Genomic DNA, 56029 nt, shown 5'->3' on the forward strand with positions numbered 1-56029 from the left:
TGAAGTCCCCTTGAAAACCTGAACCACCCGGAAGTAGAGAATTCCCCAAGACGGAGTCTCTACATGAAGAAATCCAGATTCAGCGAAGCGCAGATAGTCGGCATCCTCAAGGAGGTCGAGATGGGTGCCAAGGTCGGCGAGACGTGCAGGAAGCACGGCGTGAGCGAGCCGACCTACTACAAGTGGAAGAGTCAGTTCTCTGGCATGACGGTCTCGCACCTGGCGCAGCTTCGGCAACTGCAGGACGAGAACGCCAAGCTCAAACGCATGTATGCCGACCTGGCGCTCATGCACCACGCGCTCAAGGACGTTGTCGACCGAAAGCTCTGACCCCGGAGCGTCGCGAGATGGTCGTTCAAGCCCTCATGGCCGAGCACGGCATGAGCGAGCGCCGAGCCTGCCAGGCCAGCGGCATTGCCCGCTCCACACTGCGCTACCGACCCATTGCGCGCGACGACTCCGGGGTCATCACCTTCATCCAGATGCACATGGCGCTCAACCCGCGCCACGGCTTTGGCCTGCTTTACGACAGTGCCCGCCACCAAGGCAAGCCCTGGGGCAAGACGGTGCTTTGGCGCGTGTACTGCGAGCTGCGGCTGAACCTGCCACGGCGCGGCAAGAAGCGTTTGCCGGCGCGCATCAAGCAACCGCTGGAGGCTGCTGGCCAACCCAATCAGGGTTGGAGCTGCGACTTCATGGCCGATGCACTGTGGTCCGGCAGGCGATTCAGGACCTTCAACGTCATCGATGAGTTCAACCGCGAGGGCCTGCGTATCGAGGTCGACACCAGCCTGCCGGCAGCCCGTGTCATACGTGCCTTGAATGAGCTGGTGGAAGTGCGCGGAGCGCCGCTGTCGATTCGCCTGGACAACGGCCCGGAGTTCATCGCTCACGCTCTGTCCGAATGGGCGAAATCCAAGGGCATCGCGCTCAATCACATCCAGCCAGGAAAGCCCACGCAAAACGCCTATGTCGAACGATTCAACAAGACCTACCGAACCGAGGTGCTGGACTGCTATGTCTTCGAGTCATTGCAGGAGGTGCGTGATATGACGGCCGACTGGCTGCACCGCTACAACCACCAGCGCCCCCATGAATCTCTCGGCCGAATCCCACCGGTCGAGTACCGTGTCAAACTGTTCCCCAACCTCTACTTCTGACTGGCTCAGGAATTCGAGGGGACTTCAGCGCGGCTTAAGCGCGGGTTATGTGCGACTTAAATTTCACTTAAATGCAGTGGATTGCGCCACACATCGGCGCTGAACCGAGCCTGCATTGAAATTCGAAATTGAGCTAGGTCAAGCTTCGTGCGATCCGGTATTGAGCCATTCACACTTGCCGGGCTATCCTCGCAAACAAGGTGAGCATTTCGCCGTGCTGCGCGCGTCCTAAACACAATACCCCTCCGGGGTTGATGTTGTTTGGCGAAATCATGTGCAGCGGGTCAGGCACCATAATCACCTTTCGAAACACCTGAATATTTGCAAAGGCGGAATGGCTGTGAAAGTACTGGTTACCGGGATCGATGGCTATATTGGGAGTTTGCTGGGTTCGGTCCTGCTGGAGCGGGGGCATGAGGTGGTCGGCATCGACACTGGTTTCTACCGGGACGGCTGGCTGTTCAATGCCGTCAAAAGATCGCCGCAATGGATCAGCAAGGACATTCGCAACATCACCGAAAAAGACCTTGAGGGATTCGAGGCGGTGGTGCATCTGGCCGAATTGTCCAATGACCCGTTGGGCAAGCTCAACCACGACATCACCTATGAAATCAATCATGTGGGCTCGGTGGAATTGGCCAAGAAGTGCAAGAACGTCGGTGTGAGCCGTTTTGTTTACACGTCTTCCTGCAGCGTGTATGGCATTGGTGGGGACGATTTCAAGACCGAAGAATCCGATACCGATCCACAAACCGCCTATGCCAAGTGCAAGGTGAAAGTCGAGCGCGACGTGTCGCCGCTGGCCTCCGAGCATTTCAGTCCGACCTTCCTGCGCAATGCCACGGCCTATGGGCCGTCTCCGCGCATGCGCTTTGACATCGTGCTGAACAACCTGTCCGGATTGGCATGGACCACCCAGGAAATCAAGATGACCAGCGACGGACAACCTTGGCGCCCGCTGGTGCACGTGCTGGACATTTGTGATGCCATCGGCTGCGTGCTGGAAGCGCCGCGCGAGAAGGTGCACAACCAGATCTTCAATGTGGGCGCCACCTCCGACAATTACCGGGTCAAGGAAATCGCCGAAATCGTTGCCGAGACCTTCACCGGATGCGCGCTCAGTTTTGGCCAGCACGATGCGGACAACCGCAGCTACCGGGTGTCGTTTGACAAGATCAGCAACCAGCTGGGCTTCAAATGCAAACGAAATGCCAGGATTGGTGCCGAACAACTCTACGAAGTGTTCAAACGCATCGACATGACGCCCGACATCTTCAACTTCCGGGCCTTCACCCGCCTCAAGCAGATTGAATACCTCATCCGCACGCGCCAGATTGACGACAAGTTCTTCTGGAGCGTTTGATGATCTTCACCGAAACCAAACTGGCGGGCGCCTACATCATTGATCTGGAAAAACGCGGTGATTCCCGCGGCTTCTTCGCCCGCTCTTTCTGCCAGGAAGAATTCGAGCGGCATGGGCTCATCAGCAAGGTGGTGCAGACCAATGTGTCCCTGAGCAAACACCAGGGCACATTGCGCGGCATGCACTACCAGGAATCGCCCTATGCCGAAACCAAGCTGGTGAGATGCACGCAGGGCGCCATCTACGATGTCATCGTGGACATCCGCCCGGAATCTCCGACCTACCGGCAGTGGATCGGTGTGGAGTTGACCAGCAGCAATCACCGCATGCTGTTCGTTCCCCAGCATTTCGCGCATGGATTCATCACCCTGGTGGACGATTGCGAAGTCACCTACCAGGTTTCGCAGGTGTACCACCCGGGTTCGGAGCGTGGCCTCCGATACAACGACCCGGCGCTGGGAATCATCTGGCCGCAGGAGGTCAAAGTGATTTCCGACAAAGACGCCAGCTGGCCCGACATGAACATCTGAGCGCAATAGCCGCCATATCGGCTCGCCCAGCCCGGGTGCCGCCTCACGAATTGAATATTCAAGATCATGATCATCATTGACAGCGCATTGAAGAAGCGCCAGGCCGAGAACAACCCGGTGCGGGTGGCCATGGTGGGCGCGGGATTCATGGGGCGCGGGGTGGCGCTGCAAATCATCCAGTCCACCCCGGGCATGAAGCTGGTGGCGGTGTCCAACCGGACCCTCGATCAAGCCCGGCGCGCCTACAAGGAGGCCAATGTCCAGGACGTGGCGGTGGTTGAAACCGTGGCGCAGCTCGAAGATGCGATCGCGCAAGACCGTTACGCGATCACCGACGACGCGTTTCTGCTTTGCGAGGCGCAGGGCATCGACGCCATCATCGAGGTGACCGGCGCGGTGGAATTCAGCGCCCAGGTGGTTTTCAGGGCCATCCAGCACGGCAAGCACGTGGTCATGATGAATGCCGAGCTGGACGGCACGGTGGGCCCGATTCTCAAGGTCTATGCCGACAAGGCCGGCGTGGTGCTCACCAATGTGGATGGCGACCAGCCCGGCGTGATCATGAATCTGTACCGATTTGTCAAGGGGATAGGGGTGAGGCCCGTCCTCTGCGGCAACATCAAAGGTTTGCACGATCCCTATCGCAATCCGACCACACAGGAAGGATTTGCCAAAAAATGGGGGCAGAACCCCGCCATGGTGACCTCATTCGCCGATGGCACCAAGATTTCCTACGAGCAGGCCATTGTGGCCAACGCCACCGGCATGCGGGTGGCCCAACGCGGCATGTTCGGGCCCACGGTGGAAGCCGGGACGCCCATTACCGAGGCGGTGAATTGGTATCGGCTGGAAGAACTGCTGCAAGGCCCGGGCATTGTGGATTACGTGGTGGGGGCCGCTCCCAACCCGGGCGTTTTTGTGCTGGGCACCCATGACCATCCCCAGCAAAAGCACTACCTCAATCTGTACAAGCTGGGCGAAGGGCCGCTGTATTGCTTCTATACGCCTTACCACCTGTGCCACTTTGAGGTACCCAATACGGTGGCGCGCGCGGTGTTGTTCTCCGATGCGGCCATTGCGCCCATCGCCGGCCCGTGCGTGGATGTGGTGGCCACCGCAAAAATCGACCTGAAAGCTGGTCAATTGATTGATGGCATTGGCGGCTACATGACCTACGGATTGGCCGAAAACTCGCAGGTGGTGAATCAGGGCCGTCTGCTGCCGATGGGTTTGGCCGAGGGATGCCGCCTCAAGCGCGACGTTCCCAAGGACCAGGTGCTGTGCATGGACGATGTCACGGTGCCGGAAGGCCGCTTGAGCGACCAACTCCGTGCCGAGCAAAACGCCTATTTCAGCAATTGAAACCGGTGTGGATCTGAATATCTGCGTCTGGGCAAAAAATGAACAATGCTCCGTTGGTCAGTATTGGTGTCCCGGTGTACAACGGTGAAAAATCCTTGGCGCGCACGCTGGATTGCCTCCTGGGGCAAACCTATCGAAATATCGAACTGATCTTGTCCGACAACGCATCCACCGACGCCACAGCGCAGATTTGCCAGAAATACTGCGCTCAGGACCCTCGGATCAGATACGTGCGGCAGGAGAAGAACCTCGGGCTGCCCGGCAACTGGACGTTTGTTGCCGAGCAGGCCACAGGCGAGTTTTTCATGTGGGCGGCGGCCGATGACCACTGGGAGCCGGAGTTTGTAGAGGTTCTGCTCAACAAACTTCTCGCGGAACCCGACGCGATATTGGCATTCTGCCCCTACCGCCTCTTCAACAGAGAGGCGCAGGAATACGAAGGCGAACCGGTCATTGAAGACTACGGGCACCGGTATGCGCTGGTGAGAATCTACAAGCTGACCAAACAGTTGCTGGACCGCAGCAACCACGCGCTCATCCGGCGCCAGCGCGCCGAGGACATTGCATACAAGCTGTGGCTGTTTCCGAAAATCACCACGGTTTACAACGTTGCTTTCCCATCCCTGTATTTCCTGGCGGCCAAGGGCAATTTCGTTCTGGCATCACTGGACAAGCCCTTGTGGCGCAAGACCATGACCAGCAAACCGGCGCATGACGTGCCGCAGCACGCACGCCACCCGGCTCTGACCTATCTGGGCCATGTGATTCGCAAAATCCACCTGTTCTTCCGGTCGCTGGCCTATATCCGGCGTGGAGCGGATTCGTATTTGCTCATGCTGGCGTGCGTGCCGATCCTGTTGGCCAGGATGATTCACGACATTGTGGTGCCGGTGTGGGTGGTGCTGAAAGTGATTGTTTCCGGCAGGAAGATGAAGGATTTGTCCCCTCATGATTTCTGGAAAATGGGCGTTCGCTGAAAGCGGCTGAGCCAGCCCCTCAATATTTCTCATTCGGACAGATTGAACAACCCAGGCAAGGGCGCAAGGAAATGAAAGCAGTCATTTTGGCGGGAGGCTACGGAACCCGGATCAGCGAGGAAAGTGCCACCAAGCCCAAACCCATGATCGAAATTGGTGGCAAGCCCATGCTCTGGCACATCATGAAGATCTATTCCAAGGCGGGAATCAACGACTTCATCATCTGCTGCGGCTACAAGGGCTATGTGATCAAAGAGTATTTCGCCAACTATTTCCTTCACACGGCTGATTTCACGTTCGACATCAAGAACAACAAGATGGACGTGCACCACACCCAGGCCGAGCCGTGGCGTGTGACCCTGGTCGATACGGGCGAAACGACCATGACCGGCGGGCGCATCAAGCGAATCAAGGACTATGTGGAAGGTGAGACGTTCTGCCTGACGTATGGGGACGGCGTCTGCGACATGGACATGAACAAGCTGCTGGCTTTTCACCATGAGCAGAAAGCGGTGGCGACCTTGACCGCCGTGCAGCCGCCTGGGCGCTTCGGGGCTTTTGCCCTCAAAGAGGACGATAGCAAGATCCACAACTTCAGCGAAAAGACCAAAGGGGACGGGGCGTGGATCAATGGTGGCTTCTTCGTCATGGAGCCCGGGGTGTTCGACTATTTCCCGGGCGACGAATGTGTTCTGGAACAGGAGCCTCTCACGCAACTGGCGCACGAAGGCAAGCTGGCGGCACATCGCCACGAAGGCTTCTGGCAGAACATGGATACGCTGCGCGACAAGAACTATCTTGAAAGCCTCTGGGCCAGCACCAAGGCACCCTGGAAGATCTGGTGATGGGTGCATTGCGAGCACGATTGACCCCATCTGTTGGGGCGTAGCCGGGCGACGCGTCTGTGGAGCGCGCTGACAGACCGTTGGGTCCTGTCCTTGTCAGAGATCTCCGAAGTTGGATCCTGTCATTCTTCGTGGCAGACGGACGTAGAAGGTCGAACCCTCACCAGGCACAGACTCTGCCCAGATACGTCCTCCGTGTGCCTGCACGATGCGCTGGCACAAGACCAAGCCAATCCCGTCGCCTGCGATGGCAGCATCGGGATTCGCGCGCCCGAACATCTGGAAGATGTGCGAGTGTGTCGGCGCCGACTGAATCTTGACCCACCCTGCCGATTGAACTTTGACCCAGGGCTGGTGGCCGGAACCGCGTGATCCCGGCTGTGTACAACTGTAGCTCCTTGCTCCTTTCAGGTGGTTTGGTGGATGTGGGTGGCGCGGCGCTCGCTGTCAGCCGGGATCGACCGGCTTGTCTCTTCGCTCCTGTTCTCGTGCCTTTATGCGCCGCTTCGTGCTGGCCGTGGCCTGGGTGACGCGGTAGCTCTCGTTGCCGGTCTCGACGATGTGGCAATGGTGGGTGAGCCGGTCCAGCAGTGCGGTGGTCATCTTGGCGTCGACGAACACGTTGGACCACTCGGCGAAGTCCAGGTTGGTGGTAATCACCACGCTGGTGTGCTCGTAGAGCTTGCTCAGCAGGTGGAACAGCAGCGCGCCGCCGGCCTGGCTGAACGGCAGGTAACCCAGTTCATCGAGGATGACCAGGTCCATGCGCAGCAAGCTGGCGGCGATGCGCCCCGCCTTGCCCTGGGCCTACTCCTGCTCCAGCGCGTTGACCAGGTCGACCGTGGAATAGAACCGCACCCGCTTGCCGTACTCGGTGATGCCGGCCACGCCGATGGCCGTGGCCAGGTGGCTCTTGCCTGTGCCTGGTCCACCCACCAGCACAGCGTTATGCGCGCCGGCCGTGAACTCGCAAGTGGCGAGCTGTGTCACCAGCTTGCGGTCTACCTGCGAGACCTCAAAGTCGAAGCCCGCCAGATCACGGTGCACCGGGAACTTGGCGGTGCTCATCTGGTGGCTGACCGAGCGCTTGGCACGGTCGTTGGTTTCAGCCTTGAGCATCTGCTCGACCAGCCAGCGTGACCGGTCGACTTCGCCGTTGTTCTGCTCCCCCAGTTCAGCCCAGGTGGCCGCCATGCCATGCAGCCGCAGGGCCTTGAGCTCGGTGATGACGTCACGCATCGGGCACCTCCTCCTGTCCCACCTCCACCGCGATGCGGCGCAGCTGGTCATAGCGTGCCGTATCGGCCTTGGGCGGCGTCAGGGTGACCAGGGCCGTGGCCACGTTGGGCGGGCGCGGCGGCGCCGTCAGCCTGGCCAGTACGTTGGCCACGTGCTCGGGGCTGACCCGGCCGCTGAGCCCGGTGTGCTCTAGCGCCAGCTCGGCCGCCACCAGCACCGCATCCAGGCCGGCCACGCTGACCATCGCCAGCACCTGCGCCATCAGCCGGTCACCACCGGCGTGCCGCAGCAGCGCCTGGCGCAGCTTGGCCAGCGGCGCGGGCAGGTCCATGAACGGTGCGCCGTTGCGCAGCGCCCCGGGCTTGCGCTGCACCAGCGGCACGTAGTGCTGCCAGTCGTAGACCGTCTTGCCTTTGCCGCTCTGGCGCGCATGCTCGGCAATGACCCGGTCCTCGCTCACGATCACCACCCGCGTGGGGTAGAGCCGGGCGCTCACGATGTGCCGCGCCAGTTCGCACGGCACCGAGTAGCGGTTGCGTGCCACCGTTACCAGGCAGGTGCTGCTGACGCGGCTGAACTCCTGCACGTAGCCGTCGAAGGCCACGGGCATGGGCATGAGGTGCTCGCGCTCGAGATCGAGCATCTCGGCCACGCTGAAGGCCTTGTGTTCGGGGTGACGCAGCTCGGACCACAGGGCCTTGCAGCGTTCGCCCAGCCAGGCGTTGAGTTCGTCCAGGGTGGCAAAGCGCTGCTCACGTGCGTCCAGCCAGATCCGCCGTCGGCTGTCCTGCACGTTCTTCTCGACGACACCCTTCTCCCAGCCGCTGGCCACATTGCAGAAGTCGGGGTCGAACAGGTAGTGCGCGCACATGGTCGTGAAGCGCACGTTGACGTCACGGGCCTTGTCTTTGCCGACCCGGTCCACGGCCGTCTTCATGTTGTCGTAGATGCCCCGGTGTGCCACACCGCCCAGCGCCGCGAAGGATCGCGTGTGGGCATCGAACAGCATCTCGTGGCCCTGGCCCGGGTAGGCCACCAACCAGAAGGCCCGGCTCGCGCACAGCTTCATGTGCGAGACCTGCAGACGCTGGTACTGCCCGCCGATGACCAGCGGCTCTTCGCTCCAGTCGAACTGGAAGGCTTCGCCCATCTCAAAGCTCAGCGGCACATAGGCATTCCCCAGTGCCGCACCTCCCTGGCTGGCGCGCCAGTGCCGGATGTAGTCGGTCAGTCGGCTGTAGCCGCCTGCGTAGCCCGCCGGCACAAGTTGCGCGTACAGCGCCTTGGCGGTGCGGCGCTCCTTCTTCGGCCGCCTCGCGTCGGCCAGCAGTGCTTGCTTGACCTGCTCAACGTATGGGGTCAGCTTGGTCGCCACCGCCGGTCGGCGGTACTTGGGGGCCTCGGCCACCCCTTTGCGCAGGTACTTGCGCACCGTGTTGCGCGACAGGCTCGTCGCCTTGACGATCTCTCGCACCGACTTCTTCTCGCGGTGGTGCATCCGCAAGACCTTGCCAATCATGGCCATGGTAATCACTCCTAACACCCCGCTCCTCTGTGGATAACTCGGGCAGGGTAGGTTGAACACCTGGGTCAAATTTGGATCGGTACGATTCCCGTAAGTGGGTCAGTTTTCAGTCGGCGTCAACAAGTTGCGCGTCAACGTGCCGGTCACCTTCGGCGTGCTGCACCTGGCGCCGCTGTGGCCGGCCTTCATGGCGCAGCACCCGAAAGTGACGCTGGACGTGACGCTGTCCGACCGCCTGGTCGATCTGGTCGACGAGGGCTTCGATGTGGCGGTCCGCATTGCGCGCCTCCAGGTGTCCTCGCTCATCAGCCGGCAGCTGACCACGACGCGGCTGATCCTGTGCGCCTCGCCGGAGTACCTTCGCCGGCACGGCGCGCCCCGGCATCCGGCCGAGCTGGCCGGGCACTCGGTGATCGCCTATTCGTTGCTGGCCGCGGGGGACCAGTGGGAATTCTTTTCGTCGCAGGGGTCCAGGGAACCGATCCAGGTGAAGGTGTCGCCCCGCATGCGCACCAACAGCGGCGACACCTGCACCGCCGCCGCCCTGCAGCACATGGGCCTGGTGCTGCAACCCTCGTTTCTCGTCGGGCCGCACCTGGACTCGGGCGCGCTGGTGGAGGTCATGCCCGGCTTCCGCTCCACCGAACTCGGTGTGTACGCGGTCTACCCGAGCCGCCGGCAACTGACCCCCAAGGTCCGTGCGCTCATCGACTTCCTGGTGGACGCGTTCCGCATGCGGGCCTGGCCGGCCTGAGGCATCGGCAGGGGAGCGTGCAGCGCGCGACAGGGTGGCGGCTGCACCGGCAATGACCCTGGCAGACAAGCGGTCAACGCCGCTTTTTGTGGTCATCGGCATTAAAGATGCATATCATATGAATCTTTAAAAGAGGCTGCAGATCAACACCAAAACCACTTCGGTGGCGCATCGAATCTGCACCCATCGCCGCAGGAGCCCCACCATGACCACCGTTGAACAGGCACCGCCGCTGACCCAGGCGTTGCATCAGCCCTACCAGCACGGCTTCGTCACCGACGTGGAGACCGACTCGCTGCCACCGGGGCTGGACGCCGACACCGTGCGCGCCATCTCGCGCCGCAAGCGCGAGCCCGAGTTCCTGCTGCAATGGCGCCTGGCGGCACTGGAGCGCTGGCAGACCATGGAGCATCCGCACTGGGGCCAGCTGCGCATCGAGCCCGTGGACTTTCAAGCGCTGAGCTACTACTCGGCGCCAAAGTCCCAGAAGGACGGCCCCAAGAGCCTGGCCGAGGTCGACCCCAAGCTGCTGGAGACCTACGAAAAACTTGGTGTGCCGCTGCACGAACGGGCCCGGCTGGCTGGTGTGGCGGTGGACGCGGTGTTCGACTCGGTGTCCGTGGGCACCACCTTCCGCGAACAGCTGGCCGAAGTCGGCGTGATCTTCTGTTCGTTCTCGCACGCGGTGCAACACCACCCCGAACTGATCGAACGCTACCTCGGCACCGTGGTGCCACCGGGCGACAACTTCTATGCCGCACTGAATTCGGCGGTGTTTTCCGACGGCTCCTTCGTCTACATCCCCAAGGGCGTGCGCTGCCCGATGGAGCTGTCGTCGTACTTCCGCATCAACGCCGCCAACACCGGCCAGTTCGAGCGCACGCTGATCATTGCCGAAGAGGGCAGCCATGTGAGCTACCTCGAAGGCTGCACGGCGCCGCAGCGCGACCAGCACCAGCTGCACGCGGCGGTGGTCGAGCTGGTGGCGCACGACGACGCCCACATCAAGTATTCGACGGTGCAGAACTGGTACCCGGGCGACGAGCAGGGGCGCGGCGGCATCTACAACTTCGTCACCAAGCGCGGCCTGTGTGCGGGCCAGCGCTCGCACATCGCCTGGACACAGATCGAGACCGGTTCGGCCATCACCTGGAAGTACCCGAGCGTGGTGCTGCGCGGCGACGATTCGCGCGGCGAGTTCCATTCGATCGCCGTGAGCAACCATTTCCAGCAGGCCGACACCGGCACCAAGATGATCCATCTGGGCCGCAACACCAAGAGCCGCATCGTCTCCAAAGGCATCAGCGCGGGGCACGCCCAGAACAGCTACCGCGGCCTGGTGCGCGTGGCGCCCACCGCGAGCGGTGCCCACAACCACACGCAGTGCGACTCGCTGCTCATCGGCCCGGACTGCGGAGCCCACACCTTCCCGTACATCGAGGCCGCGCGCGACGACGCCATGGTGGAACACGAAGCGACCACCACCCGCATTTCCGAAGAGCGCCTGTTCTATTGCCAGCAGCGCGGCATCCACCCGCAGGACGCCACCGCCCTCATCGTGGGCGGCTTCTGCCAGGCGGTGCTGGACGAGCTGCCGATGGAGTTCGCGCTCGAAGCCAAGGCGCTGCTGGCCGTCTCGCTCGAAGGCGCCGTCGGCTGAGCCCCACCCCCCGATTTCCCAGGAGAGAACCACCATGACCCATGCCGAACCCTTGTTGCAGGTGCGCGATCTGCGCGTTGACGTTGGCGGCCGCCACGTGTTGAAGTCGATCTCGCTCGATGTCCCCGCCGGTGCGCTGGTGGTGCTCATGGGCGCCAACGGCAGCGGCAAGAGCACGCTGGGCCTGACGCTGGCCGGCCATCCGCGCTACAGCGTGGTCGGCGGCGAAGCCCGCTTTGCGGGCCAGGACCTGCTGGCCATGAGCCCCGAGGCGCGCGCCCGCGCCGGGCTGTTTGTGTCGTTCCAGGCGCCCCCCGAGATCCCGGGCGTGAAGAACAACCTGTTCATCCGCACGGCCCTGAACGCCGTGCGCGAGGCGCGCGGCGAAGCACCGCTGGATGCCTTCGATTTCCTGGGCGATGCGCGGGCCACGGCCACCCGTCTGGGCCTGCCCGAGGCGATGCTGGCGCGCCCCGTCAACGACGGTTTTTCGGGCGGCGAGCGCAAGCGCAACGAACTGCTGCAGCTGGCCCTGCTGCGCCCGCGCCTGGCACTGCTCGACGAGATCGACTCCGGCATGGACGTGGATGGCACCCGCGCGGTGGTGGAGCTGGTGCAGTCGCTGCGGGCGCAGGGCACGGCCTTCGTGGTGGTGTCGCACTACCTGCACCTGATCGAATCGCTGCAGCCCGACGCGGTGCTGCGGCTGGACCAGGGCTGCATCGCCGAGACCGGCGACCTGGAACTGGCCCGCCAGATCGAGCGGACCGGGTTCGCACGCACGGCCGACGCGCTGGAGGTCTGAGCATGGACACCGCACGCGCCGACATCCTGGCCGCCCGCCACCGACTGGAAGACGCCGGCTGGGTTCCCCGCAACGCCGATGCGTTTCGCCATCTGCCGCCACCCCCGGCCGCCGTCTGGCTGGGCGAGGCGCCCGAAGCCACATCGACCCCCTGCGACGCCCACCCGCTGAGCGGCGCTGGGTGGACATTGCACCCGCTGGGCGACACGCCGCAAGGCCGTGTGGATGCCCGCTGGCTCGACGCCGCCGACCCGGCGCAGCGCCAGGAGCTGTTCGCCGGTCTGCCGCTGCCGACCCACCCCGATGGCGCGGTGGCCCCCGACACCATCGCCCAGCACGATGCCGCGCCGTTCACCTGGGTGCACCGCGCGCTTTGCCGTCGCGGCTTGCGGCTGCGCATCGGCGGTGAACACGCCAACAGCCGCGGTGCGGCCGAGACGGTGTGGATACAGCTGAGGCACCAGCCACGCAGCGCGGTCGAAGCGCCGATGCTGGTGATCGATGTGCAGGAGGGCGTGCACTGCGTGCTGGTGGAAACCCATCACCGTGAACCGGTGGCCTGCGAACAGCCGGTGGTGCAGAACCTGCACGCCCACATCCGCCTGGGCGCGGGCGCCACGCTGCAGCACCTGCGCAGCGTGCGCCCCGGGGCTGCGGACCAGGTCGCCCACCACCTGCAGCTGCAGCTGGGGCGGGGCGCGCGCTACGAACAAGGCCTGATCGCCACCGGCGGCCGTTACCACCTGCAACGCCAGGAGGTTGAGCTGGCGGGCGGCCGTGCCCAGGCCCACAGCGCGGGCCTGCTGCTGGCGGCGGCCGCCGCCGTCGAACAACAGGTGCGCATGCTGCACACCGGCGAGCGCACCCACAGCACCATCGAGACGCTGGCGCTGGCCAGCGGCGCGGCGCGCGCGGTGGTCAACGCCCACACCCGCATCGCCCCCCATGCCGCCGACGCCGAGGTGCGGCAGCGGCTGACGGGCGTGCCCACCGGCGGCCAGCCCCGGCTGGTGTTGCGGCCGCACCTGGAGATCCACCACGACCAGGTGCAGGCGGCCCACGGCGCCACCTGGGGCGCCTTGCCGGAGGACGCGCTGTTCTATGCGCGCCAGCGCGGCCTGGACGAACGCGCCGCGCGCGGTCTGATCATCGAAGGCATGGCCAGCGCCCTGCTGGCGCGGGCGTTTGGCGATGCCCAGTTCATCGATTCGCTGGGCCTCGCGGGCCTGCTGCGCGAGGTGGTGGCCCAGCACCTGGGTGGCGACCCCGCCGCCCCCACTACCCAGCCGGAGGCCGCCCATGGGTGACGCGTTTTTGATCGATCCCCTGGCGCCCGACGCCGTGCGCGCGCAGTTCCCGGCGCTCGCGCAGCGCGTCCATGGTGCCGAGCTCACCTACCTCGACAACGCGGCCACCACCCAGATGGCCCTGCCGGTGCAGGACGCGATGCGCGCCTTCGAGCAGCACGACCGGGCCAACATCCACCGCGGCGTGCATGCGCTGAGCCAGCGCGCCACCGATGCGTTCGAGCACGCGCGCAGCACGCTCAAAAGCTTCGTCGGCGCGGGCGCAGACCACGAGCTGGTGTTCACCTCGGGCACCACCGATGCGCTGAACATGGTGGCCCATGGGCTCTCCACCCGCGGCCTGCGGCCGGCCTGGCTGCAGGCGGGCGACGAGATCGTGGTCAGCGGCCTGGAACACCACGCCAACCTCGTGCCCTGGCAGCAGGCGGCGCGGCGCACCGGGGCCGCGCTGCGCGTGCTGCGGCCCGATGCCCAGGGACGGCTGCACGCCGCCGACCTGCGCCGCCTGCTCAACCCCCGCACCCGCGTGCTGGCGCTCACCGCCTGCGCCAACGCCACCGGTGAGCGGCCGCCCTACGAGGACTTGCTCCAGCTCGCCGCCGGCGCGGGCGCGCTGACCGTGCTCGACGCGGCCCAGGCCGTGGCCCACGGCGGGCCCGACCTGTCGTCGCTGGCCTGCGACTTCATGGCCTTCTCGGGCCACAAGATGTACGGGCCCATGGGCACCGGCGCATTGGTGGGCCGGCGAGCCGCGCTGGAACGCCTGGAGCCCCTGCGCTACGGCGGAGACATGGTGGCCTGGGTCAGTGCCACCGAAGCCAGCTTTGCCGAACTGCCGGCGCGGCTGGAAGGCGGCACGCCCAACGTGGCGGGAGCGATCGGCATGGCCGCTGCGGCGGGCTTCATCGACGGGGTCGGGCGTGATCGCATCGACGCCCACCTGAACGCGCTGCGCGAACACGCGGTGGCGGGTCTGGCCGAGCTGCCCGGCATCACGGTGCTGTCGGCCCACAGCCGCGCATCGGCCATCGTCTCGTTCGTCGCCGACGGCGTGCACCCTCACGACATCGGCACCTTGCTGGACCAGCGCGGCATCGCCGTGCGCACCGGCCACCACTGTGCCCAGCCGCTGCTCGAACACCTGGGCCTGGGGCCCACCACGCGCGCCTCGTTCGCGCTCTACAACACGCACGCCGAGGTGGAGCGTCTGCTCGCCGGCGTCGCGCACGCCATGAAGGTGTTGCAATGACTTCAGAAACCGCCGCCGAACTCGACCTCTACCAGGAGGTGGTGATGGACCACAAGCGCGCGCCGCGCCACTTTGGCCCGCTGGCCGCGCCGACCCACCAGGCGCGCGGCCAGAACCCGCAATGTGGTGACGACCTGCAGGTGGCCCTGGTGGTCGACAACGGGCGGGTGGGCGACATCCGCTTCCAGGGCCAGGGCTGCGCGATCTGCATCGCGTCCGCTTCCATGATGACCGAGGCGGTTCTGGGGCAGGAGGTGGCCCAGGCCCAGGCCCTGCAGGCGCGCTTTCGGTCCGTGCTGACAGGCCAGATGGCGCCCGAAGAGGCGCACCTGGGCAAGCTGGTCAGCCTGGCGGGTGTGCGCCACTACCCCGGCCGCATCAAGTGCGCCCTGCTGGGCTGGCACGCACTGATGCACGCGCTGGCCGCCGATGCCGGCAGCGCCGGCAACGCGCCGGAGGCGACGTCATGAGCGCGCCCCGCGAACGGGCGGTGGTCACGCGCACGGTGGCGGTGACCTGCGTGCCCGACGGAACCCCCGCCGAACTTCCGGCCGGCACGCTGGTGCAGATCACCCAGGCGCTGGGCGCGGCGTTCACGCTGCTGGTCGACGGCCAGCTGATGCGCCTGGCCGGTGCCGATGCCGACGCCATCGGCAAGCCGGTGCCTGTGGCGCCGGTGCTGGCGGACGTGGAAGGGCCCGAGGGCGTGCGGGCACAGGTCTGGCAGACGCTCAAGACCTGCTACGACCCGGAGATTCCGGTCGACATCGTCGAGCTCGGTCTGGTCTATGGGTGCGACGTGCTGCCAACGGACGGCGACGGGTTCAAGGTGTCGATCAGGATGACCTTGACGGCGCCCGGCTGCGGCATGGGCGACATGCTGGTGGACGAGATCCACGAAAAGCTGCTGGCCTTGCCCCGGGTGGCCGAGGTCGACCTGGAATTCGTGTTCGACCCGCCCTGGGACCGCTCCCGGATGTCCGAAGCCGCGATGCTGTCACTGGGGTTGTGACACGGCCCGGCCCGGATCGCAGGCACAGAGCCCGCCCATCCGGGCCGGGCGGATTCAGCGTTCGAGCTGGTCGCGTTTGTCCTGGACCGTGCTCCAGGTGTCGGCGTCGGGCAGCGCCGGCTTGGTCCGTGTGATCGGCTTCCACACGCGCGCCAGCTCGGCGTTGAGCGGTGTGAAGTCCCGCTGGTCGTTGGGAACGTCTTCTTCGGCGTAGATCGCCGAGACAGGGCACTCCGGGACACAGACCGCGCAGTCGATGCAGTCGTCGGGATCGATCACCAGGAAGTTCGGTCCTTCCCGGAATGCGTCCACCGGACAGACATCGACGCAGTCGGTGTATTTGCACCGGATGCACGATTCGGTCACCACAAAGGTCATGGCGTGGGCTCCCGGTCAGCCACCGCAGGAACCGCAGCAGGAATCCACACCGTGCACGGGCTGGCTGTCGGCCGGTTTGGCGATCTGCACGCGCCACTGTTCGGGGCCACTTTCCAGCATGGTCCAGCTGAAGGCGCCATAGAGGCCGCTCTCGAACTGCCCGCGCAGCGGCTGCGGGTTGTGGTCGTTGATGAGCTCCATGGCCGCGCCGGGTGGCAGGGCCTTGAAGGTGGAGAACACCAGCGAGTGGCGTTCGCGCGGCGCAATGCTGCGCAGGTCGACGGTGGGGGTGGGAGCGGTGATGGTGTTCATGGACAGATCCTTGAGTGGGTGAAGAGGGAAGGGTTGAGAAAGCGCGTCAGCCGTCCTTGCCGTCGAAGCGCGTCTTGAGCAGCCAGGGCGTGTAGATGAAGAGGTAGATCGCAAACGCCACCGACCAGCCGGCGGCAGACAGCACCAGGGCCATGGGCAGCCACGTCGGCAGGGCCAGCGGCAGCAGCACGCGGACGGCGGCCGCCAGCATGACGAGCACATAGGCCGTGGTCTCCGCGCGCGACACCTGCAGCGCGCGCCCGGTGTGGCCGCGGGCGGTGCGGGTGATCATGCCGATGATGAGACCGGCGGTGGCTCCGATGGCCAGCGCATGCACGCCGGCCGACACGCCGATCCAGCCGAACCGGGCCGCTGCCAGCAGGGCCAGCCCGAAGGGAATCCAGGCGTGCGACAGGTGCAGGATCCAGAGGATCGGGCGGTGCCTTGTGATCGCAGGCCGCCACTGCAGCAGCCGCACCACCTGGGCCAGCGCGGCGAGCAGAAGGGCCAGGCCACCGACCAGGTTCCAGCCTGCGGCGGCGGGTGCGAACACCCACAGCAGCAAGCCCAGCGCTGTGAGCGCCATCGCGGCGCGCTCCACCGGTGCGCGCACCTGGAGTTTCAGACCCGGCGTCGCGCTCATGGTGAAGGCCGGAATCACCCGGCCCGCGATCACGCACTCGATCGTCACGATCAGCGCCAGGGCGGCGTGCAGAGGGACCAGCGGAGAAATCTCCAGGACACCGGTCACGCCCAGGTGAAAGACGCCGTTGGCCAGCGCGAGCAGCATCAGCATGCCCGCCAGCGGCAGGTTGCGCCGGTTGCGCGCGCGCAGCAGCAGGCGGGTGAGCACCGCGGCCACCAGGGGCAGCAGCGCCAGGTCCAGCACGGCATACAGCGTGTAGGGCCCGGTCACGGCGGCCACCCGGGCCGCCAGCCACAACAGGGCCAGGGCACCCAGGAAGGCGCCGCGCGGCGTGGCCAGCCCGGTCCAGGCTTTGACCGCGGTCAGCAGGAAGCCCAGGATGACCGCGATCGCAAAGCCGAACAACATGTCGTGCGCGTGCCACAGCAGCGGGGGCAGCGCCATCGTGAGGTTCCACTGGCCCAGGAACAGCGCCACCCACAGCGGGATCGCGAGCAGCGCGAACACCGCAGCGCCCAGGTAGAAGGGCCGGAATCCGAGCCTCAGCAGCGGCCAGCCCCGGGGCTGTGGCGCGGCAGAAGGTTCGGACGGGGAGGCGTGCAAGGGCAGGGTGGTCATGGTGGGGGGACGTTGCAGAAGCTGTCGGGCCGCTGCAAAGACCTCATAAGAAGCATGTGAAATGAATATTAAACCCAAATAGCCTTTAAAGAAATATACTTGGTACCTCTTTAGGGGCTTCCATGCGACTTGCCGAGTACACCGACTACACCTTGCGCGTGCTGATGTATTGCGCGGCCCGCCCGCACCAGATGGTGACCATCAGCGAGCTGGCCGAACACCACAGGGTGTCCAGAAACCACCTGATGAAGATCGTCACCGACCTCGGTCGACAGGGCGTGCTGGAAACCACGCGCGGTCGCGGTGGCGGACTGCGCCTGCTGAAAGATCCGGCCACGGTGCGCATCGGGGATGTGGTGCGCGCCTCGGAGACCGACTTCCGCCTGGTCGAGTGTTTCGACCCGGGTTCCAACCAGTGCACGCTGTCTCCGACCTGCCGCCTGAAGGGCTTGTTCAACGCCGCGCTGGGGGCCTACCTCAGGGAACTTGATGGCACGACCCTGGCCGACCTTGTGGCGCCCGCATCGCCGCGGGGCACCGCGACGGCTGTGCCGGTGGCGGCGCCCCGAAGCCTTCGAAAGCCCACGGGCAAAGCAACACCTGTTCTTCCAAGGAGCCTTCCATGAACATCGACAAACTCAAACACCAGCACCAGGACATCATCGGCGCCATATCGGCCCTTCGGACGCTCGCGCAGGCGGGGGTGGCGCAGAACGCCGCCGACATCGCAAGGCTCGTCGTCAGCATGAGCTCCACCATCAAGCTGCACCTGGCCGTCGAAGACCAGGCGCTGTACCCGGCCCTGCGGCGGGGTGGCAACCCCGAGCTGGCGCGCATGGGCCAGCAGTACCAGGAGGACATGGGCCCGATTGCCCAGGCCTACGACGCCTTCGCCCGTCGCTGGAACCGGCCCGAGAGCGTTCGCAGCCACGAGCAGGGCTTCCGCGACGACGCCAACCGCGTGCTGCGCATGGTGCATGAGCGCATGCAGCGCGAGAACCGTGACTTCTACCCGCGCATCGAGGCTGCGTGATCGGCGGAAGAGCCCGCAGCTCCCATCACACGCCGGCCTGGATCAACCCGGGCCTGGCCCGACCGTGAGATGCCCGGGCCGCGTGGTGTCTATCGGCTCCGCAGGCGCAGCGCATTGCCGATCACGGACACCGAACTCAGGCTCATGGCCAGCGCGGCGATCATCGGCGAGAGCAGCCAGCCGGTGAACGGATACAGCAGCCCGGCGGCCAACGGAATGCCCAGCGCGTTGTAGACGAAGGCAAAGCCCAGGTTCTGCTTCATGTTGGCCACGGTGGCCACCGAGAGTTCGCGCGCGGTGGCGATGCCGCGCAGGTCCCCCTTCACCAGCGTGAGCTGGGCGCTGTTCATCGCCACGTCGGTGCCGGTGCCCATGGCGATACCCACATCGGCGCGGGCCAGCGCCGGGGCGTCGTTGATGCCATCGCCCGCCATGGCCACCACGCGGCCTTCGGCCTGCAGCCGTTCCACGAGCCGGAGCTTGTCGGCCGGCTGCACCTCGCCGTGCACCTCGTCGATGCCCAGGCGCTGGCCCACTGCGTGCGCCGTGGTCAGGCCATCGCCGGTGGCCATCACCACGCGGATGTGCGCGCGGCGCAGCGACGCCAGGGCCTCGGCGGTGGTCGGCTTGACCGGGTCCGACACCGCCAGCAGGCCCGCCAGCCGCCGGTCCACGGCCAGGTACATCACGCTCGCCCCCTGGCTGCGCAGCGATTCGGCCTCTTTAGCCAGCGCTGCGGTGTCCACACCCTGCTGGTCCATCAGGACCGTGTTGCCCAGTGCCAGCACCCGCCCGCCCAGCACCCCGTGCACGCCAATGCCCGACGCCGAGTCGAACTGCGCAGGCTTTTCCAGCACCAGCCCCTGCTGCCGGGCCGCTGCCACGATGGCCGCTGCCAGGGGGTGTTCGCTGCCCTGGTCCAGGCTGGCCGCCAGCCGCAACACCTCGGTGTCGGAGTGGCCCGCCACGCCCAAGGCGCGCTCGAACCTGGGCTTGCCTTCCGTCAGGGTGCCGGTCTTGTCCACGATCAGGGTGTCGACCTTGCGCAGGTTCTCGATGGCGGCGGCGTCGCGGAACAGCACGCCGTGGCCGGCGCCGCGGCCGGTGGCCACCATGATCGACATCGGTGTGGCCAGACCCAGCGCACAGGGGCAGGCGATGATGAGCACCGCCACCGCATTGATCAGCGCGTAGACCCAGCTCGGCTCCGGGCCCAGCCAGCCCCAGCCCAGGAAGGTGAGCACCGCGATGCCCACCACCGCCACCACGAAGGTGCCCGCCACCTGGTCGGCCATGCGCTGCATGGGCGCCCGGGAGCGCTGGGCCATGGCCACCATCTGCACGATCTGGGACAGCACGGTGGCCGATCCCACGCGCTCCGACCGCATCACCAGCGCCCCGCTGGTGTTGAGCGTGGCGCCGATCAGCGGGTCGCCCACCTGTTTGCCGACCGGCAGCGGTTCGCCGGTGAGCATGGATTCGTCGAGGGCGCTGCGACCTTCCACCACCACGCCGTCCACCGGCACCTTTTCGCCCGGGCGCACCCGCAGCAGGTCGCCGACGTGCACATGCGCCAGCGGCACGTCCTCTTCGCTCCCGTCAACGCCGATGCGGCGCGCGGTCTTGGGTGCCAGCCCCAGCAGGGAACGGATGGCGGCCGAGGTCTGGGAGCGGGCCTTGAGCTCCAGCACCTGCCCCAGCAGCGTGAGCGAGATGATCACCGCCGCCGCTTCGAAGTACACCGCCACCCGCCCCATGGACTGGAACGAGGCAGGGAAGGCCTGCGGTGCGACTGTGGCTGCGACGCTGTAGACGAACGCGGCCCCGGTGCCCAGGCCGATCAGGGTCCACATGTTGGGGCTTCGGTGCACCACCGACTGCCAGGCCCGCACGAAGAAGGGCCAGCCCGCCCACAGGACGATGGGCACCGACAACACCAGTTCGATCCAGCTCTGCACCGCCATGTCGAACCAGCCCAGGCGGTGCCCCGCCATCGCCAGCACCGCAACCACCACCGTGAGAGGCAAGGTGGCCCAGAACCGGCGCTGGAAGTCCGCGAGTTCCGGGTTGTCCTGTTCCTCGGCCTCCGGCATCACCGGCTCCAGCGTCATGCCGCACTTGGGACAGTTGCCCGGGTTCGGCTGGCGGATCTCGGGGTGCATCGGGCAGGTGTAGACCGTGCCCGCCGGCAGGGGCGCCGCAGGCGCCGCCGCCTGCGAATGGGCGGCTGGGTGATGGTGGTGGTGCGGCGCATGCATCGGGCTGCTCCTATGGGGTTACGCTGATGCCGTTGGGGCCGGCCCCTACCGGCACGGTGGCGACCGGCTTGTGCGCGACCAGGTCGATCACGGTGACCGTGTTGTCGTACAGGTTGCTCACATAGGCCTGCCGACCGTCCGCATCGACCACGACCCCGTGCGCACCCCGTCCGGTGCGGATGCTGGCCGTGACCTTGAAGGAGGTCAAGTCGATCACGCTCACCGTGCGTCCGGGGTTCTTGCGGTTGCCCTGGTTCGCCACCAGCAGGCGCTGGCTGTCCGGGGTCGCAAACAGCTGGATGGGGCCGTTGCCGACAGGAACCTTGCGCAGCACTTTGCGCGTCCGCGGGTCGATGACGGCCACCTGGTTCTCCTGCGACAGCGACACGAAGGCCAGGCGACCGTCGCCGGTGAACCCCACCTGGGCCGGCCCCTTGCCCACGGGAATGCTCTCGACTTCCTTGCGGCTGGCCGTGTCGATCACGGACACGGTGCCGCCCTTGAGGTTGGCCACATAGGCCAGCTGCCCGTCCGGGCTCAGCCGGATGCCGTGCGGGAACGCGCCGGTGGCGATGGTGGCCACCACCTTCATCGCCCCGGCGTCCACCACGCTGACGGTGTTGTCGCCGCCGTTGGTCACATAGACCCAGTGGCCGTCCGGGGACACCACCACGTGGGCGGGATGGTTGCCGACCGGCACCTTGCCCACCACCGTGTCGGTGGCGGTGTCGATGGCCCAGACCTCGCCGGAGGCGGCCATGGCGGCGTGCGCGGCGCCCGACATGCCCTGGTGGGCCGCATGGCCGGCGTCGGCGGGCGGCGTTCCGTTGTTGGTCACCCAGACCCGCTGCCCGTCGGCGGTGGCCTGGACGTTGTGCGCGCCTGCGCCGACGGTGACGGTGCGCACGGTCTGGCGGGTGTCGGTCGCGATCACGCTGACCGTGCCGTCGGTTTCATTCGCGACGTACACCTTGGGCGCGGCCAGGGCGGCGGAGATCCCGCCCAGGGCGAGGCAGGCGGACAACAGGGTGAATCGCATGGGATGGTTTCGGATGTTCATGTGGGTTCCTCAAGCCTTGACCTGGTAGCGAAGCATCATTCCCGCTTCGGCGTGTTCCAGCGTGTGGCAGTGAAAGACATAGTCCTGATCGCCGGCGTGGGGGTGCGAGAAGTCGATGGCGACCTTCACCGACTCGCCCGGCCAGACCTGCAGGGTGTCCACCACCCCCAGGTCCTGCGGCAGCAGGCCGCGCGCGCCGGCCAGGGGGCGGATCTGGGCCGGGCTGCCCAGGCGTTCGAGCACCCGGAACGAAAAGCCGTGCAGGTGCATCGGGTGCGGCATGCTGCGCTCGGCGTTTTCGATCAGCCAGGTCTCGCGTGCACCGCGCTGAACGGTCAGCGAGACCGCCGCGTGGTCGAACACGCCGCCGTTGATCGTCCAGTGGCCTTGCCCATCGTGGTCCAGCCGCATGCGGCGCGGGGTGCCCGCCGGTTCGTCCACCGCGGCCAGGCTGGACAGGCGCGTGGGCAGGCGCCGGTCGTAGGGCGCGCCGGACGGCGTCAGGTCGATGCGCATCAGCGCCCGTGCATCGCCTTCCATGGCCATGGCTACGGACGCCGAGGCGCCGTGCCCGGCACCGTGCTGGCTGTGGTCCATCGCGGCCATGTCGTGACCGCCTTCCTGATGCATCGGGTCGAAGGGCAGCGAGGCCAGGGTCACCGGCCGCCCGGCCTGGGCTTCCCGGAAATCCACCAGCACGTCCAGCCGCTGCCCTGGCGAGAGGAAGGTCTGCTCGATGCGCTGCGGCCGGGCCAGCAGGCCGCCGTCGGTGCCGGCCAGATAGAAACCCAGGGCCTGACCCTGCTGCAGGAACGCCAGCCGGTAACTGCGCGCGTTGCTGCCGTTGAGCAGGCGAAAGCGCACGATGCGGCGCCCCGCCTTGAGCACCGGGCGCTCGGTCAGGTTGACCAGCAACCGGCTGCCCACCCAGCCGCCGAAAGACTGCGCGGCGCTGGGCGCGTACTGGAGTCGCCCCTGTGCGTCGAACGCCTTGTCCTGCAGCACCAGCGGAATCTCGGATTCACCCAGCGCCAGCGCGAGCTCCTTGCGCAGGGCGACTTCGTCCTCATCCTCAACAAACAGCAGGCTGGCCAGCCCGTGGTAGGCCTGCTGGGGAATGAAGCCGTGCGCATGGGGGTGGTACCAGTACATCGACGAGCGGTCCTGCACAGTGAACGCATAGCCCATGCTTTGGCCCGGCGCCACCACCTGGAGCCCGTTGCCGTCGTTGCGCGAATCCACACCCAGACCATGCCAGTGAATCACCGTGGGCTGGTCGATGCGGTTGATCAGTTTCACGCGCATCTGATCGCCCTTGCGGGCCAGCAGCGCCGGGTTGAGGAACTTCCGTCCGCCCGATTCCACGGCATAGGCCAGGACGGGCGTGCGCCGCCCCGGCAACACCTCGATCTCGCTGCGGACCACATGGACTTCCCTGAAGTCGGTGGCCGGCAACACACCAAACAGGCCGCTGCTGCCCGGCAAACGCAAAGGGTTGGAAAAGGCCGCAGCCTCCTTCTCTATCTTGAGCAGACCTTCGGCCGGGTCACCGGCACTGCCCAAGGGGTTGGCAAGAACACCGGAGAACAACCCCGATGCACCCAACGCACCGATGCTGCCCAGCCAGTGTCTGCGAGTGAACGCATGCATACATGAACTTCCGAAACAGATGGGAGATGCCTTCGGGCCACGGCAAGCCGCAGCCTGCGGGCTCACTTGGTGGATGGTGTGGCGGGCATGCGCTGCATCATCATGTCCATCATGTTTTGCATCATGTCCATGCGCATCTCCATCGCCTGCATTCGCTGAGAAGGGTCCATGGTCGCGGTGCCTGCAGGTGCCTGTCCACCGCCCATGCCGCCCATGTTTTTCATCATGTCCATGCCTTCCTGCATGGCCTTCATGTGATCGCCCATCAGCGCCTCGCGCTCGGCTGGGGTCTTGGCTGCGGCGAGCTTGTTGCGCAGCGCCTGCATGGTGGCCATGTGCTCCTGCATGCGCTGTCGCATCTGCGGCATGGCGGGCATTGCCGGCGCTGCAGCCGTTGCCGGACCAGGCGCCGAAGCGTTGGCCGGCGCGGGGTGGTGCTGGGTGTGATCAGCTGCCGTTTGCGCGCCGGCGCTGAACGCGAGGCCGAGGGCCGCCACACCGAAGAGGGTCGAAATCCGCTTGGACATGTCGATTTCCTTTCATGACATCCATCCGGCAAAGTGCCGGTCTCGGGCATGACGGTCATCGGACCCGGTACGGGCTGGGCACCGTCTAGCCATGGGGTCACTGTAGGAACCCGACAGGGTCTTGAAGATGACGTTGGGATGACAAAAATGTCAGGATCCGCGTTGTGCTTCGCGGGCTTGACGATTGATCTCGTCGTGGTCCTTCCGCACGTGCACGGGCCACTGCGACTTGATCCAGGACAGGACGGCAACGATCTCGGCATCGCTGAGGGTGCCACCGTATGCGGGCATGCTGGACACGTAGTCGGGTATGCCAACTGCCTTGGCGACACCGTCCCGTGTGATGCGGAACAGCACCTCGTCGGGGTGGTGCCAGGTGTGCCCGCTTTCGTCGTGAGGCGGTGCCGGCAGCCGGCCATCGGCTCCGCGCTCACGCCAGTTGGCCTGCCCTTGGCGGTTCACGCCGTGGCAGCTGGCGCATTGCGTCGTGTAGAGGGTCCGGCCGCGCTCCAGCAACTGCGGGTCGTCCGTGCGCAACAGTGGGGCCTGCGCGGGAAAGCGACTCGACCATGTCGCCACCAGCCCAGCCAGCGCAAGGGCGGCGACAACCAGCCAGAACGCCAGGGCCCTGCGGATCATTTCGCGGGCTGGATGTCGGTCACCGTCATCTGGCCGTTCTCGCTCGTGGCCATGAAACGGATCTTGGCGCCCACACTGGCCTTGTCCAGCAAGGCCTTGTCCTTGACCACAAAGACCATGGTCATGCCGGGCATGTCCATGTGCTTGATGTCACCGTGCTTGATGGTGATCTTGCCCGCGTCCATGTCGATCTTGCGGACCTCGCCATCGGTCAGGTCGGGTGTGGCCGACATGCCCATCTTGCCGTGGTCCATGGTCATCTGGGCCCAGGTCGGTCCGGCCGCCAACAGGGACAGGGCCAGTGCGGCAGCATGCAGGGTGGTGTGCGTCTTGTTCATGGGATACCTCCGGTTCAACGGGCCGCGACCTTGACCAGGCCTTTCATGCCTGCGTCGAAATGCCCCACGTGCAGGCACGCAAAATCAACAGCGCCGGCCTTGGTGAATTTCCAGATCACTTCACCTTGTTTGCCTGGCGCCAGCGAGATCTTGTTGGGCTCGTCATGCTCCATGTCGGGGAATTTTTTCATCACCTCATAGTGCTCCAGCAGTTCCTGTTTCGTACCCAGGCTGAATTCGTGCTTGACGCTGTCGGTGTTCTTGAGCACGAAGCGGATCGTTTCGCCTTGCTTGACCTGGATGTCCGAGGGTATGAAGCGCATGCCATTGATCATGTCAACCTGGATCGTTCGGCTGACTTTCGATGCCACGCCTGGCTCTCCGATCGGAGAGTCGTGATGGCCGCCAGCGTGGTTGCCACCCGCCATGGCCAGCCCGGATGCCAGCATGGAGGCAATGGCGATGATCTGACGGGACTTGGAACGCGAAAACTGCATGGTTATCTCCTGTAGGAAGTGAAAGAAACGAGGGTCGGGGACATCAGTGGCTGCCGTGCCCAGTCGGCTTGCGGGCATTGAACGCTTTGGATGGTTCAGCCTGCGCTGGCGCTGCGGCAGGCGAGGACAGTTCGGACCGGAAGCGGGCGGGATCGGGCAGCTCGCCCGTGTATTCATGGGCCACCGTGCCCGCCGGGAACTGGTAGGGACCAGGGTCCTTGTAGTCGCCGGGCTTCTGGTCCTTGCGCACCTTGAACACGGTGAACATGCCGCCCATTTCCAGCGGGCCGAACTGGCCGGTGCCGGTCATCATGGGTGCGGTGTTGTCCGGGATGGGCATCTGCATCTCGCCCATGTCGGCCATGCCGCGTTCGCCCATGAGCATGTAGTCGGGCGCGACCTTCTGGATCTTGCCGACCAGGCCGCGGTGGTCGGTGCCGATCATGGTCGGCACATCGTGGCCCATGGCGTTCATGGTGTGGTGGCTCTTGTGGCAGTGCAGGGCCCAGTCGCCCTCTTCGTCGGCCACCAGTTCGATCTGGCGCATCTGTCCCACGGCCACGTCGGTTGTGACCTCGTACCAGCGGGTGCTCGGTGGCGTCGGTCCGCCATCGGTGCCCGTCACCAGGAACTCGTGCCCGTGCAGGTGGATGGGGTGGTTGGTCATGGTGAGGTTTCCCACGCGGATGCGCACGCGGTCGTTCAGGCGCACGTTCAGCGTGTCGATGGCCGGAAACACGCGGCTGTTCCAGCACCAGATGTTGAAGTCGGTCATGGTGTTGACCTTGGGCGTCTTGCTACCGGGCTCCACATCGAACGCATTGAGCAGGAAGCAGAAGTCGCGGTCCACCTCGCTGATGTGCGGGTGTTTGGCCTTGGGGTGGGTCACCCACATCCCCATCATGCCCATGGCCATCTGCACCATCTCGTCGGCGTGCGGGTGGTACATGAAGGTGCCAGGGCGCCGCGCCTCAAACTCGTAGACAAAGGTCTTGCCGACCGGAATGGCTGGTTGCGTGAGCCCGCCGACGCCGTCCATGCCGCAGGGCAGGCGCTGGCCGTGCCAGTGGATGGTGGTGTGTTCGGGCAGCTTGTTGGTCACGAAGATGCGCACGCGGTCGCCCTCGACCACTTCGATGGTCGGGCCCGGGCTCTGGCCGTTGTAGCCCCACATGTTGACCTTGAAGCCGGGCGACACCTCGCGCACCACCGGCTCGGCCACCAGGTGGAATTCCTTGACGCCGTTGTTCATGCGCCAGGGCAGGGTCCAGCCGTTGAGCGTGACCACGGGGTTGTAGGGCCGGCCGGTCGAGGGGACCAGCGGCGGCGCGGTGTCCACCGAGGTCTGGATGACCGGATCGGGCAGGCCCGCCAGGGCGGAACGGGCCACGGCCAGGCCTGCCACGGAGGCGGCGGCGCCGGCAAAAAACTGTCGTCGGGAATGGGTGTGGTTCATGCGGATGGGACCTTTCAATGGGCTGCTGCGGCCGGGGCATCGCCGCCCGTGCCGCCCAGCGAGACGAAGCTGTCGGGCGCACCGCCTTGCAGGACCCACTGCAGGTCGGCCTCGGCGATCCAGAAGTCGCGCTGCACACCGATGGCGTCCACGGCGGCCTGGGACTGGTTGCGCACCTCGTCCAGCAGCTCCCACACGCTCTTGAGCATGCCGTTGTAGTGCAGCAGCGTCTCGTCGGTGATGAAGGCCCGGGTCTTGAGCAGCTCGCCCTGGCTGTCCAGCGCGAGCGCGTGGGCGGATTGGTAGGCGGCCAGGGCATCGCGGGACAGCGCCTGGTTGCGCAGGCCCTCGGCCACGGGCAACTGCCCGCGGACGGCCTCGGCCCGTCGCCGCGCATCGGTGTCGGACATGGCCTGTGGCGGAATGGCGGGCAACTGCGCCGGCAGAGCGAAGCGGTCCTGAAGACCGGCCAGCCCAAGGGTCCGCACCAGCTGGCTCTGCGCCCGTGCGGCCGCGTACTCGGCGCGGCGCAGGTTCATCCGGGCGCTGGTCGCCGCCAGCTGGACCGGGGCCAGTTGCAATGCGCTCCAGTTGCCCACGGTCACCATGCGCTGCCCCAGCTCGTGGGCCGCCTGGGCCGCATCCAGCATCTCGCGCTGGTGCTTCAATACCTGTTCGGCGGCCACCGCCTCGATCCAGGCCTTGCGGCCTTTTTGGGCCACCTCCAGCACCTCGCCGGCGTCTTCGACGCGGCGCTGCAGGCTGGGGTCGAGCTCGGTCCAGCGTCCCTCAGCGATCAGCTGCGCGTTCCGGGCGCCCAGGCGCGCCAGCGGGCGGTCCAGATCGCGGTGGGCCCGCCAGGCCATGCGCACCGCCGCCTCGGCGGTCGGGATCGGCGTGCCTGCGGGGGCGGACGTGTCGGTGGCCGGCGGCCTGTTGGCCTGCTCCCACCGGAGCACGTCGGCGTGGCCCCGCTGCAGGGCGCCCACGGCATCGTTGGCCTTGCGCCAGTCGGCCTCTTGCACCGGCTTTACGGTCTGCGCCGAAAGCGCGAGTGGAACCAGCAGCAGGGGCGGCGCCAGCAGGCGCCGCCTGACTCGTCTGAAAGATGAAGATGTCACAGCAGTCGCTCCGGTTTGATGTAGATCAAGCGGCCGGATTCTGGCGGCGCGACGGCGACACTTGCCTTTCCGTCCGATTACAAAACTGTCATGTTCGACCGGGCTGTCCGTGATGAAGGCACACTGGGGGCTGGAGAACACACGTGAAAATTCTGATCGTTGAAGACGAGCCCAAAGCCGGTGACTACCTCCGGCAAGGCCTGCGCGAGGCGGGCTATGCGGTGGACCTCGTCACCAACGGCGTGGACGGCCTGCACCACGGTCTGCAAGGCGACCACGACCTGTTGATCCTGGACGTCATGCTGCCCGGCATGGACGGGTGGCAGGTGCTGCGCAGCCTGCGCGCCCAGGGGCGCCAGATGCCGGTGCTCTTCCTCACGGCCCGGGACCAGGTCGAGGACCGCGTCAAGGGACTGGAACTGGGGGCCGACGACTACCTGGTCAAACCGTTTTCGTTCGCCGAGCTGCTGGCGCGGGTGCGCACCATCCTGCGGCGGGGCCGCTCCGGCATGGAGGCCACCACCCTGCAGGTGGCCGACCTGGAACTGGACCTGCTGCGCCGGCGCGTGAGCCGGTCCGGCAAGCGCATCGACCTGACGGCCAAGGAATTCGGCCTGCTGGAGCTGCTGATGCGCCGGCAGGGTGAGGTGCTGCCGCGCTCCCTGATTGCGTCCCAGGTGTGGGACATGAACTTCGACAGCGACACCAATGTGATCGAGGTCGCCATGCGCCGCCTGCGGGCCAAGGTGGACGACCCCTTCGAGCCACGGCTGATCCAGACCGTCCGGGGCATGGGGTACGTGCTGGAAGCGCCCGAGGGCGCGCGCTGATGCCGGGACGGCTCTCGCTCACCGCGCGGCTGACCGCGTTCTACACGCTGGTGTCGGCCGCGGTGCTGTTGGGCATGGGCGTGCTGGTGTCGCTGGCCACCGAGCGGCACTTCGTTGAACTGGACCACGACTACCTGAAGGACAAGATCGGTCTGGTCCAGAAGATCGTCCGGGAGTCCCCTTCCCAGGTGGTTTTGTCCACCCGGCTGGACGAACTGCTGGGCAGCCACCACGGCCTCTTCATCGAGCTTCGGCAAGGCGACCGGCTGGTGTACGGCCAGACGGCCCCCGGCTTTCCTGCCAGCCTGCCCACCGCAAGCTCCGGCGCCGATCCCGTCGACTGGTCCGAGGGCGCTCGAACGCTGAGAGGATTGTCGTCCGAGGTCGACGCCCCGCACACGGCGCTGCAGCTGCGCATCGCCCTGGACACGGCCCACCACGCGCACTTTCTGCAGGGCTTGCGCCAGACACTGGCGGTGTACCTGCTGGGCGCCATCCTGGTCAGTGGCCTGCTGGGCTGGTGGGCGGCCCGCCGGGGCCTGGCGCCCCTGCGGGTCATGAAGGAACGCGCCATGACGGTCACGGCCCAGAAGCTGGACCAGCGCATGCCGGTGGACGCGGTGCCGGCGGAGTTCGCCGACCTGGCCCAGAGCCTGAACACCATGCTGGAGCGCCTGCAGGCCGACTTCGCGCGGCTGCAGGAGTTCTCCAGCGACCTGGCGCACGAACTGCGCACCCCCATCAACAACCTGCTGACCCAGACCCAGGTGTCGCTGGCCCAGAAAAGGGACGCGAGCGCCTACCAGGACATCCTCGCCTCCAACGCCGAAGAGTTCCAGCGGCTGGCCCGCATGGTCTCCGACATGCTGTTTCTGGCCAAGACGGAACACGGCATCGAGCTGCCCAACCGGGAGGCGATATCGCTGGACCAGGAAACGCAGGCGCTGTTCGAGTTCTATGACGCGGTGGCCGATGAAAAGTGCATCCGGCTGTCGCTCACCGGCCATGCGGTGGTGATGGGTGACCGGCTGATGGTGCGGCGTGCGATCGGCAACCTGCTGTCCAATGCGCTGCGGCATTCACCGGCCGATGCCGAGGTGGCGGTGGCGATCGAGCAGCAGGGTGCGAACACCACGCTGTGCCTCACCAACACGGGGGTCACCATCTCTCCCGAAGTGCTGCCGCGGCTGTTCGACCGCTTCTTCCGGGTGGACAAATCGCGCAGCCACCCGGAGTCCGACGGCGCCGGCCTGGGCCTGTCGATCACCCAGGCCATCATGGCGGCTCATGGCGGTGCCGTGACGGCCCGTTCCAGCCATGGCCGCACGACCTTCTGCCTCGTGTTCGCTGGTTCGCATCCGGACCGGGCTCCCGTCTGACGCCACCCGGGCCCGCCCCCTTGTGGTGGTCGCTGAACGCATCCTGAATGGGCCATTCAGCGCCGCTTCAGGGGGGTGGTACAACAATGCCATGCATCCACAGCAGATGCGGTGAACGCATGCTGACCGATCCCTTTTCAGGAGCGTCCCATGAGGTACCCCCTCGCTTTGCGCCATGGCGTGCTGGCCGTGTCCCTGGGGCTGGCCACCCTGACCAGCTGGGCCGGTGACGATTGCGACGCGCCGCTGAACCGCTGGCAAACGCGTGAGGCCGTGCGGCAGATGGCCGCGGCACAGGGTTGGCAGATCCAGAGGCTGAAGATCGACGACGGTTGTTACGAGATTCGTGGCACCGACGCCCAGGGGCGCAGCTTCAAGGCCAAGATCGACCCGGAAACCTTGAAGGTGCTGAAGATGAAGCAGGACACCCACCGGCGTGACCGGGACGGGGCGCGTGGCCGCGGTGACGAAGGACGCGAGGACCGTCCGCCGCCATCGGACCGAGCCGCAGACCCATCGCTTTCGCCAGCCAACGGCACCGCGCCGAGCGGTCAGACCCAGTAAGCCATCCATCTCTACAGGAGCATCACCATGTCCAAACCTCTCATGTCCATTCTGGCCACCGCCTGCGCGCTGGCCCTTCCTTCCCTGGCGCACAGCCGTCAGCTCACGCTGGCGGCCCAGCTCAAGAACTACGGTGGCGACGGCGCCTACCTGGCGGCCTATCTGACCGATGCCAAGGGCACCTATGTGCGCACGCTGTGGGTGGCCGGCGGCAAGGCCAAGTACCACAAGCACCTGTCAGACTGGAGCCGTCTCTCGGCCGGGGATGCCAAGCGCCTGAATGGCGTGACCGGCGCCAGTGTGGGGGCAGGGCGCACGCTCAATGTGACCGCCGATCTGGCGGATGCACTGATCGACGCCGGCTACGAAATCCGCATCGACGCCGCGGTGGAGGACATGCGGGACAGCCCGTCGGAAGTCCGGATTCCGCTGTCCACCGCCAACGCGGGCAAGCCGCAGGCCGGCAAGCAGTACATCCAGTCCGTGACCTTCCAGCTCAAGTGATCGGGCCCGCATGAGCTGGAAAGCCATCCACCGCTGGCTGGGTCTGACCCTGGGCACCCTGGCCGTGGTGCTGGGCATCAGCGGCGCCATCCTGGCGATCGACCCGGTGCAGCAGGCCTGGCAGGCGCCCGCCGCCCCGGGTGCTCTGCCAGTGGCCACGCTGGTGGAGCGCGTGGCAAGCAGCGTGCCCAGCGCGGAGGAAATCCGCCGCCTGCCTTCGGGGGCCATCGTGGTGTTCAGCTTCGATGGCGATCAGCCGCAGGCGTCCTATGTGGACCCCGCCGACGGCCAGGTGCTGGGGGCGTGGCAACGGTCGGCGCTGCCGCGCTGGGTGAAGAACCTGCACCGCTCGCTGTTGCTGGGCGATGCCGGGCGCTGGGGCGCAGCGGCCACTGCGCTGGCCATGGGTGTGCTGTGTGTTTCTGCCCTGGTGCTGCTGCTGCGGCGCATGGGCGGCTGGCGGCGCCTGGGCGCGCGGGTGCGTGGCACGCTGGCGCAGCGCATCCACGTGGTCGCGGGCCGTGTGGTGCTCGCCATCCTGTGCCTGACATCGCTCACCGCGCTGACCATGAGCGCATCGACCCTGGGCCTCGTGGAACTGGACACCCGGGCCGAGCCAGAGGTGCTTTCGGTGGCCACCGGCAAGCCCGACCTGCCCGGCGCACAGCTGGTCGCGCTGCAAAGCCTGGCGGTGAACGACCTGCGCACGCTGACCTTTCCCGGCGCCACCGACCCTGAGGACACCTGGAAGGTCGCCACCGCCCAGGGCCAGGGCTGGATCGACCGGTACTCGGGCCAGATGCTGGCCTGGCAGGACGCCACCCTTGCGCAGCGCGTGTACGACCTGGCCGTGGTGCTGCACACGGGGGAGGCCGCCTGGCTCTGGGCCGTGGTGCTCGGGCTTGTCGGCGCCAGCGTGCTGCTGTTCTGGGTGTCGGGGGTGGTCATCTGGTGGCAGGCGCGTGAGCAGGCACCACGCATCACGGGCAACACCCCGGTGGCACAGGCAGACGTGCTCATCTTCGTTGCCAGCGAAGGCGGCAGCACCTGGGGGTTTGCCCAGACGCTCCAGGACGCTCTTGTCCAGGCCGGCCACCGGGTTCACACCAGCGCGCTGGAGAACTTTCGAACCACGCCGGCGACGCGGCAGGTGTTTGTGCTGGCCGCAACCTATGGCGAAGGCCAGGCGCCCGCCCACGCCAGTCAGGCGCTGGCGCAGATCGCCAGGCTCAAGGCCGGTGCCGTGCCGGTGACGGTGCTGGGCTTTGGCGACCGTCAGTTCCCCGCCTTCTGTGCCTTTGCCAAGGCGCTGGACCAGACCCTGCGCGCGCAGGGGTGGCCGGCGTTGCTGCCGCTGGAGTGCATCCACCAGCAATCGGGCCAGCAGTTTGCGCGCTGGGGCGTGGACCTGGCACAGGCGCTGGGCCAACCGCTGGTGCTGGAGCATGTGCCCCGCCTGCCACCCACCACCGAGCTCACGCTGCTGTCGCGGCAGGACTACCCCAACGCTTCCGAGGCCGGCACGGCGATCCTGCGTTTTGCGTGGCCCGAGCAGGGCCCGGGCGCACGACTGCGTGGGCACGGCCTGACGCGGTTTGCGGCGGGCGATCTCGTGGGCATCGTGCCGCCGGGTTCGAGCGTGCCACGCTACTACTCGCTGGCGTCGGGCCTGGAAGACGGGTTTCTGGAGATCTGCGTGCGCCAGATGCCCGGCGGCCTGTGCTCCACGCACTTGCTGGGGCTGCGGCAGGGCGAGCGCATCCATGCGTTCATCCGGCCCAACCCCGGCTTTGCGCTGCCGCGGGCGCGGCGGCCCGTGCTGCTGATCGGGGCAGGCACCGGCGTGGCGCCCCTGGCCGGATTCATCCGCCGCAACGACTCGCAGCGCCCGATGCACCTCTACTTCGGTGGGCGCGACCCGGCCCGCGACTTCTACTTTGGCTCCGAGCTTCAGCGCTGGCTCGCCGAAGAACGCCTGTCCAGCATGCAAACGGTTTTCTCGCGCGTACCCGACGGCGGCGGCTATGTCCAGGACGCCCTGCGCCGGGATGCCGAGCGCGTGCGCGGCCTGGTGGCGCAAGGCGCCATCGTGCGGGTGTGCGGCAGCCGCGCCATGGCGCAAGGCGTGGCCGAGGCGCTGGACGACGTGCTGGCGCCGCTGCAGCTGAGTGTGTCGGCGCTGAGGGCCAGGGAGCGGTATGCCGAAGACATCTTCTGAGTCCGCCGCGTCCTTCACGCGCACCACCCTGCACGGCCCGACCATGGGCACCCGCTGGTCGGCCAGCGTCGATGCCGACAGCTCGGTGGACTTGGCCGCCCTGCGCCAGGGACTCGCCGCTGCGGCAGAGCAGGTCGACGGGCAGATGTCGCCCTGGAAGCCGGACAGCGACCTCATGCGCCTGAACCGAGCGCCCGTGGGCGACTGGGTGGACCTGTCCCCTGAAATACTGGAAGTGCTCGACTGCGCATTCGAAGTCCGGCGCCTGAGTGCGGGGGCCTTCGATCCGTGCGTGGGCGCGCTGGTCGATGCCTGGGGATTTGGCGCCGCGCGCGATGCGCCCGACGCGCAAGCGATTCGCGCCGCACGCCAGTCCATGCCGCAGGCCATGAACGCCAACCTGGAACTGGACAGGCCCGGTGGCCGCGTCCGCAAACAGGTGCCCTTGCAGATTGACCTGTGCGGCATTGCGAAGGGCTATGCGGTGGACCGCATGGTCCATGTGCTGCAACAGCACGGCGTTCGGCATGCGCTGGCCGCGCTGGATGGCGAGTTGCGGGCCATCGGCGGCCAGGCCGGCGGCGCGCCCTGGGCCGTGGCGATCGAACGCCCCGAGACCGGGCGCCGCGCGGTGCACGGGGTTCTTGAGCTGGAGGACCTGGCCGTGGCCACCTCGGGCGACTACCGGCACTATCTGGACGTGGGAAATGCGCGCATTGCGCACACCATGGACGCGCGCCGCTGTGCGCCCGTGAACAACACCGTGGCCTCGGTCACCGTGCTGGCGCGCACCTGCATGCTCGCCGACGCCTGGGCCACGGCCTTGCTGGTGGCCGGACCCGATGAAGGCCCGGTCATGGCGCAGCGCATGGGGCTGGACGTGCTGTTCCTGTTGCGCCGCGGGGAAGGTCTGACAGAGGTGGGGCTCGGCCGATTCGGCACGGCGCGTCCACGCCTTCCCGGTTGAGGCGGGGTGTCTGACCTGGCCGCGTGCGAGGCCGGCCGGCTCACCGGTCCAGAAGATCCAGCGCGACGTCGACGATCATGTCTTCCTGCCCACCGACCATGCGGCGCTTGCCCAGCTCGACCAGAATGTCGACGGTCTTGAGACCGTACTTCTTCGCCGCCGCCTCCGAGTGGCGCAGGAAGCTGGAGTACACGCCGGCGTAGCCCAGCGCCAGCGTCTCGCGGTCCACCCGCACCGGCCGGTCCTGCAGCGGTCGCACGATGTCGTCGGCCGCGTCCATCAGTTTGTACAGGTCGGTGCCGTGCTGCCAGCCCATGCGCTCGGCCGCCGCGATGAACACCTCCAGCGGCGCATTGCCCGCCCCGGCGCCCATGCCCGCCAGGCTCGCATCCACGCGGTCGCAGCCTTCTTCCACCGCCACGATGGAGTTGGCCACCCCCAGGCTGAGGTTGTGGTGCGCGTGCATGCCGGTCTGCGTTTCGGGTTTGAGCACGTCCTTGAAGGCACGGAAGCGCTCGCGCACGTCGTTCATGCTCAGCGCGCCGCCGGAGTCCACCACGTAGCAGCAGGTGGCGCCGTAGCTTTCCATCAGCCTGGCCTGCTGGGCCAGGTGCTGCGGCGTGGTCATGTGGCTCATCATCAGGAAGCCCACGGCCTCCATGCCCAGCCCGCGCGCGTACTCGATGTGCTGCTTGCTGATGTCGGCCTCGGTGCAGTGCGTGGCCACGCGCACGATGCGCGCGCCGGCCTGGTACGCGGCCTTGAGGTCGTGCACGGTGTCGATGCCCGGCAGCAGCAGGGTGGCGCTCCTGGCGTGCTAGCCAGCCGACGACCCGCCTGCAGCGCCAGACACCTGGTCCCTCACCAGCCGGCCGTCCACCAGTTCCAGTACGCGATCGCAGCGCGCGGCCAGGCGTGGGTCGTGGGTGACCACCAGGAACGAGGTGTTCCGTTCCGCGTGCATGCGGCGCATCAGGGCGAACACCTCGTCCGATGAGGCGGTGTCCAGGTTGCCCGTGGGCTCGTCGGCCAGCACCATCGGTGGCTCCAGCACCATGGCCCGTGCAATGGCCACGCGTTGCTGCATGCCACCGGACAGCTCGCCGGGGCGTTTGTCCATGGCGTGGCCCAGGCCGACGGCATCCAGCATGGCGCGTGCGCGCCCCAGCTGCCGGGACGTGACCCGCCCCTCCCGCATCAGGGCCGGCAAGGTCACGTTCTCCAGTGCGGTGAACGCCGGCAGCAGGTGGTGGAACTGGAACACGAAACCCAGCTTGGTGCGGCGTTGCAGCGTCAGCGCCTCGTCGTCGATGCCCACCATCTCCTGGCCTTCGATCCGGTAGCTGCCCGAGGTCGTGCGCTCGAGCAGGCCCAGGATGTTCAGCAAGGTGCTCTTGCCCGATCCGGAGGGTCCGATGAGGGCGACCATCTCACCAGGGGCGATGTTGAACGACACCCCGTGCAGCACCTCGGCCTCGTTGGGCTGGCCCACGTTGTAGCGCTTGCAGACCGCGGTGAGTTCCAGCAGCGCAGGTGAACGGGGGGCGGCGGGCGGTGCGGTCATAGCCGGATGGCCTGCGCCGGGTCCAGCCGGGAGGCGCGACGCGCGGGCGCGACAGAGGCGAGCAAGCCACACACGGTGGCCAGGGCCGCGATGCGCAGCGCCAGCCCGGCATCGAGCGTGATGTTGAACAGCGGCAGGCCGTCCGATCCGCGAACGAAATGGGTGAAGAGCCAGATCAAGACCACTGCCAGCAACACGCCCAGCGCCGATCCCAGGGCGCCCACGATGAGGCCTTGCAGCAGGAAGACGCGCAGCACCTGGGCCCTGGTGGCGCCCATGGCGCGCAGGATGCCGATCTCCCGCTGCTTCTGCACGACCGACACGACCAGCACGCTGGCGATGCCCAGCACCACCACGATCATCACGACACCGCGAATGACCGAGGTGCTGACCGATTGCGCGTTCAGCGCCGACACCAGTTGCGCATTCGCCTGCTGCCAGCTCTCGGTCTTGTAGGGCCAGCGCGCGGACAACCCGCCCGCCAGGTCCTGGGCCGCCCAGATGTCGTGCAGCGCAAGATCCAGGCCGGTGGCGCTGCCGGGCAGTCCCACCAGGCTCTGCGCCGTGCGCAAGGGCACGATCACGGTGCGCCGGTTGAGGTCCTTCACCCCGAGGTCCACCAGGGCGGTGATCCGCAAGGCATCCTCGACGCCGTTGGCCACGATGCCGATCCGGTCGCCCACCTGCACGCCCAGGTCCTGCGCCAGTTCGAGCCCGATGAGGCCTTCTCCCGGCTCGAGCCGCGCGGTCCCGGCCACGACCTTGGACCGCAGCTTCACGATGCGGTCGTACCGCTCGAGTTCGACACCCATCAGCGCGATCGCCCTGGAGGCCTCTCCACGCACGGCAAGGCCCGCCGCCGACACCATGGGCGACACCGCGGCGACCTGCGGCATGGCCTCCAGTTCGGCCAGCAGGAGTTGCCAGTTGTCGATGGAACGCGGGCGTTGCGCGCGGGCCTGGGTCTGCTCCAGCTTGCTGGCGCCTGTACCGGGCGGCGTGGCTGCCACCAGCACCCGCTCATCCAGCGGGCTCACCGTGACATGGGCCTGTGCGCCCAGCGTCTTCTCGATCGTGTTGCGCTGCAGGCCGGTGATCAGGGCCGAGATGTAGGCCACCACCGCCACACCCGCGGCCACACCCACGATGATGAGCAGGGACTGCATTCTTCCTTCGCGCAGGAAGCGGATGGCGACCAGGCTTTCAAATCCGAGCAGCATGCAGCGGCCTCAGCGCCCCACGGCATTGGTCATCACGGCGCCCGCGTCTTCCCGGGCCGGCGCCTGCGCGGAAGCCACCGGCGCACCGGCCACGGCACGCACCCGGGCACCCGGGCCGGGGGCCGGTCCGAACAGCACCGCGTCACCTTCGTTCAGGCCCTCGAGCACCTCGGCCCATGCCAGGGTGCGCAAGCCCAGCCGCACCCGGCGTTCCTCCACGCGTCCATCGCGTTCCACCCACACGGTCGGTTCGGCGTTCGCCTCGCTCCGCAGGGCGCTCACGGGCACCACCAGCGCCTGTTCGCGACGCGCGGTCTCGACTTCGATGGACACGGTCATGTCCTCGCGCAGAAAGTCGGGTGCGGCCGCCGGCAGGGAAAATTTGACCTCGATGGCCCCGCGTTGCGAGTCGACCACCGGGGCGATCGACAGCACCCGGGCCTGAAAGGCCTGTGCGGGATAGGCGTCGGCCAGCACCTGGGCCGGCTGGCCGGGGGCGAGCTGTTCCAGGTACCGCTCGTCCACTTGCGCCACCAGCTGCAAGGGGCCGGACAACGCCAGCGTCAACAGGGCGCGGCCCGGCTGGACGATCTGCCCCGGCTCGACCGAGCGCGAGAGGACTTTGCCCTTCGCGGGTGCGCTGATGTCGGTCTCCTTCAGGCGCACCTGCGCCGACCGCCGGGCCGCGGACGCGAGCGCCAGTTGCGCCTGTGCCTGCGCCACATCGGTGCCGCTGTCGGCGTTGGCATCGCGTTGTGCGCGGGCGGCGGACACCTGGGCCTGCGCCACGTCCACCGCGCGGCGGGCTTCGTCCAGGCGGGATTGGCTCAGGAAGCCCCGGCTCACCAGGTCCTGCGTGCGCTGCAGTTCGGCGCGTGCGGCCACCAGCACGGATTCCGCCTGCGTCACGCTGGCCTGCACCGCCAGTCGACCGGTGCTGCGCAGCCCGCTCAGTCGAGCCTGCGCCTGCCGTTCGTTGGCCTCGGCCTGGGCCAGGGCGGCTTTCAGCTCTTCACTCTCGAGCCGGACGAGGACATCGCCGACCTCCACCGGTGCGCCCTCGTTCACCAGAACCTCGCGCACCCGGGCGGTCAAGGTGCTGCCCACATCGACCCGCGACAACGTGGCCACACGGGCGGAAAACTGCAAGGTGCGCACCAGCGGGGACTTGCTGGCGACGATGGAAGACGCCTCGGGCGGGCGCCGACTCCACCACGCCAGCGAGGCGATCAAGAGCAGGGCCAGCAGGACAGACGAAGACAGGTAGAGGGCTCGCCGCGACATGACCTATTCTTTCCGAGATCGGGCGCCATGCGCTGGCCGGCACCCAAAAATCCCGCACCCAGCAGCACCATCCGCGTATGAAAGTCCTCCTGGGTGGTGGCGTCCACAGTGGTGCCCGCCAGGCTCATCACAGGCCTCCGCGGCCCACCCAGTGTCCGCTCAGCAGGTTCTCGGGTTCCACCGCGGCGCTGACCCGCGCACTGGTGTCCCAGTTGGCGCGCTGCACCTCCAGGCCGGCGTAGATGCCGTAGTCTGCGCCCGCCCGCAGGTCCCCCTGGGCCAGCAGGCTCTCGCCGACGCGGATCGCACCGGCCGCGACGATGTCGCCGCCGGACCGGATGCCCCAGCCGGCTTCCAGATGCGAGCCACATTCGATCGCCCCATCGACCTGGATGCCGTCACCGGCGCGCACTTCCAGGCCCGAACGGAGTTCGCCCCGCACACGCAGGCTCTTGCCCACGCGCACCCGTCCACCGGCGACCAGCATCCCGCCAATCGCGGACTGCTCCGCCACGTCCAGATCCGTCTGGCAGAACAGGCTCTGTGCACAGCGCAGGCCACCGCCGGCACGCACCCCGGCTGTGACCACGATCGAGTTGGCATGTACGTCGGCACCGGCCGACACCGACTCCGCGTCGATCGTGCCCTCGGCGACGATGGAGGTTCCCGCGACAAGATGCGCCCCCGTCCGGATGGAGCCGCCCGCGCGCACCCCGCCTCCGGCGCGCACCATGCCCGCGACATCGATATCGCCCGCCACCTCGATGGAGCCCGCAAACACGACGACCTCGGCGGAGAGCGTCTCGAGGCGCAGCACATCGCTCGTCGCTCCGAACTGGTCGAGCAGCCAGCGGGCGTCGTTGACCCGGCCGTCGGCGACCAGGGCGTCGAGCAGCGGCTGGTAGTCGTGGCCGTCCGGGTGGTGCCGCAGCATCCAGCGGAAGCCGTTCGCACAGGGGTTCTTGGCCTTGACCAGGCGTTTGGACAGTTCGACGGTCTTCATGCCACAGCCCCCCGGATCCAGCCGTATAGCCACGAGCGCCAGGAGCGCCGTTCCCGCGGAACGATCACCGCATCCGCCCCCTGGTCCCTGATGAGTGCCAACCGCCGCAGTGTGGTCCTGAAAGACAGCGTGTGCCAGCGGCTGCCGATGACGACCAGCCAGGGCTTGTGGGCCGCCATGTGATTCACCAGCTGCTCCTCAAATCCGCCGAGGAGCACCTGGAGCGACATCCGGCGCCCCGAAGCACGCCAGGTGTTGGTGATGGTCTCCAGCGCTTGCAGCGCGCCCACGCGCGCCTTGCGCAGCTGGTGCTCCAGCAACAGCAACTCCGCCATGTCGTCCGTGACGGCTTGCTCGGTCAGGTCCGGCAGCACGTGCAGCAGCTGCAGCGAGGGCAGGTGCCACAGCAGGGGCGACCAGGCCGTCCATTCGGTCTCTGGTGCGTTGACGCTGGAGAGGCAGCACAGCGCAGGTGTGGATGCCTCCAGGTCGGACCGGTGGACCCACCAGACCGGGCGGTTGCCGCGGCTGAGCAGCGCCCGCAATACCGGCGACAGGCGCTGAATGCTCGATGGCGAGGGCTCGCCATCGACCAGGCAGACCAGGCTCGCGTCCCGGCACACCAGCAACAGGGCCGCGCTGGTGTGCACGGGCTGGGAAACCACTTCGACCGGCAGCGCGACATGCCTTCGCAGAAAGCGCGCCCGCTGGGACAGGCGGGCCATCGGATCGCTCCACGGGTCGACCCCTTCCAGCTGCAGGTAGGCCAGCTGCAGTTCGGCGCCCATGGCGGCGGCGCCTTGCGCGGCCCGCAGCAGGTGGCCGCTCGAACCGACGGACAGCGAGGTGAGAACCACCACCCGTCGCCGGATGGGTGGGTCGTGTGCATGGGACGCGTTGAACGCCGACTGTGGCACGGCAGGGGTGGCCGCAGAGGCACCGCGTGGCGCGATCACGTGCGCCCAGGTCGCAGACAAGGAAGCAGTCATGGAAGAGATGTCCAGGGTTTGGCCTGGTGGGGTCAGCCACCACCAGGAAAGGCGGAAGATCAGGCGGCCGCGGCTACGCTGCGCAGGCAGCGTCGGCTTCGGGCTGGAACAGCACGGTCTCGATGCGCAGGTCGCGGGCTTTGCCGGCCGGCAGTTGAACGTGCACGCTGTCACCCACACGGCGGCCCAGCAAGGCTGCGCCGATTGGCGAGAGGACGGATGTGGAGCCCTTCCCGGCGACCGCGTCGCCGGGGTAGCACAAGGTCAGCTCTTGCAGCTCGCCTGCCGCCAGGTCGCGGATCAGCGCACGCGAGTGCATGGTGATCACGTCGGCGGGGACTTGCGCCGGCGGTACCAGATCGGCCAGCGACAACAGGGAGGACAGGTCGGGGTGGTCGGAGACACCCTGCAGCACGGTCAGACGTGCGTGATCCATCTCGGTGAGAACACGCTCACCACAGTCGGGGGAATACATGAAGAACGACTCCATCGAATCGCCAGCGCCCTCGTGGGGATGGCAATGCCCGCACTGATTGGGGCCCGGCGATGAAGAGTGTGCGTTCTAGGGTGAGAGGGTTATCGCCGGGCGGGGGAATGTGCGGCCAGAAGGCGGTGGCCGCACGGGGCCGTGGCCTGGCCCTGCACGCGACGAGCGCACACCACCACCTGCGCGTCAGCGCAGAGGGTCATGGTGAGGCTCAGAAGATTGGTCATGGGGCCGATTGTAGGCCGATGAGGATTCTCGACGCAGACCTGGTGGAATTGGCTGACGGTCCGCGTCCTCCTCGCACGAAGGTGATGCCGAAGTTGCACCCAGCCGCAGGGGGTAAGCCTGTGGATATGTCTCGGACACCTTCGCCAAGTCCGCGCCGCACAAGGCCTGGGGCGAGATTGCCCGCTTTTTGGGCAGGGCGGCACAATCGCCCGATGTCTGCACCCTCCACCAAATCCCTCTCCGGTTCCGCTTTTGCCACCCTGCTGCTCATCGCGTTCATGATGGGCGCCAACCACGTCGCGGCGCGGCTGGCCTTTGATCACGGGGTTTCCGTGTCCACCGCGGTGCTGTTCCGCAGTGGTGCCACGGCCCTGGTGGTCTGGCTGATCGTGCGCATGGCGGGGGTGCCGTTGAACCTGCCCGCAGGGCAGAAGCGGGCGCTGCTGAAGATCGGCGCGCTGATCAGCGTGCAGAGCCTGTGTCTGTATTCGGCGGTGGCGCGCCTGCCGGTGGCGCTGGCGCTGCTGGCCTTCAACACCTACCCGCTGTGGACGGCGCTGTGGGCGCGCACGCTCAAGGCCGAGCGGGTGGAGCCGGCGCTGCTGCGCGCCATGCCGGTGCTGCTGCTGGGGCTGGCGCTGGCCCTGGATGTGGCGGGTGCCGCGTCGGGCCTGGGGGCTTCGGCGCACTGGGGGCGCATCGGGGCCGGTGTAGCGTTCGCGCTGGCGGCCGCGGCCTCGTTCGGTCTGGCGCTGGTGTTCACGCAGCACGAGACGGTGGGGCTGGACGGCCGCGTGCGCACGGCGGCCACCATGGCCATCGTGGCGCTGGCGGCCCTGGTCGGCGTCGCGGGGCAGGGTGGCTGGTCGCTGCCACAGGCCCCGGCGGGCTGGTGGGGACTGCTGGGCCTGACCGTGCTCTACGGCACCGCCTTCACCATCATGTTCACCGTGCTTCCCAGGCTGGGCGTGGTGGGCGGCTCGCCGATCATGAATGTGGAGCCGATCTTTGCGCTGCTGCTGGCCTGGGCGGTGCTCGGGCAGCAGGTGGCGCCGGTGCAGGTGCTGGGTGGTGTGCTGGTGGTGGCCACCGTGATGTGGCTGGGACTGCGGCGCCGCTAGCGCGGAAATTCAGTCCTCGTCGTCACTTTCTAGAGACGCGCTCCAGCGGTCGTTCCATTCGGCTGGCGGCTTCTGCCAGGCGTCGAGTTCGCGGCGGTCGCGTTTGCTGGGTCGGCCTTGGGTGATGCTGTCGGCCGGTTCGGGCGCCAGGCGCCGCCGCTCGGCCGCGGCCAGGCGCTGCGCCACCGACTCGGCGGTCTCTTCGTACAGCAGGGCCGCCGCCGTGGCCGGGCCGCGCACACCGCTGAGCGCCCTGACCACCAGGGTGCGCTGCACGCTGCCGCTGCGCAGCTCGACCACGTCGCCGATGCGCACCTCGCGCGCCGGCTTCACGGGCGCACCGTTGACCCGCACGCGACCCTTGTCGATCTCTTCGGCGCTGAGCGAGCGGGTCTTGTAGAAGCGCGCGGCCCAGAGCCATTTGTCCAGCCGGACCCGGCCGCCTTCGGGTGTGCTATTGGCCATGAGCGGCCTCCGTTTCGTGGTGCGCCAGGGGCAGCCGCACGGTGGCGTCCAGCCCATCGATGCGCCCGCGCACCATGCGGTTGTCCAGTTCGATGCTGCCGCCGAGCGACTGCACGATGCCGTGGCAGATGGCCAGTCCCAGGCCCGATCCGGCGCCCGAGGGGCGCGCGCCGTGGTCGGTGGCGAAGGGCTGGAACAGCCGCTCGCGCAAGTGGTCGGAAATGCCCGGCCCGCTGTCGCTGATGGACAGTGCGGCGGTGCGGTCGTCGCAGACCATGCCCACCGCCAGGCGCGATTCCGGCGGGCAGTGCTTGATGGCGTTGTGCAGCAGGTTGCGCCCCAGCTCGCGCAGCGCCCATTCGTGCGAACGCACCGGGGCACTGACCACGTCCAGCGAAAAGTCGAGGCCGCGGTCGGCGATCAGCGGGGCCAGGTCCAGCGCCACGGCGCGCACCACCTCGCCCCAGTCGACCACGGGGGCGTCCCGGTCCTGGCGCAGCTGCTCGACTTTGGCCAGGGCCAGCATCTGGTTGGCCAGTTCGGTGGCGCGGTCGACGGTGTGCCCGATCTCGTCCAGCGCCTGCAGCGGCGGCACGTCGCCGCGCCGGGCCGACTGCACCTGGGTCTTTAGCACGGCCAGCGGGGTTCGCAGCTGGTGCGAGGTGTCGCGCACGAAGCGCTTCTGGTGGTCCAGCAGCTGCGACAGCCGCTGCATGTGCTGGTTGGTCGCCTCCAGCAGCGGCAGCAGCTCGCGCGGGGCGCTGTTGGTGGGCAGCGGCGAGAGGTCGTTGTCGCTGCGGTGGGCCAGTGCGTGGCTGATGGAGCGCACCGGGCGCGTGGCGCGCTGCACCACGATCACCACCACCAGCACGATCACCACCACCAGCGCCGCCTGGCGCCACAGGGTGTCGATCAGGATCTGCCGCGCCAGCGTCTGGCGCAGCTCCAGCGTCTCGGCCACCTGGATGGTGGCCATGCCCTGGCCGGCCTCGCCCGCCACCGGCTGCAGCAGCACCGCCATGCGGACCGGCGCGCCCTGGTACTCGTCGTCGTAGAAGTGCACCAGGGCGGCGTAGATCTTCTGGTCGGGCAGGCGGGCTCTGGGCGGCGGCAGGTTTTCAAAGCCCGAGACCATTTCGCCGTGAAACCCGCTGACGCGGTAGAAGAGCCGGCTGCGGTTGTCGGCCTCGAAGGCCTCCAGCGCCGAATAGAGCAGCGACGAGCGCACGCTGGCCTGGTCGCCGTTGCGGACCACCTCCAGCTGTTCGCCCAGCGACTTGGCGGTGGCCAGCAAGGTACGGTCGTAGGCGGTGTCGGCGCCCGCCAGCGCCTGCCGGTAGAGCACCACGGTGTTGATGACCACAAAGCCGAACAGTGGCAGCAGGATGCCCAGCAGCAGCGTGCGGCGCAGCGACAGCGGTGCGCTCACGGCCATGTCCTCAGGCAGCCGCCTTCAGCAGATAGCCCAGCCCGCGCAGCGTCACCAGCTGCGCGCCGGTGTGGCCGATCTTCTTGCGCAGCCGGTAGGCCACCACCTCGATGGCCTCGGGCTGCACATGGGCCTCGCCGGGGAACACCAGCTCGAACAGGCGCTCCTTGGTGATCGCCTGGCCGGGCTGGGACAGCACGGCGCGCAGCAGGGCCAGCTCGCGCGGGGCGAGCTCCAGCGGCTCACCGTCGTGGTAGACCGCGCCGCTGTCGCGGTCGATCTGCATGCCGCACCAGCCGGCGCTGCGCGCGGGCAGGTTGCCCGGGCTGTCGGTGGCGTCGGCTGAGCGGCGCACCAGGGCGCGCACGCGGGCCTCCAGCTCGTCGAGGTCGAAGGGTTTGGGCAGGTAGTCGTCGGCGCCGGTGTTCAGGCCGATGATGCGATCGCCCACGGTGCCGCGCGCGGTGAGGATGATCACCGGCGTCTTCAGGCCCTCGGCGCGCGCATCGCCCAGCACCTGCAGGCCGTCGCGCCCGGGCAGGCTCAGGTCCAGCAGCACCACGTCGGGCAGGCTGGAGCGCCACAGCGACAGGGCCTTGTCGCCGTCGCCGCAGGTGATCACCTGCATGCCGCGCCGCTCCAGCGTGCGCTGCAGGGTGGCCTGCATGGTGGGGTTGTCTTCGACCAGAAGCAGTTTCATGCGGTCAGAAGGCCCGGGCTCAGCGGCGACCGGAATTGAGGAAAGCCTGGCGCGTCACCTCGTCGAGGGCATCGTCGACCAGACCGTGGTCGGCCACCACCGTCAGGCGTCCCAGTTCGCGCAGTCGTTCCAGCCCGCGCAGGGTCAGCGAGATGCTGCGCCCGTTGGCGGCGTTGAAGAGGAACATGGTGCCGTGCGGGCTGGCCCAGGTGAGCTGGCAACGCAGGTCTTCTCCTCCGTCTCGAAGGTCCACCCAGGTGCCCACCGTCAGCGGGCGGGGCTTTGCGGTGGTCTCCGTCTGTCGTTGGCGCAGCCACTCGGGGTCCATCGGCTCGGTGTCCTGGAAGCCAGGCTGGCTCTCGATCTGCAGGTCGTCCATGAATCCCGAGTCGCGTGCTTCCGCCGGATGCACCCAGGTATCGGACATGTCCAGTCCGCGCATGTCCGCCTCGTCGTCGCGCCTGGCGGCGTAGGCTGGTTCCTGCAGCTCCATGAGCGCCTGGAAGAAGGAGTCGGCCTGGGCACGCGGGTAGTCGATGGACTCCAGCCCTTCGCGCAGCGTGCGCAGCAGGCCAGGAATGACCTTGATCAGCCGGGGCCGGTTGAGGCTGGCCAGTTCGTGCTGGCTCGACCACAGCAGGTCGGGCAGGGCGTCCATGTAGCGCAGCGCCGGTGCATCGCCCGGGCTCAGGCTGTCCGCGGCCTTCGCCTGGATGCGCGCCTGCGCCACCACCTGGGCCCAGGGGCCGGTGAGGAAGCGGCGCACCACACCGGGTGCCCGGGCAAAGTCGTTTCTGGCCTGGATTTCCGTGGCCACCCGTTCGGCCAGCAGGTTGCGCTGCTCCACCTTCATCAAGGTCTGCATGGCCAGGCCCCGTGCGGGTGCCTGTGTCACCGGGTCGGTGCGCACCAGACGTGCGAGCAGTTCGCTGATGCGCTGCGACAGCTGGCTGGCCGGCACCTGCAGGTCCTGGACCACCTTGCGCAGCTGCTGCATGTAGGCCTGGAACCCCGAGTCCCGCTCGCTCTTGAACGCCAGCGCGCGCTCGGTGAGCACATCCAGCAGGCGCCGCGCCGGGTTGCTGCGATCGGTAAAAAAGCGCGGGTCGTTGCGCGCCAGCTCCAGCAGCATGGGCTTGAGCCGCAGCATCATGTCCCGCACCGGCGCCAGCAGGCGGGGGTCGTCGACGATGCGGCGCAGCATCAGTGCGACCACCTCCACCGCCAGGGACCGCACCATGCCGTCGGCCTCCTGCGCCTGTGCCGGATCGGAGGCATCGGCCGCGCCGCGCGCGACATTGCCCACCAGCAGCTGGTGCAGGTGATCAAGGGTGAGCAACTCGTTCCCGTCGCTCAGCGCCTCCACGGGCAGGCTGTCCCCGCGGGGGCGGGAGGCGCCTCGGTCGGCGGGCTTGCCCACCGGGGTCTGCACGACCTTGTAGCCCGCGGGCTGCACGCCCCAGCGGTCCAGAAGGTCGACCAGCTGGCGGTAGAAACGCCGCAGTTCCTGGCCGAGGGGCAGGGTGCCGATGTGCAGCCACTGCACCCGCACCTCCTCGTCGATGTGCAGCTTGGACAGCGCGCGGATCAGCGCACCGATGATGGCCTCGGGGTGCAGCGGGTTGGCCTTGCTGCTCACCACAGTGAGTCCCCGGGCGGTGCTCAGGCGCGCGTCGAGCATCACCAGCTCTTCTTCCACCGCCATCTTCACCACCTGCTGGATGCGCGCCAGCTCGACGGTGTGCTGCACCTGCTGGTGGTCCATCAGCTCCAGGTCGTCCAGGCTGAGCGTGTCCAGGCGGGGGGGCGGGGTCCTGCCGCTGACGGGGGTCAGGTCACCCTCGCCGTCGGCGACGCTGCCCAACGACTGTGACAGCGCCGACAGAAAGTGCTCGGTCACCCGCTGCTGGTAGGCGGCCAGGGTGGCGCGCGCCTGGCCGGCGCTGCGCTGTTCGGAGGCGCCGACGGCGGAGGCCTCCTTCTCCAGCAGTGCGTTGCCGAGCGCCGCCAGCCAGCGGGGCACCCACTCGGCCGACAAGGCCAATGCCTCTTTCAGGCAAGCGTCAAACACGGGATGGGCATGTGCATTCATGAGCGAAGGGCGCCTGGCCAAAGGCCCTGCGTGGTGAAGAGGGCTGGTGCGATTATGGTCCTCCCCGTGATGGGAGATCCCGCGCCCTCATAGGGTTTTTCCTGACAGCAACGACAGCCGATTGACAGCGGCCGACAGGAACATAACGACCGTCGATCAACCTCCCACGGAGACAAACATGCGTCGCGATACCTTCCTCAAGTCCCTGGCCGCTCTGGCCGCCGCCGGTGCCCTGCCCAATGCCGCCTGGGCCCAGGGTGCCAACGTCAAGATGATGATCCCCGCCAACCCGGGTGGTGGCTGGGATGGCACCGGCCGTGCCCTGGGCGAGGCCCTGCGCGATGCGGGCGTGGCGTCTTCCGTGACCTACGAGAACAAGGGCGGTGCCGCCGGCGCCATCGGTCTGGCCCAGTTCTACAACTCCGCCAAGGGCGACCCGAACGCCATGATGGTGATGGGCGCCGTGATGCTGGGCGGCATCATCACCGGCAAGCCGCCGGTCTCGATCACCCAGGTCACGCCGATCGCCCGCCTGACCACCGAATACAACGTGTTCGTGCTGCCCGCCAGCTCGCCCCTCAACACCATGAAGGACGTGGTCGAGGCGCTCAAGAAGGACCCCGGCAGTGTCAAGTGGGGCGGCGGTTCGCGCGGCTCCACCGAGCACATCGCCGCATCGCAGATCGCCCAGGCCGTGGGCGTGCCCGCCGCCAAGATCAACTACGTGCCCTTCCGTGGGGGCGGTGAGGCCGTCGCCGCCATCCTGGGTGGCAACGTGACCGTCGGTGGCTCCGGCTACAGCGAGTTCCAGCAGTACATCGAGAGCGGCAAGATGAAGGCGATCGCCATCACCTCCGGCCAGCGCGTCAAGGGCCTGGAAAAGATCCCCACGCTCAAGGAGCAGGGCATCGATGTCGAGATCGGCAACTGGCGCGGTGTCTACGGCGCCGCCGGCATCACCCCCGAGCAGCGCGCCGCGCTGACCGAGATGATCGTCAAGGCCACCAAGAGCAAGGCCTGGCAGGAAGCCCTGGTCAAGAACAACTGGACCCCGGCCCTGCTGACCGGCAAGGAATTCGACGCCTTCGTCGACAAGGACTTCTCCACCCTGCGCGCCACCATGGTCCGCGCCGGCATGGTGTAAGCACACGGCCCGGTCTGTCCGATCCAGCGGCCACGGCGTTCGCGCCGCGGCCGCATTTTTTTACGAGTGGAGCACGTCATGAATGCCGACACCACCCCCGCGCAGGAGGCGCGTCCCGATCACCGCCCGGGCCAGCTGGCCATGGGCATCGCCGCCGTGGTGGTGGCTGCCGTTCTGGCCTACGGTGCAGCCAACATCCCGTCCGACGCCGGCTATGCGGGCGTGGGCCCCGACTTCCTGCCCTGGCTGGTGGCGGCCGCGCTGGGCCTGTGTGGCGTGATGCTGATTCTGGAGGTGCGCTCCGGCGGCTACCGCAACATGGAGGAGCCTTCGGGCGCCCCGCGCGGCGACTGGCACGCGCTGGCCTGGGTGTCGGCCGGCATCCTGGGCAACGCGGCGCTGATCACCACCATCGGTTTTGTGCTCAGCTGTGCGCTGTGCTACGCCCTCGCGGTGCGGGGCCTGCGCATCAGCGAAGGCAAGTCCGGCGGCAACGCCATGCAGGTGCTGCGCGACGCGGTCACCGGCATCGTGATTGCCGCACCGACCTACTGGCTGTTCACCAAATTCCTCGCCGTCAACCTGCCGGGCCTGACCGGCACCGGCTGGATCTGATCAGGGAGCACAAGCATGATGGACACCTGGAACCAGCTGCTGGGCGGCTTCGCCACCGCAGCCACCCCCCTCAACCTGCTGTGGGCGCTGGCCGGCTGTGCGCTGGGCACCGCCATCGGCGTGCTGCCCGGCCTTGGCCCGGCGGTGACCGTGGCCATGCTGCTGCCGATCACCGGTCAGGTCGAGCCGACAGCCTCGATGATCTTCTTCGCCGGCATCTACTACGGTGCCATGTACGGCGGCTCGACCACTTCGATCCTGCTCAACACCCCGGGCGAGACCGGCACCATGGTGACCGCGCTCGAAGGCTTCAAGATGGCCAAGAACGGTCGCGCGGGCGCTGCGCTGGCCACTTCGGCCATCGGCTCCTTCGTCGCGGGCACCATTGCCACCGTGCTGGTCACGCTGTTCGCGCCCATCCTGGCCGAGTTCGCCGTCAAGCTGGGGCCGCCCGAGTACTTCTGCCTGATGCTGTTGGCCTTCACCACGGTCTCTGCCGTGCTCGGCCAGAGCACGCTGCGCGGCCTGACCTCGCTGTTCGTCGGCCTGGCCATGGGCCTGGTCGGCATGGACCAGATCACCGGCCAGGTGCGCTACACCGCGGGCGTCATCGAGCTGATGGACGGCCTGGAGGTGGTGCTGGTGGCGGTGGGCCTGTTCGCGGTGACCGAAGCGCTCTACAACGCCCTGTACGAGGGCAAGAGCGAAGCCAACATGAACAAGATGAACAAGGCCCACATGACCAGGACCGAGTGGCGCCGTTCCTGGCCCGCCTGGCTGCGCGGCACGGCGATCGGCTTCCCCTTCGGCACCATCCCCGCCGGCGGCTCTGAGATCCCGACCTTCCTGAGCTACGCGACCGAGCGCAAGCTGGCCGACCCGGAACACAAGAAGGAGTTCGGCACGGTCGGCGCCATCGAAGGTGTGGCCGGCCCCGAAGCCGCCAACAACTCGGCTGTCACGGCCACCCTGGTGCCGCTGCTCACGCTGGGCATCCCGACCTCGGTGACCGCCGCCATCCTGCTGTCTGCGCTGCAGAACTACGGCATCAACGCCGGCCCGCAGCTGTTCCAGACCTCGTCCGACCTGGTCTGGGCGCTGATCGCCTCGCTCTACATCGGCAACGTGATGCTGCTGGTGCTGAACCTGCCGATGGTGGGCCTGTGGGTCAAGCTGCTGAAGATTCCGAAGGCACCGCTGTACGCCGGCATCCTGATCTTCGCGACGGTGGGCGTGTACGGTATGCGCCAGAGTTCGTTCGACCTGTTCCTGATGTTCGGCCTGGCGCTGGTGGGGGTGGCGATGCGCCGCTTCGACTTCCCGACCGCGCCGGTGATCGTGGGCCTGATCCTCGGTCCGCTGGCCGAGGCGCAGTTCCGCAACGCCATGTCCATCGGCGAGGGCAGCTTCACCGTGTTCTTCGAGCGCCCGATGTCGGCCACGCTGCTGGTGATCGTGCTGCTGGTGCTGGTGACGCCGCGCCTGCTGGCCTGGCACAGACGCAGCTGAAGAAAGGAGCGCCCCGCGCTCCGCCGCCTTGAGCGGCGCCTGAAAGCCGGACGAAGATTTCGTCCGGCTTTCGTGTTTCTCTAAGGTTTCCTCTATGCGGTCCGGCGGGGCCGCCGGGCATCATCGTCGGCATGAAAGTGCTGATGGTGGAAGACGATCTGGCCCTGGGCGATGCGCTGGGGCGCGTGCTGCAGGGCCGGGGCTTCGAGGTCACGCGCTGTGCCGACGGAGTGGAGGCGCTGGCCATGTTCCGGCGCCGCCGGCCCGACGTGGTGCTGCTCGACCTGAGCCTGCCGGGCATGGACGGCATGGAGGTGCTGCGCCTGATGCGCGACGGCGGCTCGCAGGTGCCGGTGCTGGTGGTGACCGCCCGCAGCGCGGTGCAGGACCGCGTGCTCGGCCTCAACGAGGGCGCCGACGACTACCTGACCAAACCCTTCGACATCGAGGAACTCGCGGCCCGCCTCAAGGCGCTGGTGCGCCGCAGCCATGGCGCGCCGGAACTGCGCTGCGCACTGCTGCGCGTCGACGAGCCCACCGGCGCCGTGTTCCGCGGCGCGACGCCGCTGGACGTATCGACCCGCGAGCTGGCCCTGCTCAAGGCGCTGCTGGCCCGGCCGGGTCAGGCGGTCGGCAAGGAAGACCTGCACCACGCCGTGTTCGGCGACGAGCCGGTGGGCGCCGACGCCATCGAGGTGTTGGTGCACCGGCTGCGCAAGCGCATCCAGGGCTCGGGCGCTCAGCTGGTGACGCTGCGCGGTGTGGGCTACCTGCTGATCGACGAGGCGATGACGGAAGGGCCGGTCGCGGTCTGAACGGCACATGGCGTCGTCTGTTCCATCCACCCCACCGACCATGACAGGCCCCGCGTCGACACCGTCCGCACCCGCCGCGCGGCCCTGGTCGATCACGGTGCGGCTGCTGCTGGGCCTGGCGCTGTGCCTGCTGCTGGTCGAGCTGCTCCTGCAGGCCTTCATTCCCGAGCTGGCGGCCGCGCCGCTGTGGGGTGGCGCGCTGCGTCTGGTGGCGGTGTTGCCGCTGTTCGCCTGGTGCATCGTGCGCGCGCTGGCGCCGCTGCGCCACCTGGAGGACGAGCTCGATGCGGGCGAGGCCGGCAGCGCCCCGCGCCCGGTGCCCGCCGAGCTGCAGCCGCTGTCTCGCGCGGTGCACGGTGTGCTGGAACGCCAGCGCGCCACCACCGAGCAGCAGCGCCGCTTTCTGGCCGATGCCTCGCACCAGCTGCGCACGCCGTTCGCGGTGCTGCGCACGCAGTTGCAGGGCGCGATGTCGGGCCAGCTGGAGGTGAAGGACACGCTGCCCAAGATGCTCGCGACCGTCGACCGCTCCAGCGAGCTGGTGCGGCAGCTGCTCTCTCTGGCCAAGGTCGAGCAGCTGGTGGCGCAGGCGCACTGGCAGGAGGTGAACCTCGAAGCCGTGGCGCAGGCCGTGTGTCTGGAGTTCGGGCCGCTGCTGGCGCGCAAGCGGCTGGACTTTTCCTTCGAGTCGGTGCCGGTGCGGCTGACCACCGACCCCTGGATGCTGGGCGAGCTGCTGCGCAACCTGCTGTCCAACGCCATCCACCACGCGCCGCGCGGCTCGGCGCTGGGCATGGTGGTGCGGGTGCTGCCGGACCAGGCCGAGCTGCTGATCTGGGACAACGGCGGCGGCATCGATGCCGCGGTGATGGACCGGCTGTTCGAGCCCTTCCAGTCGGCCGCGGGCGGCACCGGCATCGGCCTGGGGCTGTCGATCTGCCGCCAGATCGCGGAGTCGATGCAGGCGCAGGTGCAACTTTTCAACCGGGTGCAGGACGACCGCGTGGTCGGTGTCGATGCCGTGGTGCGCTGGAACCTGGCACCGGCCGGGGCAGGGGGCTCGCATGCCTGACGCAGTGCGCCTGGAGGCGGTGGAAAAGACCTTTGCCGACGGCACGCGCGCGCTGCGCGGCGTGCAGCTGCGGTTCGCGCGGCGCCAGCTCACCACGCTGCTCGGGCCCTCGGGCTGCGGCAAGTCGACGCTGCTGCGCCTGGTGGCCGGGCTGGAACAGCCCAGCGCGGGCCGGGTGTTCATCGGCGAGCGCGACGTGACCGGCACCGGCCCGGACCAGCGCCCCATCAGCATGGTGTTCCAGAACTACGCGCTGTTCCCGCACCTGGACGTGCAGGGCAACGTGGGCTACGGCCTGGGGCTGGACAGCGCCGCCGCCGCGCGCGACCCGCGGGTGCACGCCGCGCTGGAGCAGGTCGGCCTGGGGGCGCTGGCAGCCCGCAGCACGGCCTCGCTCTCGGGCGGGCAGCAGCAGCGCGTGGCCCTGGCGCGCGCGCTGGCCCTGGCGCCCGAGGTGCTCCTGCTCGACGAGCCGCTGTCCAACCTCGACGCCGGCTTGCGGCGCCAGATCCGCGAGGAGATCCGCGGCCTGCAGCAGTCGCTGGGCCTGACGGTGGTCTACGTGACGCACGACCAGAACGAGGCCATGGCGGTCAGCGACCACATCGTGGTGCTGCGCGACGGCCAGGTGCAGCAGGTCGGCAGCCCGCGCGACATCTACGAGCGCCCGCGCTCCGAATTCGTCGCCGGCTTCATGGGCGATGCCGCGGTGTTCGACGCCGAGGCCGACGGCCAGGGCGGTTTGCAGGTCGGTCCTTTGATGGTGAACACCGGCCACGCCCGGCGCCGCGGCGCCACCCGCGTGGTGGTGCGGCCCGAGGCCTGGCGCCTGGCGCCGGCCAGCGGGCAGGGCCTGGCCGGGCGCATCGAATCGCACGCCTACGAAGGCCGGCAGTCGCACTACCGCGTGCGCACCGCGCTGGGCCTGCTGCAGGTGCACCGCCAGCACGAGCGCCAGACGCTGCAGGTCGGCGCGCCGGTCAGCGTCTTCCTCGACGGCCCCGGCGTCAGCGTGCTGATGACCGGTGCCACCGCCATGCCCGAAGGGCCCTGAACCGCTCGCCCCACCCGTTTCCCACACCCGAGATCCCCGTCCATCCCAGGAGAAAACCCATGAAAAAGACCCTCTGGCTTGCCGCCCCCTTCCTGATGCTGCCCGCGCTGTCCGCGCAGGCCCAGAGCAGCGAGTTCAACCTGATCTGCTCGGCCCAGGCCGCGTGGTGCAACATGCTCGCCGTCACCTTCGAGAAGAGCCAGGGCGTGAAGGTCAACATGACGCTCAAGGGCTCGGGCGAGGCGATCGCGCAGATCATGGCCGAGCGCGCCAACCCCAAGACCGACCTCTGGTTCGGTGGCACCGGCGACCCGCACCTGCAGGCGGCCGAGCAGGGCCTGACCATGGAATACAAGTCGCCCAGCTTGCCGAAGCTGCACGACTGGGCGCAGAAGCAGGCGCAGCAGTCGGGCTACAAGACGGTGGGCATCTATTCCGGCCCGCTCGGTTTTGGCTACAACACCGAGCTGCTGGCCAAGAAGAAGCTGGCCGTGCCCAAGACCTGGGCCGACCTGCTCAAGCCCGAATACAAGGGCGAGATCCAGTCGGCCAACCCGGCCTCCAGCGGCACCGCCTATACCATGATCGCGACGCTGGTGCAGCTCATGGGCGAAGACCAGGCGTTTGAGTATCTGAAGAAGCTGCACGGCAACATCGGCGCCTACACCCGCTCGGGCACCGGCCCGATCAAGGCGGTGGCGCGCGGCGAGGCCACCATCTCCATCAGCTTCGTGCACGACGGCCCGGGCGAGAAGGCGCAGGGCTTCCCGCTGGAGACCATCACGCCCGCGGACGGCACCGGCGCCGAGATCGGCTCGATGTCGATCATCAAGGGCTCGCGCAACCTGGACGCGGCCAAGAAGTTCTACGAATGGGCGCTCACGCCCTCGGCCCAGGCCCTGGGAGCGGCCACGCTGCAGTTCCAGCTGCCGTCGAACAAGGAGACCAAGGTCGATCCGCGCGTGCCCGACTTCCGCAAGATCAAGCTGATCAATTACGACTACGCGAAGTACGGCCAGACTGCCGAGCGCCGCCGCCTGATCCAGCGCTGGGAAAAAGACGTCAACAGCCTGCCACGCTGACCTTCACCCGCTCCGGAATTCCGCATGAACACCTTGACCTCGCGGTCCGGGCGGGCGTTGGCCGCCTGGACGTTGCTGGGGCTGGCCGCCTACGCGCTGCTGCCCTGGTACTTCCTCCAACAAGAATCGCTCTGGGCGGCGCTGCCCGGCGTGTGGGGCGGTGACGCCACCGCCAGCGGCGTGGTGCAGGCGGCGCTGCACGGGCGGCCCTGGCTCTGGACCGGCGTGGCCGGCCTGCTGGTCGCCGGCGCCGGCCTGCTGTTGCCCGTGGGGCGGGCGCAGGGCGGGGTGCTGGTGGCCGGCGCGCTGCTGGGCCTGGCCGGCCTGCTGGCGAGCGGCTTCGCCATCGGTGCGCCGGGCTGGAGCTTCCCGGCGCTGGAGGCCTGGTTCGGTCCGCTGGAGCACGGCCAGTTCGGCATGGGCTGGGGCGGCTTTGTTGCCATCGCCTGCCTGGTGATGCTGCTGGGGGCGGGCATCGCGCGGCTGGGCTTCTTCCGCGGCGATGTGTTCGTTGCGGGCGCGGTGGTCGGCTGCGTGAGCCTGCTCGCGCTGTTCGTGGTCTACCCAGTGCTGCGCTCGCTGGCCTCGGGGCTGTACGACGACATGGGCCTGTGGGCGCCGGGTGCGCTGGTGGACCGGCTGGCCACCGAGCGCATCTGGGGCCTGGGCTGCGTCATCGCCGACACGCGCTGCGGCGTGGCCTGGAACACGCTGTTCCTCGCGCTGCTGACGGCGGCGGGCACGACGGTGATGGGCACGCTGATGGCGCTGTGGGCCGAGCGCGGCGGCACGCGGTTGCAGAAGCCGCTGAACGTGCTGGCCATGCTGCCCATCATCACGCCGCCCTTCGTGGTCGGTCTGGGCCTGATCCTGCTGTTCGGCCGCGCGGGCCTTTACAACCAGTTCATGGAATGGGCCTTCGGCGTGCAGCCCTCGCGCTGGTTCTACGGCGTGTTCGGCGTCTGGCTGGCGCAGATGTTCGCCTTCACACCCATCGCCTTCATGATCATGCGCGGCGTGGTGCAAGGCGTGAGCCCTTCGCTGGAAGAGGCGGCGCAGACCCTGCGCGCCGACCGCCTGCGCACCTTCGTCACGGTGACGCTCCCGCTGCTCAAGCCGGGGCTGGCCAACGCCTTCCTGGTGGGCTTCATCGAGAGCATGGCCGACTTCGGCAACCCCATCATCCTGGGCGGCTCCTATGCCGTGCTGTCCACCGAAATCTTCTTCGCCATCGTCGGCGCCTCGCTGGACCCGGGCATGGCGGCGGCGCTGGCCCTGGTGCTCACGCTGTTCGCCCTGGTGGTGTTCTTCGTCCAGCGCGGGCTGCTGGGGCGCACCAGCTTCACCACCGTGACCGGCAAGGGCGACGCGGG

At 67.7% G+C, this 56029-nt stretch carries 54 protein-coding genes and 2 pseudogenes (1 of these 56 cut by a window edge); 30 read left to right on the forward strand and 26 right to left on the reverse strand.

Annotated elements, in window-relative coordinates; all coding sequences use genetic code 11:
- Positions 1-63: 63 nt before the first annotated feature.
- From BC358_RS09045 to rfbF, 6 genes are all read left to right on the forward strand, one after another.
- A protein-coding gene (locus tag BC358_RS09045) for an IS3 family transposase (RefSeq protein WP_256861428.1) occupies positions 64-1160 on the forward strand; the annotation gives its coding sequence in 2 pieces (ribosomal slippage) (positions 64-316 and positions 316-1160; 1098 coding nt in all).
- 340 nt (positions 1161-1500) lie between these two features.
- The gene (locus tag BC358_RS09050) at positions 1501-2523 is read left to right on the forward strand and encodes an NAD(P)-dependent oxidoreductase (RefSeq protein ID WP_079365881.1); all 1023 of its coding nucleotides are present in this window, start codon (positions 1501-1503) and stop codon (positions 2521-2523) included.
- Positions 2523-3053, forward strand: coding sequence for a dTDP-4-dehydrorhamnose 3,5-epimerase (gene rfbC / locus BC358_RS09055; protein WP_079365579.1), 531 nt, complete (start codon positions 2523-2525; stop codon positions 3051-3053). Before BC358_RS09050 ends, rfbC begins: the two co-directional genes overlap by 1 nt.
- 66 nt (positions 3054-3119) lie before the next feature.
- Positions 3120-4415, forward strand: a complete 1296-nt coding sequence (locus tag BC358_RS09060) for an NAD(P)H-dependent oxidoreductase (protein ID WP_079365580.1) — start codon at positions 3120-3122, stop codon at positions 4413-4415.
- Between the two features lie 38 nt (positions 4416-4453).
- The gene (locus BC358_RS09065) at positions 4454-5392 is read left to right on the forward strand and encodes a glycosyltransferase family 2 protein (RefSeq protein WP_079365581.1); all 939 of its coding nucleotides are present in this window, start codon (positions 4454-4456) and stop codon (positions 5390-5392) included.
- A gap of 71 nt (positions 5393-5463) precedes the next feature.
- Entirely contained in the window at positions 5464-6237 is a 774-nt protein-coding gene (rfbF, locus tag BC358_RS09070) for a glucose-1-phosphate cytidylyltransferase (protein WP_079365582.1), read from the forward strand.
- A 96-nt stretch (positions 6238-6333) separates the two neighbouring features.
- On the opposite strand, the gene BC358_RS22430 is transcribed toward rfbF, so the two are convergent.
- The 3 genes and pseudogenes from BC358_RS22430 to istA all read right to left on the reverse strand — a co-directional run bounded on the left by BC358_RS22430 (position 6334) and on the right by istA (position 9001).
- Complete coding sequence (locus BC358_RS22430; protein WP_306292795.1) at positions 6334-6648, reverse strand: ATP-binding protein; 315 nt, start codon at positions 6646-6648, stop codon at positions 6334-6336.
- Between the two features lie 36 nt (positions 6649-6684).
- Positions 6685-7476, reverse strand: a pseudogene (gene istB / locus BC358_RS09080) (IS21-like element helper ATPase IstB).
- Entirely contained in the window at positions 7469-9001 is a 1533-nt protein-coding gene (istA, locus tag BC358_RS09085) for an IS21 family transposase (RefSeq protein ID WP_079365584.1), read from the reverse strand. The pseudogene istB and the gene istA overlap by 8 nt, the downstream one beginning before the upstream one ends.
- A gap of 94 nt (positions 9002-9095) precedes the next feature.
- Here istA and BC358_RS09090 point away from each other — a divergent pair, with 94 nt between their 5' ends.
- From BC358_RS09090 to sufT, 7 genes are all read left to right on the forward strand, one after another.
- Entirely contained in the window at positions 9096-9755 is a 660-nt protein-coding gene (locus tag BC358_RS09090) for a substrate binding domain-containing protein (protein ID WP_079365585.1), read from the forward strand.
- 205 nt (positions 9756-9960) lie between these two features.
- Positions 9961-11415 (forward strand): Fe-S cluster assembly protein SufB, encoded by a 1455-nt coding sequence (gene sufB, locus BC358_RS09095; RefSeq protein ID WP_066151738.1) that lies wholly within the window; start codon positions 9961-9963, stop codon positions 11413-11415.
- A 34-nt stretch (positions 11416-11449) separates the two neighbouring features.
- Positions 11450-12220 (forward strand): Fe-S cluster assembly ATPase SufC, encoded by a 771-nt coding sequence (sufC, locus tag BC358_RS09100; protein ID WP_079365586.1) that lies wholly within the window; start codon positions 11450-11452, stop codon positions 12218-12220.
- A 2-nt stretch (positions 12221-12222) separates the two neighbouring features.
- Positions 12223-13527, forward strand: coding sequence for a SufD family Fe-S cluster assembly protein (locus BC358_RS09105; protein ID WP_079365587.1), 1305 nt, complete (start codon positions 12223-12225; stop codon positions 13525-13527).
- Positions 13520-14776, forward strand: a complete 1257-nt coding sequence (locus BC358_RS09110; RefSeq protein ID WP_079365588.1) for an aminotransferase class V-fold PLP-dependent enzyme — start codon at positions 13520-13522, stop codon at positions 14774-14776. Before BC358_RS09105 ends, BC358_RS09110 begins: the two co-directional genes overlap by 8 nt.
- A complete protein-coding gene (gene sufU / locus BC358_RS09115) occupies positions 14773-15246 on the forward strand; it encodes a Fe-S cluster assembly sulfur transfer protein SufU (RefSeq protein WP_079365589.1) in 474 nt (157 codons plus the stop codon). Before BC358_RS09110 ends, sufU begins: the two co-directional genes overlap by 4 nt.
- Positions 15243-15788, forward strand: a complete 546-nt coding sequence (sufT, locus tag BC358_RS09120; RefSeq protein ID WP_079365590.1) for a putative Fe-S cluster assembly protein SufT — start codon at positions 15243-15245, stop codon at positions 15786-15788. Before sufU ends, sufT begins: the two co-directional genes overlap by 4 nt.
- A 54-nt stretch (positions 15789-15842) precedes the next feature.
- Here the strand turns inward: sufT and fdxA are convergent, their stop codons facing one another.
- From fdxA to BC358_RS09135, 3 genes are read right to left on the reverse strand one after another with little or no spacing between them, the layout of a single operon-like run.
- The gene (gene fdxA, locus BC358_RS09125; RefSeq protein ID WP_079365591.1) at positions 15843-16166 is read right to left on the reverse strand and encodes a ferredoxin FdxA; all 324 of its coding nucleotides are present in this window, start codon (positions 16164-16166) and stop codon (positions 15843-15845) included.
- 15 nt (positions 16167-16181) lie between these two features.
- A complete protein-coding gene (locus BC358_RS09130) occupies positions 16182-16478 on the reverse strand; it encodes a DUF2249 domain-containing protein (RefSeq protein WP_066151723.1) in 297 nt (98 codons plus the stop codon).
- Positions 16479-16524: 46 nt separating this feature from the next.
- Positions 16525-17742: an NnrS family protein gene (locus tag BC358_RS09135; RefSeq protein ID WP_079365592.1), complete on the reverse strand. Its 1218-nt coding sequence runs from the start codon at positions 17740-17742 to the stop codon at positions 16525-16527.
- 122 nt (positions 17743-17864) lie between these two features.
- On the opposite strand from BC358_RS09135, the gene BC358_RS09140 reads away from it, so the two are divergent.
- Both BC358_RS09140 and BC358_RS09145 read left to right on the forward strand, forming a co-directional pair.
- Positions 17865-18368, forward strand: coding sequence for an Rrf2 family transcriptional regulator (locus tag BC358_RS09140; RefSeq protein ID WP_079365593.1), 504 nt, complete (start codon positions 17865-17867; stop codon positions 18366-18368).
- The gene (locus BC358_RS09145; protein ID WP_079365594.1) at positions 18365-18775 is read left to right on the forward strand and encodes a hemerythrin domain-containing protein; all 411 of its coding nucleotides are present in this window, start codon (positions 18365-18367) and stop codon (positions 18773-18775) included. Before BC358_RS09140 ends, BC358_RS09145 begins: the two co-directional genes overlap by 4 nt.
- 89 nt (positions 18776-18864) lie before the next feature.
- Here the strand turns inward: BC358_RS09145 and BC358_RS09150 are convergent, their stop codons facing one another.
- From BC358_RS09150 to BC358_RS09190, 9 genes are all read right to left on the reverse strand, one after another.
- Positions 18865-21033, reverse strand: coding sequence for a copper-translocating P-type ATPase (locus tag BC358_RS09150; protein WP_079365595.1), 2169 nt, complete (start codon positions 21031-21033; stop codon positions 18865-18867).
- A gap of 10 nt (positions 21034-21043) precedes the next feature.
- Positions 21044-22093, reverse strand: coding sequence for a cytochrome D1 domain-containing protein (locus tag BC358_RS09155; RefSeq protein ID WP_066151713.1), 1050 nt, complete (start codon positions 22091-22093; stop codon positions 21044-21046).
- A 9-nt stretch (positions 22094-22102) separates the two neighbouring features.
- Positions 22103-23743, reverse strand: a complete 1641-nt coding sequence (locus BC358_RS09160; protein WP_079365596.1) for a multicopper oxidase family protein — start codon at positions 23741-23743, stop codon at positions 22103-22105.
- Positions 23744-23805: 62 nt separating this feature from the next.
- Positions 23806-24270: a hypothetical protein gene (locus BC358_RS09165; protein ID WP_256861458.1), complete on the reverse strand. Its 465-nt coding sequence runs from the start codon at positions 24268-24270 to the stop codon at positions 23806-23808.
- A gap of 150 nt (positions 24271-24420) precedes the next feature.
- Positions 24421-24909: a cytochrome c gene (locus tag BC358_RS09170; protein ID WP_079365597.1), complete on the reverse strand. Its 489-nt coding sequence runs from the start codon at positions 24907-24909 to the stop codon at positions 24421-24423.
- Entirely contained in the window at positions 24906-25247 is a 342-nt protein-coding gene (locus BC358_RS09175) for a copper-binding protein (protein ID WP_079365598.1), read from the reverse strand. Before BC358_RS09175 ends, BC358_RS09170 begins: the two co-directional genes overlap by 4 nt.
- Before the next feature lie 14 nt (positions 25248-25261).
- Complete coding sequence (locus tag BC358_RS09180; protein WP_079365599.1) at positions 25262-25744, reverse strand: plastocyanin/azurin family copper-binding protein; 483 nt, start codon at positions 25742-25744, stop codon at positions 25262-25264.
- Between the two features lie 43 nt (positions 25745-25787).
- Positions 25788-27200 carry a multicopper oxidase family protein gene (locus BC358_RS09185; RefSeq protein ID WP_079365600.1) on the reverse strand — a complete coding sequence of 471 codons (1413 nt, stop codon included), beginning with the start codon at positions 27198-27200 and terminating at the stop codon, positions 25788-25790.
- Positions 27201-27214: 14 nt separating this feature from the next.
- Positions 27215-28321, reverse strand: a complete 1107-nt coding sequence (locus tag BC358_RS09190; RefSeq protein WP_143434247.1) for a TolC family protein — start codon at positions 28319-28321, stop codon at positions 27215-27217.
- A 143-nt stretch (positions 28322-28464) separates the two neighbouring features.
- Between BC358_RS09190 and BC358_RS09195 the strand changes: the two genes are divergently transcribed.
- The 6 genes from BC358_RS09195 to BC358_RS09220 all read left to right on the forward strand — a co-directional run bounded on the left by BC358_RS09195 (position 28465) and on the right by BC358_RS09220 (position 34783).
- Complete coding sequence (locus tag BC358_RS09195; protein WP_066151709.1) at positions 28465-29151, forward strand: heavy metal response regulator transcription factor; 687 nt, start codon at positions 28465-28467, stop codon at positions 29149-29151.
- Complete coding sequence (locus tag BC358_RS09200; RefSeq protein WP_079365602.1) at positions 29151-30530, forward strand: heavy metal sensor histidine kinase; 1380 nt, start codon at positions 29151-29153, stop codon at positions 30528-30530. The genes BC358_RS09195 and BC358_RS09200 overlap by 1 nt, the downstream gene beginning before the upstream one ends.
- A 150-nt stretch (positions 30531-30680) precedes the next feature.
- Positions 30681-31094 (forward strand): PepSY domain-containing protein, encoded by a 414-nt coding sequence (locus tag BC358_RS09205; protein ID WP_079365603.1) that lies wholly within the window; start codon positions 30681-30683, stop codon positions 31092-31094.
- A gap of 27 nt (positions 31095-31121) precedes the next feature.
- Complete coding sequence (locus BC358_RS09210; RefSeq protein WP_066151703.1) at positions 31122-31598, forward strand: DUF2271 domain-containing protein; 477 nt, start codon at positions 31122-31124, stop codon at positions 31596-31598.
- 10 nt (positions 31599-31608) lie between these two features.
- Positions 31609-33816 (forward strand): PepSY domain-containing protein, encoded by a 2208-nt coding sequence (locus BC358_RS09215; RefSeq protein WP_079365604.1) that lies wholly within the window; start codon positions 31609-31611, stop codon positions 33814-33816.
- Positions 33797-34783 (forward strand): FAD:protein FMN transferase, encoded by a 987-nt coding sequence (locus BC358_RS09220; RefSeq protein WP_079365605.1) that lies wholly within the window; start codon positions 33797-33799, stop codon positions 34781-34783. Before BC358_RS09215 ends, BC358_RS09220 begins: the two co-directional genes overlap by 20 nt.
- Positions 34784-34823: 40 nt before the next feature.
- On the opposite strand, the pseudogene dmpG reads toward BC358_RS09220, so the two are convergent.
- The 7 genes and pseudogenes from dmpG to BC358_RS09255 form a co-directional block, all read right to left on the reverse strand.
- A pseudogene (gene dmpG, locus BC358_RS09225) lies at positions 34824-35600 on the reverse strand (4-hydroxy-2-oxovalerate aldolase); the annotation flags it as partial.
- Positions 35601-36347: an ABC transporter ATP-binding protein gene (locus tag BC358_RS09230; protein WP_079365606.1), complete on the reverse strand. Its 747-nt coding sequence runs from the start codon at positions 36345-36347 to the stop codon at positions 35601-35603. It lies immediately after the preceding pseudogene.
- Entirely contained in the window at positions 36344-37567 is a 1224-nt protein-coding gene (locus tag BC358_RS09235) for an FtsX-like permease family protein (protein ID WP_079365607.1), read from the reverse strand. The genes BC358_RS09230 and BC358_RS09235 overlap by 4 nt, the downstream gene beginning before the upstream one ends.
- 9 nt (positions 37568-37576) lie before the next feature.
- A complete protein-coding gene (locus BC358_RS09240; protein WP_079365608.1) occupies positions 37577-38851 on the reverse strand; it encodes an efflux RND transporter periplasmic adaptor subunit in 1275 nt (424 codons plus the stop codon).
- 127 nt (positions 38852-38978) lie between these two features.
- Positions 38979-39854 carry a hypothetical protein gene (locus BC358_RS09245; protein WP_079365609.1) on the reverse strand — a complete coding sequence of 292 codons (876 nt, stop codon included), beginning with the start codon at positions 39852-39854 and terminating at the stop codon, positions 38979-38981.
- A complete protein-coding gene (locus tag BC358_RS09250; RefSeq protein WP_143434248.1) occupies positions 39851-40843 on the reverse strand; it encodes a hypothetical protein in 993 nt (330 codons plus the stop codon). Before BC358_RS09250 ends, BC358_RS09245 begins: the two co-directional genes overlap by 4 nt.
- A 73-nt stretch (positions 40844-40916) precedes the next feature.
- Positions 40917-41318, reverse strand: coding sequence for a GreA/GreB family elongation factor (locus tag BC358_RS09255; RefSeq protein ID WP_079365883.1), 402 nt, complete (start codon positions 41316-41318; stop codon positions 40917-40919).
- 452 nt (positions 41319-41770) lie between these two features.
- Between BC358_RS09255 and BC358_RS09260 the strand changes: the two genes are divergently transcribed.
- A complete protein-coding gene (locus tag BC358_RS09260) occupies positions 41771-42679 on the forward strand; it encodes a DMT family transporter (RefSeq protein ID WP_079365611.1) in 909 nt (302 codons plus the stop codon).
- Between the two features lie 9 nt (positions 42680-42688).
- On the opposite strand, the gene BC358_RS09265 is transcribed toward BC358_RS09260, so the two are convergent.
- From BC358_RS09265 to BC358_RS09280, 4 genes are read right to left on the reverse strand one after another with little or no spacing between them, the layout of a single operon-like run.
- Positions 42689-43144, reverse strand: a complete 456-nt coding sequence (locus BC358_RS09265) for an RNA-binding S4 domain-containing protein (protein ID WP_079365612.1) — start codon at positions 43142-43144, stop codon at positions 42689-42691.
- On the reverse strand, positions 43134-44579 hold the full coding sequence (locus BC358_RS09270) for a sensor histidine kinase (RefSeq protein WP_179130043.1): 1446 nt from the start codon (positions 44577-44579) through the stop codon (positions 43134-43136). The genes BC358_RS09265 and BC358_RS09270 overlap by 11 nt, the downstream gene beginning before the upstream one ends.
- 4 nt (positions 44580-44583) lie before the next feature.
- On the reverse strand, positions 44584-45273 hold the full coding sequence (locus BC358_RS09275; RefSeq protein WP_079365613.1) for a response regulator transcription factor: 690 nt from the start codon (positions 45271-45273) through the stop codon (positions 44584-44586).
- 19 nt (positions 45274-45292) lie between these two features.
- On the reverse strand, positions 45293-47365 hold the full coding sequence (locus BC358_RS09280) for a DUF1631 family protein (RefSeq protein WP_079365614.1): 2073 nt from the start codon (positions 47363-47365) through the stop codon (positions 45293-45295).
- Positions 47366-47543: 178 nt separating this feature from the next.
- Between BC358_RS09280 and BC358_RS09285 the strand changes: the two genes are divergently transcribed.
- From BC358_RS09285 to BC358_RS09320, 8 genes are all read left to right on the forward strand, one after another.
- A complete protein-coding gene (locus tag BC358_RS09285) occupies positions 47544-48509 on the forward strand; it encodes a tripartite tricarboxylate transporter substrate binding protein (RefSeq protein ID WP_066151607.1) in 966 nt (321 codons plus the stop codon).
- A 78-nt stretch (positions 48510-48587) separates the two neighbouring features.
- Entirely contained in the window at positions 48588-49124 is a 537-nt protein-coding gene (locus tag BC358_RS09290) for a tripartite tricarboxylate transporter TctB family protein (protein WP_066151606.1), read from the forward strand.
- Between the two features lie 18 nt (positions 49125-49142).
- The gene (locus tag BC358_RS09295) at positions 49143-50633 is read left to right on the forward strand and encodes a tripartite tricarboxylate transporter permease (protein ID WP_066151813.1); all 1491 of its coding nucleotides are present in this window, start codon (positions 49143-49145) and stop codon (positions 50631-50633) included.
- Between the two features lie 131 nt (positions 50634-50764).
- On the forward strand, positions 50765-51448 hold the full coding sequence (locus tag BC358_RS09300) for a response regulator transcription factor (RefSeq protein ID WP_079365615.1): 684 nt from the start codon (positions 50765-50767) through the stop codon (positions 51446-51448).
- 40 nt (positions 51449-51488) lie between these two features.
- Positions 51489-52520, forward strand: a complete 1032-nt coding sequence (locus BC358_RS09305; protein WP_179130044.1) for a HAMP domain-containing sensor histidine kinase — start codon at positions 51489-51491, stop codon at positions 52518-52520.
- A complete protein-coding gene (locus BC358_RS09310; protein ID WP_079365617.1) occupies positions 52513-53574 on the forward strand; it encodes an ABC transporter ATP-binding protein in 1062 nt (353 codons plus the stop codon). The genes BC358_RS09305 and BC358_RS09310 overlap by 8 nt, the downstream gene beginning before the upstream one ends.
- A 59-nt stretch (positions 53575-53633) precedes the next feature.
- Positions 53634-54656 carry an ABC transporter substrate-binding protein gene (locus tag BC358_RS09315; RefSeq protein ID WP_079365618.1) on the forward strand — a complete coding sequence of 341 codons (1023 nt, stop codon included), beginning with the start codon at positions 53634-53636 and terminating at the stop codon, positions 54654-54656.
- A gap of 24 nt (positions 54657-54680) precedes the next feature.
- A protein-coding gene (locus BC358_RS09320; protein ID WP_079365619.1) for an iron ABC transporter permease crosses the window boundary here: on the forward strand, positions 54681-56029 show its 5' portion. Its footprint extends 844 nt past the window's final position; only the first 1349 of its 2193 coding nucleotides appear in the window; the start codon lies at positions 54681-54683; its stop codon lies off the right edge, out of view.

It is taken from the genome of Hydrogenophaga sp. H7 (genome assembly GCF_002025745.1).
Lineage (GTDB): Bacteria > Pseudomonadota > Gammaproteobacteria > Burkholderiales > Burkholderiaceae_C > Hydrogenophaga > Hydrogenophaga pseudoflava.

Coding starts and splice junctions, on each gene's coding strand:
- rfbC (WP_079365579.1), top strand. CDS start 2,523: ATGATCTTCACCGAAACCAAACTGGCGGGCGCCTACATCATTGATCTG.
- BC358_RS09060 (WP_079365580.1), top strand. CDS start 3,120: ATGATCATCATTGACAGCGCATTGAAGAAGCGCCAGGCCGAGAACAAC.
- BC358_RS09065 (WP_079365581.1), top strand. CDS start 4,454: ATGAACAATGCTCCGTTGGTCAGTATTGGTGTCCCGGTGTACAACGGT.
- rfbF (WP_079365582.1), top strand. CDS start 5,464: ATGAAAGCAGTCATTTTGGCGGGAGGCTACGGAACCCGGATCAGCGAG.
- istA (WP_079365584.1), bottom strand. CDS start 9,001: ATGGCCATGATTGGCAAGGTCTTGCGGATGCACCACCGCGAGAAGAAG.
- sufB (WP_066151738.1), top strand. CDS start 9,961: ATGACCACCGTTGAACAGGCACCGCCGCTGACCCAGGCGTTGCATCAG.
- sufC (WP_079365586.1), top strand. CDS start 11,450: ATGACCCATGCCGAACCCTTGTTGCAGGTGCGCGATCTGCGCGTTGAC.
- BC358_RS09105 (WP_079365587.1), top strand. CDS start 12,223: ATGGACACCGCACGCGCCGACATCCTGGCCGCCCGCCACCGACTGGAA.
- BC358_RS09110 (WP_079365588.1), top strand. CDS start 13,520: ATGGGTGACGCGTTTTTGATCGATCCCCTGGCGCCCGACGCCGTGCGC.
- sufU (WP_079365589.1), top strand. CDS start 14,773: ATGACTTCAGAAACCGCCGCCGAACTCGACCTCTACCAGGAGGTGGTG.
- sufT (WP_079365590.1), top strand. CDS start 15,243: ATGAGCGCGCCCCGCGAACGGGCGGTGGTCACGCGCACGGTGGCGGTG.
- fdxA (WP_079365591.1), bottom strand. CDS start 16,166: ATGACCTTTGTGGTGACCGAATCGTGCATCCGGTGCAAATACACCGAC.
- BC358_RS09130 (WP_066151723.1), bottom strand. CDS start 16,478: ATGAACACCATCACCGCTCCCACCCCCACCGTCGACCTGCGCAGCATT.
- BC358_RS09135 (WP_079365592.1), bottom strand. CDS start 17,742: ATGACCACCCTGCCCTTGCACGCCTCCCCGTCCGAACCTTCTGCCGCG.
- BC358_RS09140 (WP_079365593.1), top strand. CDS start 17,865: ATGCGACTTGCCGAGTACACCGACTACACCTTGCGCGTGCTGATGTAT.
- BC358_RS09145 (WP_079365594.1), top strand. CDS start 18,365: ATGAACATCGACAAACTCAAACACCAGCACCAGGACATCATCGGCGCC.
- BC358_RS09150 (WP_079365595.1), bottom strand. CDS start 21,033: ATGCATGCGCCGCACCACCACCATCACCCAGCCGCCCATTCGCAGGCG.
- BC358_RS09155 (WP_066151713.1), bottom strand. CDS start 22,093: ATGAACATCCGAAACCATCCCATGCGATTCACCCTGTTGTCCGCCTGC.
- BC358_RS09160 (WP_079365596.1), bottom strand. CDS start 23,743: ATGCATGCGTTCACTCGCAGACACTGGCTGGGCAGCATCGGTGCGTTG.
- BC358_RS09165 (WP_256861458.1), bottom strand. CDS start 24,270: ATGTCCAAGCGGATTTCGACCCTCTTCGGTGTGGCGGCCCTCGGCCTC.
- BC358_RS09170 (WP_079365597.1), bottom strand. CDS start 24,909: ATGATCCGCAGGGCCCTGGCGTTCTGGCTGGTTGTCGCCGCCCTTGCG.
- BC358_RS09175 (WP_079365598.1), bottom strand. CDS start 25,247: ATGAACAAGACGCACACCACCCTGCATGCTGCCGCACTGGCCCTGTCC.
- BC358_RS09180 (WP_079365599.1), bottom strand. CDS start 25,744: ATGCAGTTTTCGCGTTCCAAGTCCCGTCAGATCATCGCCATTGCCTCC.
- BC358_RS09185 (WP_079365600.1), bottom strand. CDS start 27,200: ATGAACCACACCCATTCCCGACGACAGTTTTTTGCCGGCGCCGCCGCC.
- BC358_RS09200 (WP_079365602.1), top strand. CDS start 29,151: ATGCCGGGACGGCTCTCGCTCACCGCGCGGCTGACCGCGTTCTACACG.
- BC358_RS09205 (WP_079365603.1), top strand. CDS start 30,681: ATGAGGTACCCCCTCGCTTTGCGCCATGGCGTGCTGGCCGTGTCCCTG.
- BC358_RS09210 (WP_066151703.1), top strand. CDS start 31,122: ATGTCCAAACCTCTCATGTCCATTCTGGCCACCGCCTGCGCGCTGGCC.
- BC358_RS09215 (WP_079365604.1), top strand. CDS start 31,609: ATGAGCTGGAAAGCCATCCACCGCTGGCTGGGTCTGACCCTGGGCACC.
- BC358_RS09220 (WP_079365605.1), top strand. CDS start 33,797: ATGCCGAAGACATCTTCTGAGTCCGCCGCGTCCTTCACGCGCACCACC.
- BC358_RS09230 (WP_079365606.1), bottom strand. CDS start 36,347: ATGACCGCACCGCCCGCCGCCCCCCGTTCACCTGCGCTGCTGGAACTC.
- BC358_RS09235 (WP_079365607.1), bottom strand. CDS start 37,567: ATGCTGCTCGGATTTGAAAGCCTGGTCGCCATCCGCTTCCTGCGCGAA.
- BC358_RS09240 (WP_079365608.1), bottom strand. CDS start 38,851: ATGTCGCGGCGAGCCCTCTACCTGTCTTCGTCTGTCCTGCTGGCCCTG.
- BC358_RS09245 (WP_079365609.1), bottom strand. CDS start 39,854: ATGAAGACCGTCGAACTGTCCAAACGCCTGGTCAAGGCCAAGAACCCC.
- BC358_RS09250 (WP_143434248.1), bottom strand. CDS start 40,843: ATGACTGCTTCCTTGTCTGCGACCTGGGCGCACGTGATCGCGCCACGC.
- BC358_RS09255 (WP_079365883.1), bottom strand. CDS start 41,318: ATGTATTCCCCCGACTGTGGTGAGCGTGTTCTCACCGAGATGGATCAC.
- BC358_RS09260 (WP_079365611.1), top strand. CDS start 41,771: ATGTCTGCACCCTCCACCAAATCCCTCTCCGGTTCCGCTTTTGCCACC.
- BC358_RS09265 (WP_079365612.1), bottom strand. CDS start 43,144: ATGGCCAATAGCACACCCGAAGGCGGCCGGGTCCGGCTGGACAAATGG.
- BC358_RS09270 (WP_179130043.1), bottom strand. CDS start 44,579: ATGGCCGTGAGCGCACCGCTGTCGCTGCGCCGCACGCTGCTGCTGGGC.
- BC358_RS09275 (WP_079365613.1), bottom strand. CDS start 45,273: ATGAAACTGCTTCTGGTCGAAGACAACCCCACCATGCAGGCCACCCTG.
- BC358_RS09280 (WP_079365614.1), bottom strand. CDS start 47,365: ATGAATGCACATGCCCATCCCGTGTTTGACGCTTGCCTGAAAGAGGCA.
- BC358_RS09285 (WP_066151607.1), top strand. CDS start 47,544: ATGCGTCGCGATACCTTCCTCAAGTCCCTGGCCGCTCTGGCCGCCGCC.
- BC358_RS09290 (WP_066151606.1), top strand. CDS start 48,588: ATGAATGCCGACACCACCCCCGCGCAGGAGGCGCGTCCCGATCACCGC.
- BC358_RS09295 (WP_066151813.1), top strand. CDS start 49,143: ATGGACACCTGGAACCAGCTGCTGGGCGGCTTCGCCACCGCAGCCACC.
- BC358_RS09300 (WP_079365615.1), top strand. CDS start 50,765: ATGAAAGTGCTGATGGTGGAAGACGATCTGGCCCTGGGCGATGCGCTG.
- BC358_RS09305 (WP_179130044.1), top strand. CDS start 51,489: ATGACAGGCCCCGCGTCGACACCGTCCGCACCCGCCGCGCGGCCCTGG.
- BC358_RS09310 (WP_079365617.1), top strand. CDS start 52,513: ATGCCTGACGCAGTGCGCCTGGAGGCGGTGGAAAAGACCTTTGCCGAC.
- BC358_RS09315 (WP_079365618.1), top strand. CDS start 53,634: ATGAAAAAGACCCTCTGGCTTGCCGCCCCCTTCCTGATGCTGCCCGCG.